General features: G+C 50.1%; 68 protein-coding genes (2 of these 68 only partly in view). 2 read left to right on the top strand and 66 right to left on the bottom strand.

Features of this window, described 5'->3' with window-relative positions; all coding sequences use genetic code 11:
• From HDT28_07080 to HDT28_06990, 19 genes are all read right to left on the bottom strand, one after another.
• Positions 1–680: the 5' portion of a sodium ion-translocating decarboxylase subunit beta gene (locus HDT28_07080; GenBank protein ID MBD5132329.1), read on the bottom strand. It extends 481 nt beyond the left edge of the window; 680 of the gene's 1,161 nt are visible here — the first part of the coding sequence; the start codon lies at positions 678–680; the stop codon falls past the left edge of the window.
• Between the two features lie 10 nt (positions 681–690).
• Entirely contained in the window at positions 691–1,038 is a 348-nt protein-coding gene (locus tag HDT28_07075) for an acetyl-CoA carboxylase biotin carboxyl carrier protein subunit (GenBank protein MBD5132328.1), read from the bottom strand.
• 28 nt (positions 1,039–1,066) lie between these two features.
• Complete coding sequence (locus HDT28_07070) at positions 1,067–1,399, bottom strand: hypothetical protein (protein MBD5132327.1); 333 nt, start codon at positions 1,397–1,399, stop codon at positions 1,067–1,069.
• A gap of 2 nt (positions 1,400–1,401) precedes the next feature.
• Positions 1,402–2,763 (bottom strand): hypothetical protein, encoded by a 1,362-nt coding sequence (locus HDT28_07065; protein MBD5132326.1) that lies wholly within the window; start codon positions 2,761–2,763, stop codon positions 1,402–1,404.
• 82 nt (positions 2,764–2,845) lie between these two features.
• Positions 2,846–3,547 (bottom strand): rRNA pseudouridine synthase, encoded by a 702-nt coding sequence (locus tag HDT28_07060; protein MBD5132325.1) that lies wholly within the window; start codon positions 3,545–3,547, stop codon positions 2,846–2,848.
• Between the two features lie 70 nt (positions 3,548–3,617).
• Positions 3,618–4,463 carry a D-alanyl-D-alanine carboxypeptidase gene (locus HDT28_07055; protein MBD5132324.1) on the bottom strand — a complete coding sequence of 282 codons (846 nt, stop codon included), beginning with the start codon at positions 4,461–4,463 and terminating at the stop codon, positions 3,618–3,620.
• Positions 4,460–4,843: a sporulation protein YtfJ gene (locus HDT28_07050; protein MBD5132323.1), complete on the bottom strand. Its 384-nt coding sequence runs from the start codon at positions 4,841–4,843 to the stop codon at positions 4,460–4,462. Before HDT28_07050 ends, HDT28_07055 begins: the two co-directional genes overlap by 4 nt.
• A complete protein-coding gene (locus HDT28_07045; GenBank protein ID MBD5132322.1) occupies positions 4,821–5,396 on the bottom strand; it encodes a hypothetical protein in 576 nt (191 codons plus the stop codon). Before HDT28_07045 ends, HDT28_07050 begins: the two co-directional genes overlap by 23 nt.
• A gap of 42 nt (positions 5,397–5,438) precedes the next feature.
• The gene (scpB, locus tag HDT28_07040; GenBank protein ID MBD5132321.1) at positions 5,439–6,134 is read right to left on the bottom strand and encodes an SMC-Scp complex subunit ScpB; all 696 of its coding nucleotides are present in this window, start codon (positions 6,132–6,134) and stop codon (positions 5,439–5,441) included.
• The gene (locus HDT28_07035; protein ID MBD5132320.1) at positions 6,121–6,909 is read right to left on the bottom strand and encodes a segregation/condensation protein A; all 789 of its coding nucleotides are present in this window, start codon (positions 6,907–6,909) and stop codon (positions 6,121–6,123) included. Before HDT28_07035 ends, scpB begins: the two co-directional genes overlap by 14 nt.
• Before the next feature lie 10 nt (positions 6,910–6,919).
• Complete coding sequence (locus HDT28_07030) at positions 6,920–7,669, bottom strand: site-2 protease family protein (protein MBD5132319.1); 750 nt, start codon at positions 7,667–7,669, stop codon at positions 6,920–6,922.
• Positions 7,666–8,991 (bottom strand): diaminopimelate decarboxylase, encoded by a 1,326-nt coding sequence (gene lysA / locus HDT28_07025; protein ID MBD5132318.1) that lies wholly within the window; start codon positions 8,989–8,991, stop codon positions 7,666–7,668. The genes HDT28_07030 and lysA overlap by 4 nt, the downstream gene beginning before the upstream one ends.
• Complete coding sequence (locus tag HDT28_07020; GenBank protein MBD5132317.1) at positions 8,978–9,724, bottom strand: YebC/PmpR family DNA-binding transcriptional regulator; 747 nt, start codon at positions 9,722–9,724, stop codon at positions 8,978–8,980. Before HDT28_07020 ends, lysA begins: the two co-directional genes overlap by 14 nt.
• A gap of 69 nt (positions 9,725–9,793) precedes the next feature.
• A complete protein-coding gene (locus HDT28_07015) occupies positions 9,794–10,525 on the bottom strand; it encodes an RNA methyltransferase (protein MBD5132316.1) in 732 nt (243 codons plus the stop codon).
• A gap of 46 nt (positions 10,526–10,571) precedes the next feature.
• A complete protein-coding gene (gene rplT, locus HDT28_07010; protein ID MBD5132315.1) occupies positions 10,572–10,928 on the bottom strand; it encodes a 50S ribosomal protein L20 in 357 nt (118 codons plus the stop codon).
• Between the two features lie 15 nt (positions 10,929–10,943).
• Positions 10,944–11,141: a 50S ribosomal protein L35 gene (gene rpmI, locus HDT28_07005; protein ID MBD5132314.1), complete on the bottom strand. Its 198-nt coding sequence runs from the start codon at positions 11,139–11,141 to the stop codon at positions 10,944–10,946.
• A gap of 48 nt (positions 11,142–11,189) precedes the next feature.
• A complete protein-coding gene (locus HDT28_07000) occupies positions 11,190–11,735 on the bottom strand; it encodes a translation initiation factor IF-3 (protein MBD5132313.1) in 546 nt (181 codons plus the stop codon).
• Positions 11,736–11,952: 217 nt separating this feature from the next.
• Complete coding sequence (locus HDT28_06995) at positions 11,953–12,432, bottom strand: hypothetical protein (protein ID MBD5132312.1); 480 nt, start codon at positions 12,430–12,432, stop codon at positions 11,953–11,955.
• Positions 12,425–14,581 (bottom strand): leucine-rich repeat domain-containing protein, encoded by a 2,157-nt coding sequence (locus HDT28_06990; protein MBD5132311.1) that lies wholly within the window; start codon positions 14,579–14,581, stop codon positions 12,425–12,427. The genes HDT28_06995 and HDT28_06990 overlap by 8 nt, the downstream gene beginning before the upstream one ends.
• 112 nt (positions 14,582–14,693) lie before the next feature.
• On the opposite strand from HDT28_06990, the gene HDT28_06985 reads away from it, so the two are divergent.
• On the top strand, positions 14,694–14,936 hold the full coding sequence (locus HDT28_06985) for a helix-turn-helix transcriptional regulator (GenBank protein MBD5132310.1): 243 nt from the start codon (positions 14,694–14,696) through the stop codon (positions 14,934–14,936).
• 167 nt (positions 14,937–15,103) lie between these two features.
• Here HDT28_06985 and rpe read toward each other — a convergent pair whose 3' ends face one another.
• The 21 genes from rpe to tadA all read right to left on the bottom strand — a co-directional run bounded on the left by rpe (position 15,104) and on the right by tadA (position 31,931).
• Positions 15,104–15,763, bottom strand: a complete 660-nt coding sequence (rpe, locus tag HDT28_06980) for a ribulose-phosphate 3-epimerase (protein MBD5132309.1) — start codon at positions 15,761–15,763, stop codon at positions 15,104–15,106.
• Between the two features lie 50 nt (positions 15,764–15,813).
• Entirely contained in the window at positions 15,814–16,977 is a 1,164-nt protein-coding gene (locus HDT28_06975) for a D-alanyl-D-alanine carboxypeptidase (protein MBD5132308.1), read from the bottom strand.
• Positions 16,978–17,048: 71 nt separating this feature from the next.
• Positions 17,049–17,669 carry a hypothetical protein gene (locus HDT28_06970; GenBank protein ID MBD5132307.1) on the bottom strand — a complete coding sequence of 207 codons (621 nt, stop codon included), beginning with the start codon at positions 17,667–17,669 and terminating at the stop codon, positions 17,049–17,051.
• 69 nt (positions 17,670–17,738) lie between these two features.
• Positions 17,739–18,710: a PDZ domain-containing protein gene (locus HDT28_06965; GenBank protein MBD5132306.1), complete on the bottom strand. Its 972-nt coding sequence runs from the start codon at positions 18,708–18,710 to the stop codon at positions 17,739–17,741.
• 52 nt (positions 18,711–18,762) lie between these two features.
• Positions 18,763–20,451, bottom strand: a complete 1,689-nt coding sequence (recN, locus tag HDT28_06960) for a DNA repair protein RecN (protein ID MBD5132305.1) — start codon at positions 20,449–20,451, stop codon at positions 18,763–18,765.
• Entirely contained in the window at positions 20,451–21,260 is an 810-nt protein-coding gene (locus HDT28_06955) for an NAD(+)/NADH kinase (GenBank protein MBD5132304.1), read from the bottom strand. The genes recN and HDT28_06955 overlap by 1 nt, the downstream gene beginning before the upstream one ends.
• Entirely contained in the window at positions 21,257–23,107 is a 1,851-nt protein-coding gene (locus tag HDT28_06950) for a 1-deoxy-D-xylulose-5-phosphate synthase (protein ID MBD5132303.1), read from the bottom strand. Before HDT28_06950 ends, HDT28_06955 begins: the two co-directional genes overlap by 4 nt.
• A gap of 3 nt (positions 23,108–23,110) precedes the next feature.
• Positions 23,111–24,016: a hypothetical protein gene (locus HDT28_06945; GenBank protein ID MBD5132302.1), complete on the bottom strand. Its 906-nt coding sequence runs from the start codon at positions 24,014–24,016 to the stop codon at positions 23,111–23,113.
• Positions 24,009–24,263, bottom strand: coding sequence for an exodeoxyribonuclease VII small subunit (gene xseB / locus HDT28_06940; GenBank protein MBD5132301.1), 255 nt, complete (start codon positions 24,261–24,263; stop codon positions 24,009–24,011). The genes HDT28_06945 and xseB overlap by 8 nt, the downstream gene beginning before the upstream one ends.
• Before the next feature lies 1 nt (position 24,264).
• The gene (gene xseA, locus HDT28_06935; protein ID MBD5132300.1) at positions 24,265–25,491 is read right to left on the bottom strand and encodes an exodeoxyribonuclease VII large subunit; all 1,227 of its coding nucleotides are present in this window, start codon (positions 25,489–25,491) and stop codon (positions 24,265–24,267) included.
• Positions 25,492–25,495: 4 nt separating this feature from the next.
• Entirely contained in the window at positions 25,496–26,341 is an 846-nt protein-coding gene (folD, locus tag HDT28_06930; GenBank protein MBD5132299.1) for a bifunctional methylenetetrahydrofolate dehydrogenase/methenyltetrahydrofolate cyclohydrolase FolD, read from the bottom strand.
• Positions 26,334–26,741: a transcription antitermination factor NusB gene (gene nusB, locus HDT28_06925; protein ID MBD5132298.1), complete on the bottom strand. Its 408-nt coding sequence runs from the start codon at positions 26,739–26,741 to the stop codon at positions 26,334–26,336. Before nusB ends, folD begins: the two co-directional genes overlap by 8 nt.
• 59 nt (positions 26,742–26,800) lie before the next feature.
• On the bottom strand, positions 26,801–27,112 hold the full coding sequence (locus tag HDT28_06920) for an Asp23/Gls24 family envelope stress response protein (GenBank protein ID MBD5132297.1): 312 nt from the start codon (positions 27,110–27,112) through the stop codon (positions 26,801–26,803).
• Between the two features lie 253 nt (positions 27,113–27,365).
• Entirely contained in the window at positions 27,366–27,845 is a 480-nt protein-coding gene (locus HDT28_06915; GenBank protein ID MBD5132296.1) for a SpoIIIAH-like family protein, read from the bottom strand.
• 9 nt (positions 27,846–27,854) lie between these two features.
• Positions 27,855–28,295 (bottom strand): hypothetical protein, encoded by a 441-nt coding sequence (locus HDT28_06910; GenBank protein MBD5132295.1) that lies wholly within the window; start codon positions 28,293–28,295, stop codon positions 27,855–27,857.
• Positions 28,288–28,758 (bottom strand): hypothetical protein, encoded by a 471-nt coding sequence (locus HDT28_06905; GenBank protein ID MBD5132294.1) that lies wholly within the window; start codon positions 28,756–28,758, stop codon positions 28,288–28,290. Before HDT28_06905 ends, HDT28_06910 begins: the two co-directional genes overlap by 8 nt.
• The gene (locus HDT28_06900; GenBank protein MBD5132293.1) at positions 28,755–29,957 is read right to left on the bottom strand and encodes a hypothetical protein; all 1,203 of its coding nucleotides are present in this window, start codon (positions 29,955–29,957) and stop codon (positions 28,755–28,757) included. Before HDT28_06900 ends, HDT28_06905 begins: the two co-directional genes overlap by 4 nt.
• Positions 29,954–30,340 (bottom strand): hypothetical protein, encoded by a 387-nt coding sequence (locus HDT28_06895; protein MBD5132292.1) that lies wholly within the window; start codon positions 30,338–30,340, stop codon positions 29,954–29,956. The genes HDT28_06900 and HDT28_06895 overlap by 4 nt, the downstream gene beginning before the upstream one ends.
• Positions 30,340–30,537, bottom strand: a complete 198-nt coding sequence (gene spoIIIAC, locus HDT28_06890; protein MBD5132291.1) for a stage III sporulation protein AC — start codon at positions 30,535–30,537, stop codon at positions 30,340–30,342. The genes HDT28_06895 and spoIIIAC overlap by 1 nt, the downstream gene beginning before the upstream one ends.
• 21 nt (positions 30,538–30,558) lie before the next feature.
• Positions 30,559–31,044 carry a hypothetical protein gene (locus tag HDT28_06885; protein MBD5132290.1) on the bottom strand — a complete coding sequence of 162 codons (486 nt, stop codon included), beginning with the start codon at positions 31,042–31,044 and terminating at the stop codon, positions 30,559–30,561.
• Positions 31,041–31,931, bottom strand: coding sequence for a Flp pilus assembly complex ATPase component TadA (gene tadA, locus HDT28_06880; GenBank protein ID MBD5132289.1), 891 nt, complete (start codon positions 31,929–31,931; stop codon positions 31,041–31,043). The genes HDT28_06885 and tadA overlap by 4 nt, the downstream gene beginning before the upstream one ends.
• A 181-nt stretch (positions 31,932–32,112) precedes the next feature.
• Between tadA and abc-f the strand changes: the two genes are divergently transcribed.
• The gene (abc-f, locus tag HDT28_06875; GenBank protein ID MBD5132288.1) at positions 32,113–33,609 is read left to right on the top strand and encodes an ABC-F type ribosomal protection protein; all 1,497 of its coding nucleotides are present in this window, start codon (positions 32,113–32,115) and stop codon (positions 33,607–33,609) included.
• A 45-nt stretch (positions 33,610–33,654) separates the two neighbouring features.
• Here abc-f and efp read toward each other — a convergent pair whose 3' ends face one another.
• The 26 genes from efp to HDT28_06745 all read right to left on the bottom strand — a co-directional run.
• Entirely contained in the window at positions 33,655–34,215 is a 561-nt protein-coding gene (gene efp, locus HDT28_06870; GenBank protein ID MBD5132287.1) for an elongation factor P, read from the bottom strand.
• Positions 34,216–34,271: 56 nt separating this feature from the next.
• Positions 34,272–35,324 carry an aminopeptidase P family protein gene (locus tag HDT28_06865; GenBank protein ID MBD5132286.1) on the bottom strand — a complete coding sequence of 351 codons (1,053 nt, stop codon included), beginning with the start codon at positions 35,322–35,324 and terminating at the stop codon, positions 34,272–34,274.
• Between the two features lie 41 nt (positions 35,325–35,365).
• Positions 35,366–36,208 (bottom strand): TIM barrel protein, encoded by an 843-nt coding sequence (locus tag HDT28_06860; protein ID MBD5132285.1) that lies wholly within the window; start codon positions 36,206–36,208, stop codon positions 35,366–35,368.
• Positions 36,205–37,086: a riboflavin biosynthesis protein RibF gene (gene ribF / locus HDT28_06855; protein ID MBD5132284.1), complete on the bottom strand. Its 882-nt coding sequence runs from the start codon at positions 37,084–37,086 to the stop codon at positions 36,205–36,207. The genes HDT28_06860 and ribF overlap by 4 nt, the downstream gene beginning before the upstream one ends.
• Before the next feature lies 1 nt (position 37,087).
• Complete coding sequence (truB, locus tag HDT28_06850) at positions 37,088–37,942, bottom strand: tRNA pseudouridine(55) synthase TruB (protein ID MBD5132283.1); 855 nt, start codon at positions 37,940–37,942, stop codon at positions 37,088–37,090.
• A complete protein-coding gene (locus HDT28_06845) occupies positions 37,939–38,901 on the bottom strand; it encodes a bifunctional oligoribonuclease/PAP phosphatase NrnA (GenBank protein ID MBD5132282.1) in 963 nt (320 codons plus the stop codon). Before HDT28_06845 ends, truB begins: the two co-directional genes overlap by 4 nt.
• Positions 38,882–39,247 carry a 30S ribosome-binding factor RbfA gene (rbfA, locus tag HDT28_06840; protein ID MBD5132281.1) on the bottom strand — a complete coding sequence of 122 codons (366 nt, stop codon included), beginning with the start codon at positions 39,245–39,247 and terminating at the stop codon, positions 38,882–38,884. The genes HDT28_06845 and rbfA overlap by 20 nt, the downstream gene beginning before the upstream one ends.
• Entirely contained in the window at positions 39,244–41,847 is a 2,604-nt protein-coding gene (infB, locus tag HDT28_06835; GenBank protein MBD5132280.1) for a translation initiation factor IF-2, read from the bottom strand. The genes rbfA and infB overlap by 4 nt, the downstream gene beginning before the upstream one ends.
• 5 nt (positions 41,848–41,852) lie before the next feature.
• The gene (locus HDT28_06830; protein MBD5132279.1) at positions 41,853–42,185 is read right to left on the bottom strand and encodes a hypothetical protein; all 333 of its coding nucleotides are present in this window, start codon (positions 42,183–42,185) and stop codon (positions 41,853–41,855) included.
• Positions 42,166–42,450 carry a YlxR family protein gene (locus HDT28_06825; GenBank protein ID MBD5132278.1) on the bottom strand — a complete coding sequence of 95 codons (285 nt, stop codon included), beginning with the start codon at positions 42,448–42,450 and terminating at the stop codon, positions 42,166–42,168. Before HDT28_06825 ends, HDT28_06830 begins: the two co-directional genes overlap by 20 nt.
• Entirely contained in the window at positions 42,451–43,599 is a 1,149-nt protein-coding gene (gene nusA, locus HDT28_06820) for a transcription termination/antitermination protein NusA (GenBank protein MBD5132277.1), read from the bottom strand.
• Positions 43,600–43,658: 59 nt separating this feature from the next.
• Positions 43,659–44,117, bottom strand: a complete 459-nt coding sequence (locus HDT28_06815) for a ribosome maturation factor RimP (protein MBD5132276.1) — start codon at positions 44,115–44,117, stop codon at positions 43,659–43,661.
• Positions 44,118–44,253: 136 nt separating this feature from the next.
• Positions 44,254–45,741, bottom strand: coding sequence for a 3'-5' exonuclease (locus tag HDT28_06810; GenBank protein MBD5132275.1), 1,488 nt, complete (start codon positions 45,739–45,741; stop codon positions 44,254–44,256).
• A 1-nt stretch (position 45,742) separates the two neighbouring features.
• Positions 45,743–46,795, bottom strand: a complete 1,053-nt coding sequence (gene ispG, locus HDT28_06805; protein MBD5132274.1) for a flavodoxin-dependent (E)-4-hydroxy-3-methylbut-2-enyl-diphosphate synthase — start codon at positions 46,793–46,795, stop codon at positions 45,743–45,745.
• Positions 46,796–46,798: 3 nt separating this feature from the next.
• Positions 46,799–47,983: a PDZ domain-containing protein gene (locus tag HDT28_06800; protein MBD5132273.1), complete on the bottom strand. Its 1,185-nt coding sequence runs from the start codon at positions 47,981–47,983 to the stop codon at positions 46,799–46,801.
• Positions 47,984–48,042: 59 nt separating this feature from the next.
• Positions 48,043–49,155 (bottom strand): 1-deoxy-D-xylulose-5-phosphate reductoisomerase, encoded by a 1,113-nt coding sequence (locus HDT28_06795; GenBank protein ID MBD5132272.1) that lies wholly within the window; start codon positions 49,153–49,155, stop codon positions 48,043–48,045.
• A complete protein-coding gene (locus HDT28_06790; GenBank protein ID MBD5132271.1) occupies positions 49,152–50,078 on the bottom strand; it encodes a phosphatidate cytidylyltransferase in 927 nt (308 codons plus the stop codon). Before HDT28_06790 ends, HDT28_06795 begins: the two co-directional genes overlap by 4 nt.
• A 149-nt stretch (positions 50,079–50,227) precedes the next feature.
• Complete coding sequence (gene uppS / locus HDT28_06785) at positions 50,228–50,992, bottom strand: di-trans,poly-cis-decaprenylcistransferase (protein ID MBD5132270.1); 765 nt, start codon at positions 50,990–50,992, stop codon at positions 50,228–50,230.
• Positions 50,982–51,545 carry a ribosome recycling factor gene (gene frr, locus HDT28_06780; protein MBD5132269.1) on the bottom strand — a complete coding sequence of 188 codons (564 nt, stop codon included), beginning with the start codon at positions 51,543–51,545 and terminating at the stop codon, positions 50,982–50,984. The genes uppS and frr overlap by 11 nt, the downstream gene beginning before the upstream one ends.
• 45 nt (positions 51,546–51,590) lie before the next feature.
• Positions 51,591–52,298, bottom strand: a complete 708-nt coding sequence (locus HDT28_06775; GenBank protein ID MBD5132268.1) for a UMP kinase — start codon at positions 52,296–52,298, stop codon at positions 51,591–51,593.
• A gap of 73 nt (positions 52,299–52,371) precedes the next feature.
• Positions 52,372–53,307 (bottom strand): elongation factor Ts, encoded by a 936-nt coding sequence (locus HDT28_06770; GenBank protein ID MBD5132267.1) that lies wholly within the window; start codon positions 53,305–53,307, stop codon positions 52,372–52,374.
• Between the two features lie 164 nt (positions 53,308–53,471).
• Entirely contained in the window at positions 53,472–54,320 is an 849-nt protein-coding gene (gene rpsB / locus HDT28_06765; GenBank protein MBD5132266.1) for a 30S ribosomal protein S2, read from the bottom strand.
• Positions 54,321–54,520: 200 nt separating this feature from the next.
• A complete protein-coding gene (locus HDT28_06760) occupies positions 54,521–54,907 on the bottom strand; it encodes a DUF1292 domain-containing protein (GenBank protein MBD5132265.1) in 387 nt (128 codons plus the stop codon).
• Positions 54,908–54,924: 17 nt separating this feature from the next.
• The gene (ruvX, locus tag HDT28_06755) at positions 54,925–55,347 is read right to left on the bottom strand and encodes a Holliday junction resolvase RuvX (GenBank protein MBD5132264.1); all 423 of its coding nucleotides are present in this window, start codon (positions 55,345–55,347) and stop codon (positions 54,925–54,927) included.
• A 70-nt stretch (positions 55,348–55,417) separates the two neighbouring features.
• Complete coding sequence (locus tag HDT28_06750; protein MBD5132263.1) at positions 55,418–56,443, bottom strand: hypothetical protein; 1,026 nt, start codon at positions 56,441–56,443, stop codon at positions 55,418–55,420.
• A gap of 3 nt (positions 56,444–56,446) precedes the next feature.
• Positions 56,447–56,717: the 3' portion of an ABC transporter ATP-binding protein gene (locus HDT28_06745; protein ID MBD5132262.1), read on the bottom strand. The gene runs 623 nt beyond the window's last position; only the last 271 of its 894 coding nucleotides appear in the window; its start codon lies off the right edge, out of view; the stop codon is at positions 56,447–56,449.

Below are 56,717 nucleotides of genomic sequence, written 5' to 3'. Positions count from 1 at the left end.
GTTACGACTATGGGGAACACTATCTTCTCGCGTTTGGATACGGGACGAAGCTGTTCCATTTTGATAGCGCGCTCCTTCTTTGTCGTAAGAGCCTTCATGATCGGCGGCTGAATAATGGGAATGAGCGCCATATACGAGTACGCCGCAACCGTTATCGCAGGTAATAAATCAAACTGCTTTAACATTGTGGTAACGTATATCGACGTGGGGCCGTCCGCACCGCCGATAATGGCTATCGCCGCCGCCGCCGCGCCGTCAAAGCCCAAACAAACCGCGCCAAACAGCGTTATGAATATACCGAGCTGTGCCGCCGCGCCGAGTATAAAGCTCTTGGGGCTTGCGATAAGCGGCCCGAAGTCTGTCATTGCGCCGATACCGAGGAAAATCAACGGCGGGAATATGACCCACTCAACGCCCTTTTCCATATAGTACAAAAGACCGCCGGGGCTCGTCACGCCGTTTGCCGTAACGGGCTCTTTCATAAGTATCGCATACGCGCCCGGAATGTTTACAAACAACATACCGAACCCTATCGGAACGAGCAAAAGCGGCTCTTTTTTAAGTCCGATGCCGACAAACAACAGCACGCACGCAACAGCGAGCATTACGTAGTTTTGCCACTCGGACTGATAAAGCCCCGTGCTCTCCCATAGGTTTTTGAGCATTTCGACAAAGTTCATTTAGAGCACCTTACTTTATATACGCGAGAATTGCGCCGGTCTCGACGTTATCGCCCTTCTTAACGACGTACGTGATCGTACCGTCGGCGGAAGCGTTGATGTCGTTTTCCATCTTCATAGCTTCGAGAACGATAACCTTTTCGTTCTTTTTAACAGCCGAGCCGTCGGCTTTGGCAAGCGAAAGAATAAGTCCGGGCATGGGCGCCTTAACGGGCGTTCCCTCTCCCGAAACCGCCTTAGGGGCGGCGGGCGCCGCAGCGGGTGCCGACGCAACAACGGGCGCTGCGCCGTCGTTAGATACTTCTTCTACGTCAACAGAGTAAGATTTGCCGTTTACAGTCACATTGAATTTACGCATTATATCCTCCAAAAAATGATTTTTATTATTATTTGTTACGTTTTATTCTGCGAATAACGAATTCTGGCTTTACGTCGTCACCCTCGCCTTCGCTCGAATATATTGCCGCGATTGCGGCGGTGATCGCAGCTACGATTTCGGTATCGTCCTCGTCGGCTTCTTCGCTCTCGACCTTAGGTTTCTTTTTACGCTCGAACAGCTTTTCCCTGCTAAGCGCTTTGGTTTGGAACAGGAAGCCCGTAAGATAAAATATCCCGACGAGAAGCGCAAGCACGAGCAATACGATCACGAACCCGATTAGCGCGTAAAGCGCCGCGTCGCCTATCTTAACGTCGCTTGCAGATAAAAACAGTGTACTCATGATTACTCCACGTGCGCAAGCAGCGCCGCCAACAAATACTGACGAGTGAGATTAGGCTCGATCACGTTATCGAAATACCCGTTCTTGGCGAGCACGAGCGCCGAATTGTTCTCCTCGCTGTACGAGGCGGCAAGCTTTTCAGCAGCCTTTTCCTTGTTCTTGGACGATTTGATGTCGTCGGCATAGATGAGCCGTGCCGCCGCTTCGCTTTCGAGCGCGCCGATCTCAGCGCAGTCCCAAGCGATTTTATAATCGCACGGCGCAACGAGCGAAGTATACGCGCCACCTATCGCCTTACCATATACGAGCGCGAACGCATCCACGTCGAGCGAATTGACCTGATAGATAAGATTAGACATTTCGCGAATAAGCGTGCAATCGTCGCCGCTTCGATCGGTACCCAAGCAATCTGTAAGGAATATCACGGGGCACTCCGCATTTTCGCAAACCATGAGGAATGCGCCGATCTTTGCGCACGCGTCTGCGGTAAGCCGTCCGTCGGCTTTGGTTATATCGGTCGCAACAACGCCGACCCTAACGTCGCCGAGCGTTGCAAACCCGGTAATCGCAACGGGCGCGAAGTCCTTTCTTAGCTCGTAAAAGCTGTTTTTATCGAAAACTTCTTTTATGAGCGCGGCGGGCGTTACCCCCGCTTTAAGTCCCTTGCATACGCGGTTGGGATCGTCGCCCGATTTAGCGCCATCGTTAAACACGGACAAAATCTTAACTATATTTTCGCGAAGCTCTTTATCGTTCTTAACTACGTTGGTGATCAAGCCCTTCTCGGCGATTTGCTTGACCGAGCCGATTTTCTTAGCGTCCGCGCCGCTTGCGCCAGCCAAAACGAGCGGAGACGACGAAGCGAGAACGCTGTCGGGATAAGCGATAACAAAGTCGCTCAAATCGGTAATGTACGCCGAAAGCCCGAGGTTATTCCCCTTTATGACCGAAATAATCGGCACTTCGCCGCAAGCTACCGTATACGCTCTGAGTATCGCACCGTAACCCTCTAACGCGCCGATACCCTCGGTAAAGCGCGCACCAGACGTATCCCAAACAGCAATAAGCGGCTTATCCATACGAACGGCGTTATTGATAGTACGCACGATCTTTTTGGCGTTCTGCTCGCCGATCGAGCCTTTTAAAACCTTGGAATTGAGCGCAAACAAGCAAACGCCCGTATCGCCGACCGACGCAAACCCGCTGACCACACCGTCGCCCGCTTCCACGCCGAGAATGTTTTGCGAACACATAAACGCGTCCGTTTCGACGAACGACTGCTCATCGACGAACGCGTTTATAAATCCCAGTATATCTTTGTTGACAGCGGCAAGCTTGCTTTTTGTATTTTTCAGAGTTTCCATTTAAGCCTCCAACTTATTCCACTATATATTGTATCATTAAAAAATAAAAATTTCAACTGATATTCCGCAAGTTTATCAAATTTCAAATATTTTTAAGAATTTCAAGCTCGCGGCTGTTAAGGTACCGCCACTCGCCGCGCGAAAGTCCGCCCAAGCGAATACCCGCGACCTCTATCCGTTTAAGGAATAGAACGCGCCGCCCCAGCGACTCTATCATGTTCCTGATCTCGTGGTTCTTGCCCTCGGATATCGTTATTTCGAGCCGAGTTTCGTTCTTGTCAGAGTCGAGCACGACGACTTTTGCGGGCGCATACTGCACTCCGCCGTACTCTATACCGTTACGCAGCCTTTTCAGCTCCGCGTCGGTAGGTTCGCCCTCTACGCGCACTGCGTAAACCTTTTTAACGCCGTTTTTGGGGTGCGTTATCTTATTGGCGAGCTCGCCGTCGTTTGTCAAAAGCAAAAGCCCCTCGGTATCGTAATCGAGTCTACCGACGGGATAAACGCGTTCCTTCAGTTTGACGAAATCGAGCACAGTTTTGCGCCCCTTTTCGTCGTTCACCGTACAAACGCAGCCCTTGGGCTTATTGAGCATTATGTAAACGGAACGGGTCGTGATATGAACGGCTCTGCCGTCAACCTCTACGTAATCGCCGTCCTTTATATCGGTGGCAAGATTTGTTACCGTCTTGCCGTTGACGCGCACTCGCCCGTCCGTTACGATCTGTTCGCATTTGCGACGGCTGTCTATTCCGCAGCCGCTTAAATATTTATTGATTCGCATATAAATATGATAACTTATTTATCAAATAAAATCAACTTTATACGCGATGTTTTAAACAAAAAGTACGGTATTACTTTCGTGCAAACGCGCAGTCCATAAGACGCATACATTCCTCGAACATATCGTAGCAATCGAGCACCGTGCAAATATACGTCTTGCCGTTACGAGTTGCCGACGAAACCAAGCACCTGCCCGATTTTTTGGTAAAGCCCGTCTTTATGCCGTTGCCGCCCTCGTAATTGAACAGTATTTTGTTCTTATTCGGGAAATGTCTGTCGTAGTCATGATTATGGTACGGCGTAGTGTAATGCTTGGTCGCAACGATATCTCTGAAAGTTTCGTTCTGCATGGCGTAGTACGAAATCGCGCAAAGGTCGCGCGCCGTGGTATAATGCTCGTCGTCGTGCAAGCCGTTGGGCGTTACGAAATGCGTATTGTTCGCGCCCGCCTTTTTCGCCGTTTCGTTCATCATGGTCACAAATCCGTCTACGCTACCGCCGACTATTAAAGCGAGCGCCACGGCGCAGTCGTTGCCCGATTGAAGCATAAGCCCGTATAAAAGATCGCGCACCGTGAGCATTTCGCCTTTTTGAAGATAGAGCGACGAGCCCTCTACGCCCACCGCTTCGTCGGGTATGGGCATAGGAATATCGAGCATGGTATGATTTTCAAGAACGGTTATCGCCGTGCAAATTTTGGTCGTACTCGCGGGATAACGCTTGGCGTCGCAGTTCTTGGAATAAATAAGCTCGCCCGTATCGCCGTCGACAAGCGCCATACTGCGCGCCGAGCTATACACTTCCGCGGCATAAGAAGCCGAAGCTTCGCTCTCGGCGTTTACAGGTGCGGCGCAAGCGCATGCCGCAAAAACAACGGCAAGCGCCGCACATAAACAAACGATCAGATTCTTTTTCATTTCTTTTTACCGAACAACGAGCCGACGACGTCGGGAACGGTCTCCACTACCTTATCGAACATACTCTTGCTTCCCACGTTGAGCATACGCACGGACTTGCCGTCACTCACCAAAAAGCATACGGGCGAAACGCTCATGCCCGCGCCGCTCGCACCCGCAAACGGATATTCGCTCTGCTGTTTTTGGCTGTATTCGCCGCCGCCGGTGACAATACCTATACTTATCTTGCTGATAGGAACGACGGTCGTTCCGTCTGGCATAACTATTGCGTTGCCGACGATAATGTCTGCGTCGGTTAACGTGCGCATCTTGCCGAACGCGCTATCCATAATGCGCTCGATGGGATGCTCGGTTTGTTCACTCGGTAACAGTGTTCGCATAACTTCTCCTTTGCGGTATCAGACCGATCAAGGTCGCACATACCGCATATATAATGTCCGCAAAAGAAAGCGAAAATATGCCGAAAAACTCTAAAAAAATATATTCATTGTCGTATATCGGTTTAAAAACAGCTTTTTCTTTGTCGATACCGAAGATCGCGCACGCGCTTTCGAACGAGATTTTCAGCATACCTACTATAAAAGCGCTGACCGCCGCGTCGCCCGTGCCGAGCCGAAGATCGAGATCTAAATCTCTTACGCGCACGCGCTCTATCATACGCTTGGATAAACTCACAAGGAATCTTTTTGTAGCGGGTTTAATTCCAGATTTTTCTTCCTCTTGCGTCTTTTTACTTTCGTCACCGACAACAATGCCTTCGAGCTTTTGTTTGACCGCGCCAATATTGACCGATTTTTTGTAGACCGTAAAAAACCACAGCTTAAATTTGATCAAGCCGTAGTCATTGTCGTAATCGATATCGACGTTCATCGTTACGACCAATGGCAGCGATATTAAATGCAAAAATAAAACGGCAACCACCAAATATATCATATTTGTAGTGTTTGCCGTTATTAAGTAAAATATATACGGTAATTATGCTTGTTCGTCGTTACCGCCGGTAGGCTTTTCTTCCACGCTGACTTCTTCGCCGTCTGCGTCGATTTTGACCACTTCCTCGCCTTGAAGAAATTCGGGATTTTCTTCCTGCTTGGCAAAGTTATAAAGTTCTTCTTCCGTCGGTTCGGGCGAAGCCTCTTCGATCTGTTTGATCTTGTCTTGGAGCACTTTCCTTTCCGGCAGATCGTCTATGGCGTCTATGCCGAACCGTTTAAGGAAGGTTTCCGTCGTACCGAACAAGAGCGGTTTGCCGAGCGCGTCCTTACGCCCCGTGATTTCTATAAGATTATTTTTCAAAAGCGCTTGCAGAGCGTAATCGCAGTTCACACCGCGGATATGCTCTATTTCGAGCCTGGTAACAGGCTGACGGTACGCAATAATGGACAGCGTTTCCATTGCGGGATTGGATAAAGCTTTTTCCTTAATGGGGTTCAAAACGCACGCGAGTGTATCGGCATAATCGGGGTTGGAAGCGAGTTGAAGCTTGCCGTTATATGTAATAAGATGTACGCCCGACTTTCCGCCGTACTTTTTTTGAAGCCGTTTGACGGCGTTCGTCACCTCGCTCTTTTGGAGTTCGAGATAATCGCAAATATCGGTTACCTTAAGCCCGTCGCCCGAAACGAATAAAAGCGCTTCGAGCACGTTATCTATCTGTTCAATTTCCAGCATCTTCTTCGTCCTTGCTCCTTTTGACAATAGTTATCGTTTCGAAAATACCCGGTTGCCGAACGCCCACCTCTTGATCTTTGACAAGATCGAGAAGCGCCGAGAAGGTCGTAACGACCTCGTTTAGAGTGTAGTCCTCGTCGAACAGCTCGTCGAAAGTGCAGCTCTCGACGATGGTAAACCGATGACGGATAAACTCCTTCTTCTCCTCGACGGTAAACGGATCGCGTTCGATCTTTTTGATCTTCATCGCTTGCTGACGATCGCCGATCTTATCGAACATCTTTTTGAGCGCCGCCATAAGCCCGTTGGTCGTCATGTCTTTAAGCACGAGCCGCGGCTGACCTACGCTGTCGTCGGGCGCGCGGAAGTGCATATTGATCTTCTCCTGCTCGCGCATCTTTTCGGCGGCTTCCTTATAGAGCTTATATTCTTCCAAACGCTGAATAAGATCTTTTTCTGGATCTTCCTCTTGCGGCACGACCTCGACTTCGGGCTTGGGCAACAGCTTTTTCGACTTGATTTCGAGAAGCGTCGCCGCAACTACGATAAAGTCCGCCGCTTGCTCCATGTCGAGCTCGTCGATCTGCTCCATCGCTTCGAGGTATTGCTCGGTAATATTGGATATAAAAATATCCTCGATATTGATTTTTTCGCGCTTGACAAGATCGAGCAACAAATCGAGCGGACCGTCGTAATTTGCAAGAACTACATGATAGCTTTTACTATATGTCTCGTCATTCGTTTGTTCGATATTATCTTTTTCGACTTCAGACATATAAGCTCCTTTACGGTATCATTAACCACCACAATTGTGTAAACAGCCACGACACGTTGCCAACGAAGAAATTGAGATACGTGCCGAGAATATCGATATAGCCGAACCAGCTCGGCAGGTTTACGTAGTTTTGCGCAGACGAAACGATAAAGCTCAACCCGACCAAGCCCCACAAAATATACTGACCGTTGGTGCGCATGAACGCGCAAAATTTGTTCCCTTGGTGCGTGAAAGCTTCGACAACGCGAAAGCCGTCTAGCGGAAATATAGGCAGTATATTAAAAAATACGAGCGAAAGATTGATAGTTGTCAGTATAGAGAAGAACATCATTATATACCAACACAGTCTTGCTACGCCCGCCGTCGAATAAACCATCGCGTACGACCACGCCCACTGCATAAGGCAAAAACAAAGCGACCCGATAAACGCTATAATCAAATTAGTTACAACGCCCGCGATAGCGACGGTTATCATGCCGCGCGTGCGGTGCTTAAAGTTATATGGATTGACGGGTACGGGCTTGGCATAACCGAAACCTATGAGCATCATCATTATAAACCCTATAAGGTCGAAATGCTTCAACGGATTAAGCGTCAGCCGTCCCGCGTACTTAGCCGTAAAATCGCCGTTCCACTTGGCGACCAAGCCGTGCGCCACCTCGTGCAAAACGAGCGCGATACAAACGGCTAAAAGCGTAAGCACCAATAGCACGAAATAATTAAGCGGGTCGCTGCCGCCGTAGCGCATTGCAAAAATCATAAATCGAACTCCGTTACGTCGTTCCTCGTTATATCCTCATAAGTTTGCGGCTTGACCATGTACGCCGACTTGCCGTCCTTTACCGCAACGACGGGCGGCACGGCGTTCCTGTTGTAGTTGGAAGCCATAGAATAGTGATACGCACCCGTAGACAGCACCGCCAAAAGATCGCCCGTATTGAGCTCGGGCAACATTACGTCGCTTAAAAGAATATCGCCGCTCTCGCAGCATTTGCCGGCAATGCTGTACTTCCTATCGCCTTTTATATCGGCTTGCGTGGCTTTGACCGCAGTATACTCGGCTTGGTAGAGCGCAACGCGCGGATTGTCGAACATACCGCCGTCGACTGCCGCATACGTTTTGAGATCCTTAATTGTCTTTATCGCGCCGACAGTGTAAAGCGTGATACCCGCTTCGCCTACGATCGAGCGCCCGGGCTCAACGATAAGCCGAGGTTTTTTTATGCCGCGCGACTTGATTGCGGCTTTAAGATACTTGACCGAGTTAGTCATGTACTGCTTTGGAGTAAGCGGCATATCGTCCGAGATATAATGAATACCGAACCCGCCGCCGAGATCGAGGCGTTCGACATCGATACCAACGCCGTTAAGCTTGACGATAAAATCGGTCATTTTGTCGATAGCTATCTCGAACGACTGCGGCTCGAATATCTGCGAGCCGATATGACACGCAACGCCCTTAAAGCAAACGTTACGATAGTTCTTGATACTCTCGATTATCTCCTGCGCAGTGCCGTCGGCAATCGAAAAACCGAACTTACTGTCGGGAGTGGTCGTTTGGATGAACCTATGCGTATGCGCTTCCACCCCGGGGTTTACGCGCACTATTACGTTTTGCGGTTTTTTAGAGTGCTTATCGATAAGTTCGAGCTCGCGCACGCTGTCGACCACGAAACACTCCACTCCCGATTCGATAGCGTATTCTACTTCGCTCTCTAACTTATTATTGCCGTGAAAATAAATTTTATCGGGCGCCATGCCGCCTTTAAGCGCGGTATAAAGCTCTCCGCCCGAAACGACGTCCGCACCGAGCCCGAGGGCTCCGAGAATTTTATAAATACCCGTACAGCAAAAAGCCTTGCTCGCATAGCAAACGGTAAAATCGCCGTACTCGCGGCTTAGAACGTCTACGTATTCCTTAGCCGTTTTAACGGCACGATTGACGTCGAACACGTAAAGCGGAGTGCCGTATTGCGCCGCAAGATCGTCGGCAAAGCATCCGCCTATTTTGAGCCGTCCGTTCTCGGCGGATAAATCGCCGAATACGGACAGATTGAATTTTTCGTTATCAGTCTTCTTCATCTTCGTCGTCGGGAAGGTTCGCGTTGTGATAAACGTTTTGCACGTCGTCGTCCTCCTCGAACATATCGAGCATACGGCGGATCTTGACCTCGGCTTCTGCGTCTACGTCCACGGTTGACGCGGGAATTTGCTGAACTTCGGACAAAAGAATGGTCTTGCCCGCTTTTTCAAGCCCGTCGCGAACAACCGCAAGCGACGCGGGAGAAGTGGAAACGTAGCACTCGGTCTCCGAACTGTCGAAATCGTCCGCGCCGAGTTCGAGCGCAAGCATCATAAGCTCCTCGTCGTCATCGCCAGACTGCTTCTCGATAGTAACTACGCCCTTCTGCTCAAACATATACGAAACGCAGTTCGTCGTGCCGAGCGAGCCGCCGCACTTATCGAAGATATGGCGTACTGCCGCCGCGGTGCGGTTTTTGTTATCGGTAAGCGTTTCGACGATAACAGCAACGCCGCTCGTGCCGTAGCCCTCGTACGTAACGGCGGTATAGACTACGCCGCTATCCTCGCCGCTCGCTTTCTTAATGGAGCGAGTAATATTATCGTTAGGCATATTAGCCGCGCGCGCCTTGGCTATAACGTCGCGAAGCCTGGGATTGTTATTGGGATCGGGTCCGCCCGCTTTGACTGCTACCGCGAGCTCGCGCCCGATCTTGGTGAATACGTTTGCTCTCGCTGCGTCGGTCTTACCCTTTTGGCGTTTGATAGTTGCCCACTTGCTATGTCCGGACATAAAATTTCTCCATTGATTGTTATTCTATTATTTTACTATATACCAAAAGATTTGTCAATTAATTTGTGCTTATCTCGCTTTAAGCTCAAACATCATTATAGCGGCGGCGACGGCTGCGTTAAGCGACTCGATATTGTCCTGTGGTATGCTGATTTTTTTATCGGCAAGCTTCATTATTTCGTCGCTCACCCCGTCCGCCTCGTTACCTATAACTATGCAATACTTATCGGCGCAGTTGGCGGATGTTATGTTCTCCCCGTCCATGTCGGCGACGATAAGCTCGTAACCGGACCGTTTAAGCTTGTCCGGTGAAATATCCCGACCGATTCGGCATTTAACGACTGCGGACATCGCGCTGCGCACTACCTTGGGCGAATACACGTCGCAACAATTATTGAGCACTACGTCGTAGCCGAACGCCACCGCAGTGCGTAAAATCGTGCCGACGTTGCCGGGATCGCGAACCCTATCGAGTAAAACCACTCGGTTGTTTTGAGGAAACGCCGACGGCGAAGCGGCGCAAACGCAAAGCACGCCTTGGCTGTTTTGCGTTTCGGTTATTTTGTCGAAAAGCCCATCGCCGAGCACGACGACAGAGTGATCGGCAAATTTTTCTCCAAACGCCCGATACGCCGATTGCGAAAGCACTACGTAGCGCACTTCGGCGCCCGCCGCGCAGGTATCGAGCACGTTTTTATAGCCCTCGACGAAGAACTCACCGTACTCGTCGCGGTATTTCTTTTGTTTAAGCTTGTTTAAGCGTTTGACCGTTTTGTTATCGGTTGAAGTTATAATTTCCATAAAATCTCAAAAAAGCGCCGAAGTTATCGACGCTCTTTGGTAAAATTTATTTAGCAATGGCTTTTGCCGCAGTTTCGGCAAGCGCCTTGAACGATTCCGGATCGGCAATCGCCATTTCGGCAAGAACCTTACGGTTAAGGTTGATACCCGATACTTTAAGACCGTGCATAAACTTGGAATACGAAAGTCCGTTGATACGCGCGGCGGCGTTGATACGAGCGATCCAAAGCGAACGGAAATCGCGCTTTTTAAGACGTCTGCCGATGTACGCGTACATCTGCGACTTCATAACGGCTTGACGCGCTATGCGATACGAACGCGACTTGGAGCCGAAATAACCCTTGGAAAGCTTAAAAATCTTTCTGCGCTTTTTAACTGCGTTTACTGCTCTTTTAATTCTCATAGTGCTTTTGCCTCCTTACTTCTGCGCCATGTTGCGAATGGTCTTCTCTTGCTTGGCGGATTTGAGATAAGCGCCTTGACGCAATCTCATAATACGCTTTCTCGGCTTTTTATTGAGAATGTGGTTTTTACCTTGCTGCGCGCGTTTTACTCTGCCGTTTGCGGTTACGCGAAAGCGCTTTTTCGCGCCGCTGTGGCTCTTCATTTTGGGCATTATTATATCCTCCGGAAAAATTGATTTACTTATGTTAAGTACTACGAACTACTTATTCACGATAGGAACAAGGTTCATAATGATACTTCTACCGTCGACGGCGGGCTTGCGTTCCATGGTCGCTACGTCCTTGACCGTTTCAAAGAACGAGTACATGATATCTACGCCCATCTGCGGACGAGCCATTTGCCTACCGCGCATACGGATAGACACTTTTACCTTGTCGCCGCCTTCGAGGAACTTTCTCGCCTGCTTGGATTTTGTATTGACGTCGCCCGTATCGATGGTGATCGACAAGCGGATTTCTTTAACGTCGGGTTTCTTTTGGTTTTTTTGCGCGTCCTTCGCCTTCTTCGCCGAATCGAACCGATACTTGCCGTAGTCCATAATCTGGCAAACGGGCGGCTGCGCGTTGGGGGTAATCATAACAAGATCGAGATGGCGTTCGTCGGCAATAACCTTTGCCTCGGCAGCGCGCATGATGCCGAGCATTGCGCCCGTTTCATCCTTTACTCGAACGTCGAGATTATCGGAAATCCCATCGTTTGTTACAAGATCCTTAAAAATGGTGAAAACCCTCCTAAAATAAAAAATTGCGAGCTTTAAGCAACTTAAACTCACAACAACAAATAACCGAATATTTTGATGTTTAGAACCGCTCCGAGCAAGCCCGACCGGTGAGATTAAATCTACTTAATGCTCTATTATTATATACCGCCAGTAAACCTTTGTCAATCATTTTAAAGCGGTTTAAAAAAAATTTTTATCCGCTCAAAAAAATATGATATTTAGTATATATTGTTTGAAATCACTAATTAAACACGAACCACAAAAGAATGCCGTTAGATATCATAATCATAGCTAAGAAAACCAGTCCAAAAATGCAATTAAGTTTAACGCTCCGCCTTTCTTTATCGCTTTCGCTTTTATAATAAATAATTTGAGAATCTATATTATCACTACTTTTCGACGATTCCGGTCTATTCTCAGCACGTTTTTTGCCAATATTACTATATTCTATCATCACCGTAATCTGTAACATACACGACATAACAATATATATTATATTCATAATATTAAACGCCAACAATACGCACCGATTGATATCTTTATTGCATACACAGGCGGTAAATACGTTTACTATTGCAATTACTGCTCCTATGATTGTTGTTAGTATCGCAAAATACAATCTTTTAGACGTAGCGTTTTTATTTTTTATAAAATCGTATTCCGTTTGAGTCTCTATCAGATCAAGCTTCTTTTCAACAATGTACATATTTTGCTCATCCATTCTTCTTATACCCCCATACAACAGGTCGATTATCTACATTCCAAGTGACAGTCCAACCACTCGGCTTGTTTGCAGCTTCACAATATATTGTTAAACTACTGCAACCATAGAATGCATATCCATCAATACTTGTTACATTGTTTGGTATCGTTATGTTTGTTAAACTACTGCAATCAGCAAAAGCATATGGTCCGATATTCGTTACACTGTTCGGTATCTCTATGCCCGTTAAACTACTGCATCCGCGGAATGTAGCATATCCAATAAATTTCACGCTAATCGGTATCGCTATGCTTGTCAAACTACTGCAATATATGAATGCAAAACTCCCGATACGCGTTACACTGTTTGGCATCTCCATACTAGTTAAACTACTGCAACCCATGAATGCGTAATTTCCGATACTTGTTATACTGTTCGGTATCACTATGCTCGTTAAACTACTGAAATCACTGAATGCGTAATCCCCGATTGCGGTTACGGGCAAGTTATTATATTCGCTTGGAATATTCACCGATTTATCAATAAGCCTCTTTCCCGCAACGACGGAATAGGATGCATTATCGGAATTTAACGTGTATTTATACAAATACACACTCCAATCACAGTCTCCGTAACCGTAGGCGCTTTGTCCTTGCGTCAACAGCCGCGCCGCGGTTTGTTTATCGGTTAGGTCCTGAGTCACACTCTTAATGCCGTCGCGCTGCTCGATCTGCCAGTCGGTAGCGTCGTCAAAGGTTATTTCTTCTATCCCGCCATCCGTAAAAGCATACTTGCCTATTTTTATAACCGACGCAGGAATCGTTATACTTTTTAGCGTGTCGCAAGAGCCAAACGCATATTCGCCGATTTCGACCACCTTAGCGCCAATCGTAGCGTCAGTCATTGTGGTACAGCCGTAAAATGCTTTATCGGCTATCTTATCTCCGCCGCCCGTGAACGACTTCAAATAATAGCACCCCTCGCACGCGCTAAGACCTATCGAGTCTGCCGAAAGCGAAGTTATGCTCGAATAGTAGAACGCATAATCGCCGACGTTGCCCGTTACGGTTACTTCCGTCAAATATTTGTACATAAAAAATGCGCCGGTGCTTACATTATCCAGCTCGCAAGAGGTGACGGTGGACCCGTTTATTATAAGCTTACGTCCACTCCTCGATATGGGGTTAGCCCAGTGAGGCTCTTGACTACCCACGTTAGAGCTTGCATGACTGCTCGAAATTCCGAATTTGATTTGCGCCCAATCGTTTACGCTGCCGTCGTAGTACACGTTTTCGACCTTATCGCAACCGTGAAAAGCCAAATAATTTATTTCCGTTACCGTTTTGGGAATATACACGTCCACAAGATTGGTACAGCTGCCGAAAAACTCTTCGGTAAGCTTATCTATTGGCGCATCTATTTTGGCGCTCGTCAATCTTGAACAATTCGCAAATGCTCGATTGCCTATTTTTTCTACACAAGACGGAACTTCCACGCTCGTAATAGTTTTGCTGTTATAAAACGCGCGCTTGTCGATTTCTTTTACGGGCGTAAATTTATATCTTTTAGGAACTACCACTGCGCCCGACGCAGAGCCCAAGCCTACAACAATATAATAATCGCCGTCTTCCGCAAGCTCATAATCGAGCGAATTGGGACATTTGGGAATTTCTTCATCATCACCCTCATTAAACGTATAAGCCTGCGCGAGCGAAATATATTTATTGTTGTTTGTTTCGCCCAGTTCACCGTTCATATATTCAATGTTATTAACGGACAAATCGTCATACAAATTAACATTGATTGCACCGGACAATGTTAATGATATTTTATACTTGCCCGTAGCGCCGGTATTGTCATACCAGATTTTATCTTCCGTCAAGACAATATATTCTTCGACATACTCCGGATCGGTGTTATAATATGCATCGGCATATTTCTTGTATAACGTTTCGATATCTATACCTATACCGGGCTCGTCGTTATCCTCGTCGTTGTTACCCTTGTTATCATCATTATTGTCACCGCCGATATCGGAGACGTTATCCCTGTCGCCGTTGTCGCCGCTTCCCTCGCCGTTACCTTTGTCACCGCAAGCGACGAAAGCGAATGCGCAGGCAAATGCCGCGAATACGGACAATAAGATTGTCAAGAATTTCTTTTTCATAAGCTAACTCCTTATCGGGCATTTCTTACATGAACAATACCCATACAACATAAGTATATCTCATTTTGAGATATATGTCAATATCTCAGAACGAGATATTTATAATAAATATATGAAAATTTTGCATCGAATAAAGGAATTGCGAATAGAAACACAATCAACGCAACAAGAATTGGCGCAATTATTGAACGTTAGCCAAAACACTTATTCTCAATACGAGAGCGGAAAGCGGCAAATTCCTATCGATATATTAATACAACTCGCAATGCACTATGAAGTGTCTACCGATTATATTCTCGATATAACCGATATAGACACGCCGTACCCGTTAAAAGATGACTCCCGATTCAAATAATCTACAAAACAAAAAACCGAGTATACTCTCGGTTTTTATTGTTATTTATTTCTTTTAAACAGTCGCACTATCTTTCCCAACGGCTTGGGCAATTTTAAGCATATTATCTTTGACATGAGCATACCTCCCGTAATGATGTATGCGCCGTGAAGATATTTCGTCACAAATTAATCGATATTTCGCAATAATCTGACAGCTTCCGCCCTATCGGGAGCGCCGAACACCGCGTTACCCGCGACCATTACGTCCGCGCCAGCTTTAACTATACTTGCGGCGTTATTTACGTTCACCCCACCGTCTACCTCGATAACCGCGCTCGGCGCGTACTTATCGCGAAGCGACTTAGCTTCCGCAATGCGTTCGAGCGAACCGTCGATAAACTTCTGCCCGCCGAACCCCGGGAAAACCGACATAACAAGAATCAAGTCGAGTTTACTTACGTACGGAGCAAGCTTTTCGATAGGAGTATCGGGGTTTACGGCAAGTCCGCACTTACAGCCCGCATTCTTGATTATATCGATAGTGCCGTCGATATCGCTTTCCGCTTCGAGATGGAACGACACCAAGTCCGCGCCCGACTTAACGAACCGTTCTACGTAACGCTTAGGCTGAGTGATCATCAAATGCACGTCGAAGAACATATCGCTGAGCTTGCGCACGTCGCTTATCATCTTGAACCCGAAGGTAAGATTAGGCACAAACACTCCGTCCATAACGTCGACGTGGATCCAGTCCGCGCCTATCTCTTTCATGTTTTTTACGTCGCTACCCATATCGGCAAAGTTGCCGCTCAGTATCGACGGTGCGATAAGAACTTTATTACTCATACGGATAGTTTATCACACGACAAACTATCCGTCAAACGTTTGAGAGTAATTTACCAATTAGCTATAAAGTCGTTAATAATATCGATATACCCTTTCTTTTGGCAATCGGTTTGCGCAACAGCGTCGACCTCGCCGTATACCTCGCCGTTTATCTTAACGACGATCGTACCCACCTTATCGCCTACGTTTACGGGCGCGCACAGCGCGTCGATTTGCGATACAAGCTCGATCTCGCTCTTTTCGCCGCACTTGACGAACGCCGAACAATCGTCCGCGGCAACTACCGTAACCGTATCGGTTTTACCACCCTCGACGGCGTACTCGCCCACAAGGTCGCCCTTCTTTACGGCAAACACCGTCTTATAGTTGGCAAACCCGTAATTGAGCATTTCCGAAACCTCTTTATTGCGGGTTTTGGAATTTTCCGCGCCGATAGCCACGCACACGAGCCGCGTATCGCCGCGCTTGGCGGTGACGGTTATGCACGAGCGCGCCGCGTCGGTGTAACCCGTCTTTCCGCCGTCGCAACCGTCGTAAAACTTAATGAGCTTATTAGTATTGGTTAAGCCGGTAACACGTCCGCTCGGGTGCTCGAAGTCGTACATCCACACGCCCGCATACTCGAAAAACTCCTCGTGATCTACAAGCGTTTTGAACATTTCGGCTACGTCGTGCGCGCAGCTGTACTGTCCATCCTGCGGCAAGCCCGTGCAGTTCACGAACTTGGTATCGTTAAGCCCGAGCGCAGTGGCGCGGTCGTTCATCGCTTCCACGAACGCATCAACACTGCCGTAAAGATACTCGGCTACGGCAACGCAGCTGTCGTTAGCGGAAGCCACGACAATGCTCTTTAACAGCTCGCCGAGCTTATAGTCTGCGTTGGCGTCTAGGAAAGCCTGCGAGCCGCCCATAGATGCGGCCTTTTCGGAAGCCGTCACCATGGTATCGAGCGATATTTCGCGCTTTTCTATCTCGTCGAACGCAAGCGAGAGCGTCATGATCTTAACCATGCTCGCTATGGGCAAATGCTCTTTAACGTTCTTTTCGAACACGACCTTGCCCGTATCGTAATCGACGAGCATTGCCGACTTGCACGTTTTTGCGAGGCTGTCCTCGGCTTCCGCTTTGGCGTGAACGGCGTTACCCATTACGGGCATCATTGCAATGAGCGCCGCGAGCACAGCCGCAACACCCAACATAATTTTTTTATACATATCTCCTCCAAAGAAATTCATACCTTTATTGTGTATTACTTTGGAAGATTTAATTCATTCTAATTCGGTTATTAAATTATACCCACTAACGACGAGCCGAAAAGACCGAGCGTGATCGTTTTAACAAGCACGCACGCCGCCAGAATAATTATGTATTGTAAAACGCCCACGTAGTATTGCTTGACATCCACCCTCGACGGCATACAACCGCAATTGAGCGCATTGAACTTAAAACAGCCGAACGAAGCGAAGCAAACGACGACGATCTCTATTAAACATATAGGAACGTACAGCACGAACAGCATTGGTAGCGCCGATACGGTAAAAACCACGACTATTATACTTACATTCAAGCCCAAAACGTACGCGCGGTATGCGCACGGCACGAGCGAAAGAAAAGCAAGCGGTTTATAGAAAAACACCGAGGCGGCAAACACCGTATAGACGCTTATCAGCACAAAATCGAATATAAAGAAGGTAAAAATACCTATTCCTCCGCGCAGGAATTTAAATATCGGCGCACCGTTATTCAAAATAAACGTATGTTTATCGTTCACGCCCACGCCGACGGCTATACCTACAACGAGAAAAAGCACGCATATAAGCGCGTATAACGCTACAACGATTTTATTCCGTCTGATGGAATGACCGAGCCTATAAACCCAATCGGTTATTACATACGTCCGTTTCATACGATATATCTATGCAACGGTATTCCTCAATATTCGTCAAAATACGACGGATAATTTAATTTCGGTTTTTTAATTAAGGCAATCGGCATATACGCCGTAACCCTTTGTAAAGTCGTTCAAAAATACGTGCGTGACCGCCGCTACGAGCTTTCCGTTCTGAATTATCGGCGACCCACTCATGCCGCGCACCACTCCGCCTGTAAGCTCCAAAAGCCGTTTATCCGTAACGCGGAACACAATACCCTTTTCCTTTCTTCCCGCTTGCTTGGTCGCTTTTATGATCTCTATATCGAAATACTCGGGACTGCCGTTGACGGTCGTTCGAATTTGCGCACTGCCGACTGTCACGTCGTCGCGCGTGCCAAGCGGAAGCTTATCCGTAGTATCGAAGTCGTGATCGTACAAACCGGCTATCCCGAAATTATTGTTGCACGTGACAGTGCCGTAAATCTTGTCGGGAACTAGTGCGGCAAGAATTGCGCCAGCCTCGCCCTTTTGACCTTTTTTAATGCCTATAAGCTTACACGCATGAACGTGCCCACCCGCAAACGGAATATGCACGTTAAGCTCGTTATCGTAAATTTCGTGCCCGAGCGCCGCATACCGCTTATCGCCGCGCACGAATGTGACCGTTCCCACGCCGTAAAGCTTATCTTTTATCTTAACGCCAAGCCTGCGCTTTCCCGTAAAAGCTTCAGTTATCGGTTTAACGTTAAGCATAACGGTCTCGCCGTTTCTCAGCAGTTTAACTGTTACCTCGTCGCCGAGACCTTCCGTAACTTCCTCTGCCGACGATACCGTTTTGCCGTTGATTTCGACAATTATATCGCCGCGCTGAATACCGTCCACATACGCCGTGCCGTAATCAGTTTCGATACCCGTAACGCTCTCGACAAGCAAGCCCCCTACGTCGATCGAGATACCGACGGGATAACCGCCTACGTAAACGTACTCGGTATCGGCCAGCGCCGCACCCGTAGGAAAACATAAAAATAAAACAAGCGCAACAAGCGCACACACTACTCCGCGCAATTTTTTCATACTTGGTTTAGTGTTTGCCGCTTGTCGAATTATATACTTATTATACTAATTTTTAAAGATTTGACTTAAAATTATCGCACCATGATTTGAGCTCGGCGGCGTTCTTATCCGCCGAATCCGATATTCCCTTGGATCCCGACAACCGTGCAAGCTCGCCCACTATGCCGTTCCGGTCGAGCCGAGTAACGCGGGTTGCGGTATCGCCGTCCACCTCGCGTTTTTCTATATAATAATGTCCGTCCGCCATTGCCGCGATCTGCGCCAAGTGCGTAACGCACATGACCTGATGCCCGCGCGACAGCTCGGCAAGCTTTTTGGCAACGCAAAGTCCTATCGCGCCGCTTATGCCCGTATCGATTTCGTCGAAAATCATAGTTTCGATTCGACCGAGATTACCCGTAATCAGCTTTATGGCGAGCATAAACCGCGACATTTCGCCGCCCGAAATGATTTTAGCGAGCGGAAGCATGGGCTGACCGACGTTGGGGCTGAGATAGAACTCGCACTCGTCGTAGCCGTTAGCCGTCACCTTTTTGATAAACTCGTCCTCGGTCGGGTACGCAGAGAATTTCACTTCGAATTGCGAGTTAGCCATACCCAAATCGGCAAGCTCCGCAAGTATACGCTTTTGCAAAATCTCCGCTCCCTCGTGCCGTTTATCCGACAGCGCGACTGTATTGGTATACAACTCCTTACGAAGCTTCTTTTCCTTGTCGCAAAGTTCGGCGTACAGCTCCTCGCCGTTCGATAACCGTTCGAGCTCGCCGGAAGCGGTCGCTTCAAACTTCTTCATAGCGTCGTAATTGCCGTACTTGGCTTTAAGCGCGCGCAGCTTATCGAGTCTGGTATTGACCTCGTCCAGCTCGTTCTCGCTGCCGTCCATTTTTTCGAGCTCGTCCTTGACGCTCTCTACTATATCGTCAAGCTCAATAGCGACCGATTTAAGCCGCTCGAACAAGCCGTCGTACGTCTCGCCGAACGCAGCGATATTTTTTAGCTCGCGCTCGCCGTCGGCAACGTCCGCAGTCGCGCCGTCCTCGCCGTCCAAACGCTCGGCGCATTCCATAAGCGCGTTCTTAATGCGCTCGGACGCCATAAGGATATGCCGACGCTCGATAAGTTCGTCCTCCTCGCCCTTTTTTACGTTCGCAGCGGCTATTTCGTCAAGCTGATATTTAAGTAGATCTATGCGCCTGGCGCGTTCCGTTTCGTCGCCCAAACCGTTCATTTCGGCAACGACTTTTTTATGCGCGTCGTACAGCTCGCGCTCTTTCGTAAGAAGTCCGTCGTCCTTTTTGAAAACAAAGAAATCAAGGATCTTGCGCTGTTCGGTTATCTTTAAAAGCGATTGATATTCGTTTTGTCCATAGATGTCTACGTAGTTTTGCATCAGCTCGCGCAGCATGGACGTGGTTATCTGCTTGCCGTTCAACCGAATTTCGTTCTTGCCGTCGCGATAGAATTTGCGCGTAACGATAAATATGCCGTCGTCGGTATCGACGCCGACCGCTTTAAGTGGTTCGTCGTTTTGGTAATCGAACACGCCCTCGACGAAGCCGCTGTCCTCGCCGAATTTAAGCATAGATTTATCGTACCGTCCGCCGACGAGGAGCATGAGCGAATCGACGATTATCGATTTGCCCGCGCCCGTTTCGCCCGAGAACACGTTAAGCTCGTTAGTAAACTCTATTTCAAGGTCGCGTATAAGCGCCAAGTTATGAATAGTAATGCGTTGTAGCATCAGTCCTCCGCTATCGGCGCGGGATTGAGCTTGCTCAAAAGCCGCGAGTAGAAACTTTTTTTATCGTAGAAACTTTTTTTATCAAAGCGAACGAACAAAACACTTCTGTCCCAACCTGTGACAGAAACACTGTCGCCGCTGTTTATATCGACCGCCGTCTCGCCGTCCACGAAAAGATCCGCGCCGTGATTACCGCAGTTTTTAAGCGATATTTTCTCGAACGATCCGACGATTATCGGACGCGTGCGCAGTATATGCGGGTTAATAGGCGTGAGCTCGATAACGGGAGTATTGGGCGCAACAACCGCACCACCCGCCGAAAGCGAATAAGCGGTAGAGCCTGTCGGCGTGCACGCGATAAACCCGTCGCAAGCGAATTTATCTATGCGCTCGCCGTCTATACTTACCTCGACCGAAATCATGCGTCCCGTCTTGGACCGGACCACTACGTCGTTAAGCGCATAAAAATGCTCACCGTTATGCTCTGCGTCGATGAGCGCGCGCCGTTCGAGCACGTAGTCACGCTTGATAAGCCGCTCCATGGCGGAGTTAAGTTCCTTCGGCTCGATCTCCGTAAGGAACCCGACCGTGCCCCTGTTCACGCCGAGGATGGGAATTTCCGACAGAGCGCAGTCCTTAGCGATACGCAAGATCGTACCGTCGCCGCCCACCGAAGCAATGAAATTATATGTAACGCCTTTTTCGTACGCCTCGGCTTCGATACCGCACGCACGCGCGGCGGCAAACACTGCGTCGCGGACTGCGTTATCGGGATCTTTATACGGGTTGGAAAAAACGCCTATCTTCATAAACTATTTGCTTTCCTTTTCTGTTTGTTGAGATTTTTAACAATGCCTGCGAGATTTTCTTTCGTAATGCCCGAACCCGCAAGCGAGCTTTTAACGTCGCGGTCGTCGATAAATTTATCGCCGTGCGACAAACATACGCATTTAACGTTATTGCCTATTTCGTTAAGGTAGGACAGCACGCTCATGCCGAACCCGCCCTGCGCGATATTGTCCTCGATAGTTATTACCGCGCTGCCCTTTTTATTTACGCTCTGTAAATATTGAATATCGAGTGGCTTTACGAACCGTGCATTTACGATCTCTATATCGAGCCCGAACTCGTCCGACGCTTCGCAAGCAATATCGAGCGCACGGCCGCCCGCACAAAGAACGTAGATTTTTGATTTTTGTGCTTTACGCACCACTTCCCACTTGCCGTAAACGATGGGCTCGTGTTCGCGCTCTATTGTATACGACTTTGGATAGCGAATAGCGAGCGGCGCGTTATACGACAGCGAAAATTCGAGCATACTCTTTAACTCGTTGCCGTCCGTAGGGCACATAACTGTCATGTTCGGCATTGACGAAAGATAACTCAAATCGAATACGCCCTGATGTGTAACGCCGTCCGCACCTACAACACCCGCGCGATCGACGCACAGCGTTACGGGATAATTACCTATGCAAACGTCGTGTAAGATCTCGTCGTACGCGCGTTGCAGAAAAGTCGAATATACGGCGAAATACGGTTTTAGCCCTGCCGCGGCAAGCGCCGCGCAATAGGTTACAGCGTGTTCTTCCGCTATACCCACGTCCTTAAATCGTTCGGGATAATCTACGGAAAACTTTTCGAGCCCCGTGCCGATAGACATAGCGGCGGTAACGGCAGTTACGCGCTCGTCCTTTGCCGCGGCTTCGGTCAGGAACTCGCCGAGCACCGTCGAAAATTCATTGCTCTGTTTTGCGCTCGCCGAAGAAATACCGTGCGAATGCTCGGGATCGACCGTTGCGCTTTTAAGCCCCTTGCCCTTATCGGTTACCACGTGAACGATGACGGGCCTATCCTTGGTTTTGACCTGTGAAAAAACGTTGACAAGCTCTTTTACGTCGTGCCCGTCAAACGGTCCGTAGTACGATATTCCCATCGCCTCGAACATCTTATTGGACAGCACGACGCGTTTAAGCAAGGATTTACCCTTTTCGAGCACGGTAAGCGCGCCGTCGCCGAAAAGCGGAATTATCGATACGGCGCGTTTGATTTCCGACTTGATACGCGCGTATTTTTTGCTCACGCGTAATCTTGTAAGATACTTACTCATTGCGCCTACGTTCTTGCTGATCGACATTTTATTGTCGTTGAGAACGATCACAAGCGGAAGTTGCTCGCTGCCTATGGCGTTGAGCGCTTCATACGCAAGCCCGCCCGTAAGCGCGCCGTCGCCGATGACAGCGACAGACGAATAGCTCTTGTTTAACCGCTTTGCCGCTTCGGCAAACCCGAGCGCAACCGACAGCGATGTGGACGAATGCCCTGTGCCGAATGCGTCGCAATCGCTCTCGCTCGGCTTGGGAAAGCCAGAAATACCGTCGTTTTGGCGCAAGCCGTCAAACGCTTCGCCGCGCCCCGTCAAAATTTTATGCGCATAAGACTGGTGCCCCACGTCGAAAACGATCTTATCGTTAGGGCAATCAAAAACGTAATGCAGCGCAACCGTAAGCTCGACCGCGCCGAGATTGGACGCCAAATGCCCGCCGTTGCGTTCCACAACGTCGACAATGCGCGAGCGCAGGTATTCGCACTCGCCTTTGAGATCGTCCGTATTAAGCCGTTTTAAATCGTTCGGCGTTTTAATGCTTGCGTAGTCCACTTTTTACACTATTACGAATTTTTGCACCAACTCGTTCAAAAAACGGGTATCGCCACCCAAAAGATCGAGCTTCTTTGCAGCATTATTAAGCATTAAGTTAAGTTCTTTCTTAGCGTCGTCGAGGTCGAGGAATTTAAGCACGCTTCGCTCGCCAATGCTAAGCCCTTCGAGATATTCCGATATATCGTCGTAGAGCTGGAACGCCCTGCCGAAAGCACGCGCGAAATCGTTTACTCTAAGACTGTCGATTATAGCGCTCTCATCCACTTCCTCGTGCGCCGACACGGTGAACGTTCTGCCGAGGTCGCCGCCTACTACCGATACGCGCGAACGGTTGCCGAGCGCATACCCGCTGTCGCACGCGAGCCGAATGAGCGCGCCCGTCTTAAAGTCGTACATTTTGAAAAGCTCGTCAAGCGAAGTGATCTCACCGTAAAGATCTGAATACTGTCCGCGGATAAGCCCCATATCGCCGCCCGCGCCCGAATACCCGATAAACGGACTGCTCTTGCCGTCGGGCATGGGACAGCTCAAAATACGATAGGATAAATCGAGTAGCGCGTCGCCAGCCAAAAGTGCCACGCCCTCGCCGTAGCGCTTGTGAACGGTTAGCTTGTCCCTGCGATAATCGTCGTTATCCATGCACGGCATATCGTCGTGAATAAGCGAGTACGAGTGCAGCATCTCTATTCCGCACGCGTAATCAAGCGCATACTCGTCGGGCGGACAAAACAGGCTGTGAAGCTCCAAAGTAAGTATCGGTCTAAGCCGCTTGCCGCCCGGGAATAAAGCGTATCTCAATACTTCCTTAAACGGCTCGGCATAGTGAAGCTCGCCTACAAGCTTTTCCAGCCTTTCATCTATTTGTTCCTTCCATTCGGCAAGGCGTGATTCGAAAAAATTACTCATCGCGTTCACCGAGGACGGGTCTACTCAAAATCTCGTCGAGCTGTTTGTTTAGGTCGTTAATGCGCGCCTGCATACCGTCGAGCTCGTCGACGCACGTTTTGGTGAGTTTTAGCCCGCTTTCGAAAAGCGCAACACTTTCTTCGAGCGATACGCCCGCGTCGCTTTCGAGCTTATCGACGATAGCTTGAAGCTCGCTTATCTTATTTTCAAAGTCTTGCGAAGTGACCTCTTTCGTTACGTTTGACATATCAATCACCTACCTTGGTTTGGCTTACGACGGCTGTCGCCACGCCGTCTGAGAAAATCATTTGCACGCTGTCGCCGGCTTTGAGCATCGATGCCGTTTGCACGCGTTTATTACCCTTTAATACAGCCGCATACCCTATCTTGATTATGCGGTGCGGATCGAGCGCGGAAAGAATGGCTTTTAACTTTTCGCTTTCGCTTTTCTTTGCCGTAAACCTTGCGCCTACGCCCGACTTTAACAGCTGAACGGTATTAGTCAGTCGCGCAAGCTTGGTATCGAGCCGTTTTTGGACCGAATAGTTCGCGCGCCGCATTTCGAGCTTGACCGTGCTGTAGCCGTGAACGACGCGCTTTTGTACCGCCGCCGTAGTGGCTCGCCCGAGTCGATTAAGCTTACCGACCGCCGATGCGTATCTGTTAAGCACGGCACGCTGCATGGCGTAAGCCGCGCCGTTGACGTCAGCTATAAGCTCCAATGCGTGGCTGTTTACAATCTCGCCCGCAATGGACGGCGTTCCCGCACGCGTGCCCGCGCAAAAGTCGCAGAGCGAATAGTTTATCTCATGCCCGACCGCCGAAATGATCGGGATCTTCGATTGCGCGACCGCGATAGCAAGCTCCTCGTCGTTAAAGCTGTCGAGGTCCTCGTCGCTTCCGCCGCCGCGGCAAAGCACGATCGCGTCCGTCGTGCATTTTTGCAGGCGCCTTATCGCGCGCGCCATTTGCGCCGCCGCGCCCTCGCCCTGGACCTTTACCGGATAAACCCTAATATTCACGAACGGACATTTGTCGTACACTACGCGCATAAAGTCGCGTATCGCCGCGCCGTCGGGGCTAGTAACTGCAACCACGTTTACTATATACTTTGGAAGGAGCGGACGGTTTTCGAAATAACCCAGTTCTTGCAGCTTTTGTTTGAGCGCGGTAAGCTTGGCATTCTTATCGCCTACGCCCTCTAAAAAGTACTCGCAATAAGTGAACGAAACAGTATTGCGCCTATCGTAAAAGTTCACGCTGCCGCGAACAGCTATCTTTGCGCCCTTTTCGATTTGATCGCGCGACGAGAAGTGAACGCACCGCACCGAATACGCGCCGTCGGCAAGCACCAAAAACGTATGCCTGTCTGAATACGATATATCGGCGACCTCGCCCGTAAGCGTAACGTCATGTAGCAGCTCCTCGTCGTCGAACACACCGCGCAGGTAGCGCGACAGCTGCGAAACTGTCATCAACCTATTCACGGAACGCACCGTCCACAGTGTTCTGTAAAAGCATAGCGACCGTCATAGGTCCTACGCCGCCGGGCACGGGCGTAATATAGCCCGCAACCGATTTGACAGTATCGAAATCCACATCGCCGTGAAGTCCGCTCTCGTCGCGGTTTATACCTACGTCGATAACGACCGCGCCGCGCTTTACCATATCGGCAGAGATAAAGTTCTTGCGCCCCACCGCTACGACGAGAATGTCCGCCGTTTTGGTATAGGACGAGAGATCGTCCGTTTTGCTGTGGCAAACAGTAACGGTAGCGTCGGCGGCAAGCAAAAGCATTGCTATGGGTTTACCGACTATATTCGACCGCCCAACGACCACGGCGTGCTTGCCCGCAATTTTCACGCCCGTGCTCTTGATAAGCTCCATAATGCCGCGCGGAGTGCAAGCGACTACTCCGTTTTTAACTCCGGTAAACAGCTTTCCCGCGTTAATACTTTGGAAGCCGTCTACATCCTTATCGGGCGAAATCAACGCAAGCGTTGCCGTCTCGTCGAGATGTTTGGGCAAAGGTAACTGAACGATTATTCCGTCGACCGACTTATCGTTATTAAGCTTAACTATAAGCTCGTTAAGCTCTGCTTGCGTAACGTCCTCTTTAAGTTCATACGCAAAGGAGCGAATGTTACACTCGTCGCACGCCCTGATCTTATTGCGAACGTACACCGCGGACGCGGGATCGCTTCCCACGCGTACTACGGCAAGCCCCGCCTTACGCCCATGCTTTTTCTCGAAATCGAGCGCGAGCATCCTTACGGCGGCGCGAACATTACAAGCTATTGCCTTGCCATCGATTATTTCAGCCATTTGCGCTCTCGCCCTCGTTGGCAATTACGGACGCGAGTATTCCGTTTATAAACGCATGGCTCTTAACGTCCGAATAAATCTTGGCAATTTCGACCGCTTCGTTTGCAACGGCGGCGGGCGGAGTTTTGGTATACATGATCTCGTAGCACGCAACGAACAACAGCGCGAGATCGGCTTTATATATGCGGTCGTACTCGTAGCCTTTCGCGTACTTAACAATCACGTTCTTAATATCGGCATTATGCTCGACAATACCGTTCACTATCGAGTTCACGTAATCACGAGCGTCGAGGTCCGCGTCGCCGAGCAGCTCGTCTTTGGTTTCGTCGTTATATTCGCCCGTCATGACCATTTCGTAGGTCAGCTGAAAAGCTATTTCACGCGCAGCGCGGCGTTTCATGATATTGCCCTCCGTAAAAAATGCCAAATCGGTCGTGCAGCTCGCCCGACCGAAAAATACTAATGCTTGGGAAATTTGACCGAAATAATGTTAACGTTTATCACGCCCATCTTATAATCGGTCATGGTTTCCACTGTTTTCTTGATATTGTCCTGAACCTTGTATGCTATATCCGAACAACTAACTTCGCTGTTTACCTCAATGTAAACGTCGGCGTCGATCGTGTCGCCCACGATAAAACACCGTACGCCCCTGCCGCATACGGCTTCCACGCCGCTTATTTCCTGCGCCGCCAAACGTATGATCGAACGCAGCACGTTATGCCCGTACGTTATTCCGTTCGAAAATAGATTGTTTCGCTTAGCGCTCATTAAACTACCTCTGCCAGATACAGCATATCATTTTAATTATAACACATATCAATCGAAAATACAATACTTTTACGCCGTCATTTTTCAATTTTAATTCCTACTTCTTTTAAGGAAAGAAGTAGGCAAGAAACCTTTACTTTGATTTCTATTCCCCCAAAAAAACTATACATTCTATAAAAACACTTAACAATATTAATTTTAATTCCAAATTAAAACGGGCGCTTTTACGCGCCCGCCCGTGAAATTTTTCTTATTACAGATCGATAGGTTTGATACGAACGTATTCGAGCGACTTGCCCGTTTCGGTCGTTACCATGTCGAGCACCTGTGCAACCTCTTGATCGGTAAGCGCGTCGGACTTGATAATTACGTTGATATTCTCCGTGCCGACGGTTACCAAGCAATCGTCGAAGCCGAGCGACTTGATAAGCGTTTCGAGACGCTGCTCGGTATCCATACCGTTGACAAGCGCCGCAAGACCGCTTTCGGCGTTGGCTTTTGCTTCCTCGGAACTGGCTTCACTTCCGATGATCGCTTCGTAGTACATGACCGTTTCGGAACGCGAGGATTCCCTATCTGCACGCGACGCGGCAAAGTAGTCGCTGTACGTCGTGGTGGAGTCCGCGCCCGCGGGCGTATTCGACGGACGGTTCAAAAAGTAGTTCAAGCACCCCGTCAACACAAGAAGCGCGACCATGCTCGCAAGTACGATAATCTTTTTCTTTTTACTCATAATGCCTCCCTAAATGGATTTTGGATATACCATGATTTTTTCTATCGACAGGTCGAGCAGCGTGGATACCGCATACATGACGTCGAGCTTGACTTTTGTTTGAGTTCCGCCGTCGCACACAACGAGCGCGCTGACGGCTTTGGGATTTTCGGTATCGCCGCCGAACCCCGACGGTGCGGATCTATCCCAATTGATTACTACAGACGCACTGCCCACGCCCGAGATCTGCGACACGATGCTTTCCACTTGCGCGCGCATCGACGAGCAGTAATCGGTCGAACTGTCGGCAGAAAAGTATCCGCTTAGCCCCGTAGTGCTCGTCTTTTCGTCGGTGCGCGACACGCACGAAAAGTATATTATCAGCACAACGATAAGGGTTACTATACACAGAATAACGGGCAGATGCTTTATGCTTTTCAGCTTTTCGATAAAGCCGCGAAGTTTATCCATAAGACATAACCGCCTCCTCGTCGATACCGAAATAGTCCGCAATCGACTTGATGATTTCACTCTTATTTATATGCTCGTCCCCGCCCGTAATGACGGATTGCGAAAAATTTACAGTAGCCGATTTTACAGTCCACCCGTCGACTTCGAGCTTTAAGTCGAAATCGACGCCAAGACCTTTCGTAGAAAGATAATTCTTGACCGAATTTACGAGCATTTCTTCCTTAACTCCGTCCACGTATTGAAGATACCCGCCGTCGATCTCCACTTCGTCCGCCGAGAAATCGAACTTAAACCCATTTTTAAGCAGATTTGGTATGGGCGTAATAATCGCAAGCACGGCGACGCTCGCCGTTACCGAACGGATAACGTTGCGCGTCTTTCCCTTCGGCAACAGCATTTCGGCGACCGTCGATATAACGGCGAGCGCAAGAATGGTTATTCCCCATGCGGCAAACGAACTCATAACCCGATATTCCCCGTGCAGATAATCATTGATAAAAACAGTATGTAAAGAAACGTCATTGCACTCACGACAGCCGCTATTATCGACGACGACTTGCCAATCGAGGTCATGATATTGCAAAGCTTCTCGCCGCCGAGCGGCTCTGCGATCGCCGCAGTGAGTTTTAGCGTAAGCGTGAACACGGCAAGCTTGCTTATGACGGGCGCGGCGCACAGCACTATCAGTATCACTGCGCTCGACCCCAACGCGTTCTTTATCAGCACGTTGCCCGCCATTACGAAGTCGAAGCCCTGCGACAAGTATCCGCCTATAACAGGCACGTACTTAGACACCGCAAACCGCGCGGCGCGCACCGATATTCCGTCCCGCACCGATGCCGTTATGCCCGACACGCCTATCACCGCCACAAACAAAAAGAAGCTCGTCGCCATGAACCACTTACACGCCGACCGAAAAAACTCCGCCGTTTTGTCGAGCTTAATGCCCGTTGAAATGGACCCAATTATATCGAAAACAAGTCCCATAAGAAGCGCGGGAAAACCGAGATACACGATCGCGCTCGTCATGCCGCTGCCGAGAATCGCAACCGACGGCGAATAAACACTAGCCGACGAAGCCGCTCCCGTTGCGGTCATTAACGTGAGCAGTACGGGCGACACAGCATTTATTTGCGTTTTGACCGAAGTAATAAACTTTACCGCACTTACGAGCACCGCCGAGAAATACCCGACCACAAGCGATATCGCTATCGTCGCCGTAGCGAAATACACGACCTTTTCGATCGCTTCCGATGCAAACCGGCCCTTTACCGAATTGATAAGATTGTATGCAAGTACGATCGCCAAGCAGCCTATGAGCATTGGCATGAATTCGAGAACGTCCGCGCCCAATAACGCCGCAATATACGAAACTATACTGTTAAAGTCGTTTTCATACTCGCCCGACGATACGGCACGTATGCGCTCCGCTATATCCTTAAACCCGAACACGGCAAGCTGGTTGGAATTAAGCATATTGAGTATGCCCTGCACCGAGCTGAGGTCTAGGTTATCGAGTGCGTCGTCGACGGTATCTTCAACGCTCGTTTCGTTATTCTCGTTGCGCGGCGAAACCGTTTCGGCATGAGCCTCGGTCGGCACGGCAATTAACAAAAGAACAAACGCCGCCGCGATTATAATCAATTTCAATATTTTTTTCACGACAGCATACCTGCAATAAACTCGAACAGCTTGACGATCACCGGCAGCGAGGTCGCAACGATTATAAGCTTGCCGCCGAGCGTGACCTTATCGGCGAGCGAGCTAAGCCCCACGTCGTCAATTATAGAAGCCGAAAACTCGGTCACATACCCCACCGCAATCACCTTGAACAAAAGCTTGATTACGCTTGTCGCAAGTCCCGCGCGCTTGGCTATATCGGTTATGACCGAAAAAATATCCGAAAAATAATCGATAACCGACAGCACTACTACGATGCCGCCCGCAAGCGCGACGACTGCGGCTAGCTCGCTTTTTACGTCGTGCAGTATCATAAAGCAAAACGCGGTTATGAGCGCGATCGCGGCGATCCCGAAAATTCCCATCAGTACATACCGAACACCGATTTCAGCGTATCGAACAACTGACCTACCATGTTTATTATCATGATAAGCACGATAACAAGCCCCGCAAGCGTTACGAGCGTTGCGATCTCGTCCTTGTCCGTCTTTTTGAGGACCTGATTGATTATTGCCGTTATCAAGCCGACAGCGGCTATCTTGAAAATTATGCTTATATCCATATCACCGCCCGAAGAAAACGATTACAGCGTGAGCACGCCCACGCCGAGTCCCAACAGGAAACCGAGCTTGACCGCGACCGCACCGTACTTTTTGAATTTTTGCTCGGCTTCCGCATGAAGCTTTTCGAACAGCTTACCGAACTCTTCGAGCTCGCGCGTTTGCGAGCCGCTGTCGGATACGCCGAGAGAATTGAAAAACTCGCATACCCGCGCGTAAAGCTCGGCGGACAAAAATCCTCGACTTATAGCGGGCGCGCCGTCCTTGCCAACGGCGTAATCTGCGTATTCGTGCATTTGCTTGATCAACAGCGAACTTTCGACTTTTACCTTGCCGAGCGCGGTAGACACCGAATCGCGCCTATATGTCATATTTCGTTTCAGTTCGCCTATCACGCCGCACACGCCCGCAAGATATACGGCAGTCCTCTTATACGAAAGCATTATAAGGTAGCCTATCGTCGCGCCCGCCGCTACGCATAAAAACACTATCAAAAACTTAACGCTCACGCCGGCACCTCGTTATAAACGCTCAAATTTCGATTAGGCGCGCCGGAAAGCACCGCATACAGTTCCCACACCCCGTCGGCGACTGCCTGCTTGTAGCACGGCTTTTTGAGCAAATCGCGCGGCGTTTCGGCGTGTACTGTAGCGATAACCTTAACGCCGCACGCGGCGGCTTTTCGCACGCCGTCTATATCGTTATCGAACAACTCGTCGGTCGCTATAAAGTCGGGACGCATATTTGCAACGCCCGTTTCGATAGCCACTGACTTGGGTACGCCGCTCATGATATCGGTACAAGCTCCCACGTCGAGCATAGGCGTCCCGTTCACGCACGAGGCTATTTCCTGCTTCTCGTCGCACAATAAAACGTTAAGCCCGCGGTCTGATAAAAGCCGCACAAGATCGCGTAGCATTGTCGTTTTCCCCGCTCCCGGCGGCGACATTATAAGCGTACTTTTAAGCCCGCTTGACACCACGCGCGAATATAAGCTCTGCGCGCAACCTTTTATCTGGTGCGGCAGTCTGATATTGACCGAACAAAAATCTTTAACGGCGATCACGTTTCCGCCGCTCATCACGCCGTAGCCGCATACGCCTATACGTATTCCGCCCGAGACCGAAACGTAGCCGCGTTTGAGCGTTTCGGTAACCGTATAAAGCGAGCGCGAGCACGCGCGCATAACTACGCCCTCCGCGTCGGACCTATCCGCAATAAACGCTTTAAGCTTGTCCTTGGTAATACCGTCCCCGCATAAATAATAATATACGCCGTCGTAGCATACGCGTACGGGCGCGCAATTTATTATGCGAAGCTCGTACACACGCTCAGTCATAAGTCTTTTTAGCGGTTGCACTAGCCTGTCCGGTATGAGCCTGTATAACTCTTCCATACCGTTATGTTTATGGCAAAATACGGCTCGATATGTTAATATTTTCGCTTGACTTTCAAACGAGCGTATTGTATAATACAAAAAACAACCGAGGTGAAGATGTATATAACTTCTTGCAAATAATCGTTACGCTTATAACATCCCATTAATCTATGGGCTCACTTTGCAAGGAGTATTATATATGTCAATGATAAAGGTACAGGGGCTAACCTTTTCTTACGACGGCGGATTTACCGACGTCTTTAATAACGTTTGCTTTAATATAGACACTAACTGGAAGCTCGGCTTCGTCGGGCGAAACGGCAGGGGCAAAACCACCTTTCTTAAACTTTTGCTCGGCGCGTACGAATATAAAGGCTCGATAACTTCGAGCGTCCGTTTTACGTACTTTCCTTTTGAGGTAAACGACAAAACCCGACTTTCGATAGAGGTATTGGGCGATATTTGCGATACGAGCGAATATTGGCGTTTGCAGCGCGAGCTGAATAAATTAAAGCTCGATGAAGAACTGCTATACCGCCCGTTCGACACCCTTTCGGGCGGAGAACGCACCAAACTGATGCTCGCGGGCTTGTTCCTAAACGACGGGAACTTTTTGCTCATAGACGAGCCTACCAATCACCTCGACAGCTTTTCGCGCGAGACCGTGGCGCAATACCTAAACGGCAAATCGGGTTTTATACTCGTATCGCACGACCGCGCATTTTTGGACGACTGCGTAGATCATATCTTATCGATCAACAAAACGAATATCGAGGTGCAAAGCGGTAACTTCTCGTCCTGGTTCGAAAACTTCGAGCGGCAGCAAGCATTTGAAGCCACGCAAAACGATAGGCTTAAAAAGGAAGTGAAAAAGCTGACCGAAGCGGCGCGGCGAACGAGCGAATGGGCACAAAACACCGAAAAAGAAAAGAGCCGCAACAGCGCTTCGAACCACTCCAACGTAATGGGTACGCGAGTGGATAAGGGATATATAGGTCACAAGGCGGCTAAGCTGCAAAAGCGCGCAAAGGCTATCGAAGCGCGCCGCGAGGATGCAGTCGAACAAAAATCGCAGTTACTTAAAAATACGGAGTACGCCGCCGATCTCAAACTGTCGCCCCTATCCTATCGCGCCGAACGGCTTGCTTACGCCGACAACATATCGGTAACGTACGGCGACGCGCCCGTATTCCCGCCCATGTCGTTAGAGATCAAACGCGGCGAAAGAATAGCGTTGTGCGGAAAAAACGGGTGCGGAAAAAGCAGTCTTATAAAGCTTATTGCGGGAAAGGAGCTTTCGCATACGGGACGGCTCGTGATTCCCGCCGATTTGAAAATATCGTACGTGCCGCAGCACGCCGATCACTTAAGCGGTTCGCTAAAAGATTTTGCAACTCTGAACGAAATCGACGAAACTCTTTTCAATACGATACTGCGCAAAATGGACTTTAAGCGCGACGAGCTATTTTCCGATATTTCGAGCTTATCCGAGGGACAAAAGAAAAAAGTGCTTATCGCCAAAAGTCTATGCCAATCGGCGCACCTATACGTTTGGGACGAACCGCTTAACTACATCGATATATATTCGCGTATGCAAATAGAAAAACTGTTAAATGAGTTTGCGCCCACCATGATATTCGTAGAACACGACGCCGCGTTCCGCAGTAATATTGCAACGAGAACTATCAAAATGTAATTTTTTACATTAAAAAAGAAGCCCGAAGGCTTCTTTTTTAATTACTTATTTAACGCGCTCCATGTACGTTCCCGTGCGGGTATCGACGCGGATCTTATCGCCGATATTGACGAACAGCGGCACGCCGAGCGTAAAGCCGGTTTCGAGCGTTGCGGGCTTATTGCCGGGCTTACTCGTGTCGCCTTGAATACCGCCCTCGGTATCGGCAATAACGAGCTCAACGAAGTTGGGCGGCTCGACCGCAAACGGCGAACCCTTGTACGACGAAATGGTGACGGGCATTTCTTCCTTAATGAATTTAAGCGCATCCTCGCAAATGTCGTGATTGAGCGGAAGCATATCGAACGTTTCGCTGTCCATAAAGTAGTAAAGATCGCCGTCGCTGTACGAATAGGTGTAGGCGCGCCTATCGATATGCGCTTCCTCGTACTTATCCGACGGGTTGAACGTGTTTTCGAGAACCTGCCCCGTAATAACGTTTTTAATCTTGGTGCGGACAAACGCCGATCCCTTGCCCGGTTTTACGTGCTGAAATTCGACGACAGTGTAAACCTTACCGTCCATCTCGAATGTTGTGCCTTTGCGGAAATCTCCTGCCGATACCATAAAAATCCTCCTCGGAATAAATTACTTTTGTGTTTACGGGTATTATCCGTAAAAGATTAGATACTGAGTTTTTTGTCGTAAGCCGTAATATCGGTTACGCCGTCCTCGCCGACCACGAGCATATCCTCTATGCGCACACCGCCGAGTCCCGGAATATAAATACCCGGTTCTGCTGTGATCACCATATTGGGTACGAGCACCGTTTGCGAGTTTTTGCCTACGCGCGGCTCCTCGTGGATATCCACACCCACGCCGTGACCGAACGAATGACCGAAATTATCGCCGTAGCCGTGCGAGGTTATGTATTCGCGCGCGAGCGCATCCGCGTCGTGGCAGGTCATGCCCGCCTTGATATTCTTGATCGCGTATTCCTGCGCTTCCTTGACAATATTATAAACCTCGGCAAGCTGTTGACCGGGGTTGCCTAAGCAGAACGTGCGCGTCATATCAGAGCAATAGCCCTCGTACTTTGCGCCCATGTCCACAAGTACCAACTCGTTCTTATCGAGCTTCTTATCGGACGGATGGTGATGGGGCTGCGCGGTGTTTGCGCCGAATGCGACTATCGTTTCGAACGAATTTTTTTCAGCGCCGCCGATGATCATTTCGTAATTGATTTCCGCCATGAGCTCGCGCTCGGTTATGCCCGCTTTTGCACGGGATATAGCCTTTTTAAGCGCGGTTTCCGCAATCTGTTGCGCAGTTTTGATGAACTCGATCTCTTTTTCGGTCTTGACAGCGCGCTTAGCCTGAATCGCCGCTTCGGCGGGTTTAAGCTTAAAGTCGCCGAGCGCGGACTTAAACGCTTGATACTCGTCGATATACATTTTTTCGCCGTAACCGATGTTCTTTGCACCGAGATCTTTAAGAACCTCGGCTATCTTGCCGTAGAACTCGGAATAGGTCGTAATGACGATTTCGAAGTCGGTCACGTTTTCGCGCGCTTCCGCTTCGTACCTGAAATCGGTAATAAACACGTTTTTGGTTTTACCGATAACGACTGCGCCGAACGAGGTTTCGAAATGCGTAAAGTAAAAACGATTGCTCTCGTCGATCACCACGAACGCGTCGATTTTGGGATTATTTTCAAAAAGATCGGTTGTACTCATTATTACCTCTTTTCCTATTATACCATATCTTGCGCCGTATGTTAAGCGTTTTTATGAAGATTTTTCATGATGAGCGCGTCGTCCGCCATTGTGCCGTTCGACTCGCAAACGATATACGGCGACATTTTATACTCGTCAAACAGCTCGGCAAGCGGCGCGTACTCGGGACCGTATTTCGTGTCCTCGAACGTCAAATGCCGTATCTCGCCCTTATCGCCGTACTGTATCTTGGAAAAATGCACGTGCATTTGCGAAGCTTTATCAAACCCAAGCTTGTCGATAGTATAATCAAGTATGCGGCGGTAATCGTCCTTGGTTTTCAGTCCGCCATGCATATACGAATTGATATGCCCGAAGTCGAAGCACGGATAGAACTTTTCGTAAATAAGGCAAAACTCGACGACCTCCTCGACCGTGCCGATTTGGTTGTTTTTGCCCATGGTTTCCAAACAGACCTTAAAGTCGTAATCAAGCTTTCTGCACGCGTCGGCGAGCAAAACAAGATTGCTCTTAGTCCGCTCCACCGCTTCCTGTCTTGTCGCCTTGCCGCACGCCGCGGGATGAACGACAACGCGCTCGCCGCCCAGCTTTTTGCAAGCTTCTATCGACTGCAAAACGTAGCCTATCGATTTACTTATCATTTCGGGCTCGGGATTGGCGAAATTAGTATAGTACGGCGCATGAACGCTTATCGCAATATCGTATTTGGAAAAGGCTCCCTTGATTTTTTGCGCCGTTTCGTCCGACATACTGACGCCGCGCCCGAACGAATATTCAAACGCATTAAGCCCCAAGCCGTGCAAAAACTCGCCTTCTTGGTACGTGTGTTTATTCCCCGCTTCGTAAAAGCTGTTGCTGTTTCCGCTCGGTCCTATCCTTATCATTTCTTGTACCACCCGATATCTTGATGCACCTGCTTCGACAGCTTATCGGTCGTGTCGAACTTCTTGATTGCACGGATATATTCATGGAAGTAAATCGTTACTTCTTTATCGTAGATATTCTCGTTAAAATTATCGAGCATGATTTCGACAACCGTCTTGGAAAGGTCGAACGTAGGTCGTCCGCCTACGTTGGTCGCGCCGTAATAGGTGTTCCCGTCGATAACGCAGCTCGTGCCGTAAACGCCTTTCTTGGGAAGCATTTTGCTTGCGGGAAACTTAATATTCGCGGTGGGAATATCGAACATACGCCCCGCGCCCCTGCCACGCACGACCTTGCCGCTGAGCATGAACGGTGCGCCGAGGTATGTATTCGCTTTTTCCATATCGCCTTTTTCGAGCAATCTTTTAACGACGGTGGTCGAAATGCGCTCGCCGTTCTCCTCGAACTTGTCCATTACTATACAATCGACGCCGTGTGCTTCGCAATACTTTTTAAGAAATTCCGCGTCGCCCTTTGCGCCCTTGCCGAACGAGTAATCATAGCCGCACGCTACGGCCTTGATCTTATGATGAGCGAAAAGCAAATCAAGGAAACGCTCGGCAGTGCAGTTTTTAAGCCGACTGTCGAACCGCATGGGAAGCACGCAATCGCACAAGCCGTCGAGAAGCGCAGAGCGCTCGGCATACGTATACACCTGCTTTCCGTCCATATTGAACTGCTTGTAGGCGTTGTTCGTAAAGGTTGCGACCGCGCAAGTAAGACCGTGCGACTTGGCGTATTCGCCCGCCAATTTTATTAGCGCGCGATGCCCCAAGTGCATACTGTCGAAATACCCGAGAGCAACGCAGGCTTCTTCCGTAGTAAGCTCTTTCATCATTTTATATCCCACCGTCCTTCAAATACGTTTTTAGCTTTAGCACGCCGTTCACCGAACAGCCTATGCCGAAAAACTCGTCGTTACAAAATATAAGACTGTCGCCGTCCGTTTCGCACTCGATCCTCCTGCCGTGGATAAGCTCGTCGTAAAGCTTACTATCGACCGAAAACCTCGGCATATCAAGCGCATTTTGCGGCGCGATCAACGCTTTTTCCTTTAATTCTTCCAGATTGTCGAGGGTGATGCTGTCCTTTATATCGAACAATCCCGACCGCGTGCGCTGTAAATAAGTGAGCGTTGCGAGCGAGCCGCACATTTTCGCCACGTCGCGGCAAATCGCCCGAATATATGTCCCAGACGAACAAGTGATCTCAAAAACCATTTCGTTCATCCTGGGCTGACAAATAAGCTGTGCGTCGTAGATAGTGACGCGCGAGGGTTTAAGCTCTACCTCTTTACCGTCGCGAGCTAAGGCGTATGCGCGCTTGCCGTCTACATGCTTCGCGCTGTATACGGGCGGTATTTGGTCGATCTCGCCAACTAGCGACCGCACCGCGCCGAGCGCTGCGTCAACGCTCGGTATGTCGTCCGTCCTGTTTACGACCTCGCCCAGCGCGTCGAGCGTGTCCGTTTCGTAACCGAACTCGAACTTTGCAATATAAGTTTTCATTCTGCCCGAAATATAATCGAACAGTCGCGCCGACTTGCCGACGCCTATAACGAGCACGCCCTCCGCCATGGGATCGAGAGTACCCATGTGCCCTACGTGCTTTTCGCCAAGTATGCGCTTGACCTTGCCGACCGCCTGAGCCGACGACATTCCGCGCGGTTTATAAAGATTGATCAGTCCATTCACGATAATTTATCAAGCGCGGCCTTTGCCGCAGCAACAGTTTTTTCCATAACATCGTAGCGATTACCTTTAATGATACAGCCCGCCGCGTTCTTATGTCCGCCGCCGCCGAAGGTTTCCGCCGCGGCAGCTACGTCCGCCTTTTTAGAGCGGAAAGACACGCGGAACAGCCCGCCAGGCTGATCGCACATGGATATGGATATTTTAACGCCGCGGATGCTCGACGCGTAGTCGATAAGCCCTTCGGTATCGTCGGAAGTACAGTTACAGCTATCGAGCATTTCTTTCGTAATAGCCATAAGCGCGATTTGCCCGTTCTCGAACAGAATAATACCGTCGATCGCCTTAGCGGTCAGACGTATGCGCGAAAAGCTTTTGTTTTTGTAAAGTTCCTGATTGAGCGTACCCGCATCAACACCCATTCGGCAAAGCGAAGCCGCTATATCGAACGCCTTAGCCGTGGTGTTATTGTGCATGAAATGCCCCGTATCGGTCGAAAGCCCCGTATAAAGACAGGTTGCGACCGTTTTATCGATAAGCCCCGTGCCCTCAAACATATCGAAAATAATTTCACACGTACTGCAAGCGTCGCCGTTTATAAAGTTTATCTTACCGTACTTGTTGTTTGTGGGATGATGGTCGATATCTATAATATTTTTTGCGGTGTCCAAAAACCGTCTGTACTCGCCGAGCCGAGTATCGATGGCGCAGTCGACGGCTATAAACAAGTCGTAGTCATTAAACCGCGGCGCGTTGAACGAATCGTACCCCGGCAAGAAATCGAACGAGTCCGTTTTTTCGGCGTCGCAAACCGCGTCGGCGGTTTTGCCGAGGTTTTCGCAAATAAACCGCATGGCGAGCGCCGAACCTATGCAATCGCCGTCTGGACGGATATGCCCGCAAATAAGCACCTTATCCGATGCCTTTATCGCCGATATGATTTCAGTCGTTATTTCCGTCATTGCTGTGAAAACCTTTGATCAACTCCTCAATGCGCTCGTAGTAAGCCTGAGATTTGTCGATCACGAAGTTGAGCCGCGGCACGCCGCGCATTTCGCTGTTCTCCTCGGCAAGCCTGTTTCTGATATAGCCCGCCGAACCGTTGAGCGCGTCGAGCACTTTCTTATCGTCGTTCTCTATCGATACGAACACCGTGGCGTACCGAAGATCGCGCGACATCTCGGCGTCGACTACGTCCACACCGTGAATACGCGGATCGCTGAGCCCGTCGATAATTACGGCTACGTCGCGCTTTATAATACTTCCTATGCGTTCGGCTCTGTGGCTCGTGCCGTTCCTGCCCCTCACTTGCTCTCCTTTTCAACGACGAAGCATTCGATCTCGTCGTCTTCGAGGTACTCGGTATAATCGCTTATCGCGATACCGCATTCCAAACCGATAGTGACTTCCTTAGCGTCGTCCTTAAACCGTTTAAGACCGACGATATTGCCCTCGTGAATGAGCTTTCCGCCGCGGTACAAGCGCGCCTTGCCACCGCGAACGATCTTGCCCGTTTGCACGTAGCTACCCGCGACGATACCAACGCCCGAAACCTTGAAGGTAGTGCGGACGATAGCTTTACCCGTAGTGCGTTCGACGAACTTGGGCGCAAGCATATCGGTGATCTGTTCCGTAACGTAGTCGAGCGCTTCGTAAATAATGCCGAACTGCTTAATGGAAATACCGTTGCGTTCCGCGGCGTTACGCGCGTCGCTGTCCGGCTTAACGTTGAAGCCGATAATGCTCGCCTTGGCAACCTCCGCCATCATAACGTCGGACTGGTTGATAGCGCCTACGCCGCTGTGTACGACGGTGACCTTGACTTCCTCGTTGCCGAGATGAGAGAGCGATTCTTTAAGCGCTTCGGCAGAGCCCTGAACGTCGGCTTTGACGAGAACCTTGTATTCTTTGAGCGAGTCGCCTTCCATTTTGCTGAACGCCTTGTCGAGATCGGCAAGCGGAACGTCGGACATCATCTCGTTCTTGGCTTTCGCCGCACGTTCTTCTATGACCTGACGCGCCATCTTTTCGCTCTCGACCACGGCGAGCGGATCGCCCGCTTGCGGGACCTGCGCCAAGCCGTATACGGCAACGGGAGTCGACGGACCCGCCGACTTGATATTTTTGCCTTTATCGTCGGTGAGCGAGCGTACCCTGCCGTACGTCGTGCCCGAAACCACGTAATCGCCGACTTTGAGCGTACCGTTCTGAACGATAACTGTCGCGACCGCGCCGCGCCCCTTGTCGAGCCGCGCTTCTATAACGTAGCCGCGAGCGTGACGGTTGGGGTTGGCGCGAAGATTCATGTACTCGGCTTGGAACAGGATATTTTCAAGGAGCGTATCGATCCCCTTGTTCTGCTTAGCCGAAATAGGGATCATAGGCACGTTGCCGCCCCACTCTTCCGCCAAAAGCTCGTGCTCGGCGAGCTGTTGCTTGATCTTGTCGATATTCGCGCCCTGCTTGTCTATCTTGTTGATAGCGACAACGATAGGCACGTTCGCTTCCTTCGCGTGCTTGATAGCTTCCTCGGTCTGAGGCATGACGCCGTCGTCCGCCGCAACTATAAGAACCGCTATATCGGTGACAGTCGCACCGCGGCGACGCATTTCGGTGAATGCTTCGTGACCGGGCGTATCAAGGAAGGTTATCTTCTCGCCGTTTAGCTCGACCGAGTACGCGCCGATATGCTGGGTAATGCCGCCCGCTTCGCCGCTGACGACCGACGTTTTGCGGATAGCGTCGAGGAGCGAGGTTTTACCGTGGTCGACGTGACCCATAACCGTGATAATGGGCGGACGCTTAACAAGGCTTTCCTCGGGGTCGGGCTCGGAGTGAAGTTCGAGAAGCTGTTCTTCCTTGGTTTTTTCGAGTTTGAGCTCGATATTTACGCCGAGAACGTCGGCAACAAGCTGCATGGTCGGGAAATCGACGACGGAGTTTATAGTCGTCATAATGCCGAGCTCCATGAGCTTTTTAATAATTTCCTGCGCCGTCTTACCTATCTTTTCGGATAAGATCTTAACGGTGAGGTTTTCGGTCGTGATGACCGCATTCTCTATCTTGATAGGCGCAAAAGGTACGACCTTATTGACCTTTTTGTTTTTGAGCTTACGCGTGCCCATACGCTCTTCGTCTACGTTCTCTTGAATGTAGCCTTTGCGAATAAGCGTGCGCTTGTTCATTTGCCGCTTGTCGTCGGGCTTTACCGCAGACTTTTTGCTAGCCGTTTCGCGCTGTTTGCGCCCTGCCGTTGCGGGCGGCTCGAACTTAGCCATAGACGGGCGCGACAAACTTCCCGCAGGGCGTGCGCCCATGGGACGAGTACCCGTTGCGCCTGTACGCGGTTGCGGACGAGCGCCGTTCGCTGCGGGACGGTCAGAACGCGGGCGCGGCTCGCTTACGGGACGGGGCGTGTGCTTGATAACGCCGCGTATATAGCTGGGAATAGCCGTACGCGTTCCGCTGTTCTCAGTAACGACGGGACTCGCGGTCGTGCTTGCGGCAGGCTGCTGCGCAGTCTGTTCCGCGCCCTTATCTTCAACGGGCGCTTCCTGCTCGGCAACGCCGACGACAGGCTCTTGCTTTTCCTGCTCGGGAACGCTTACGACGGGCTCGGTCGCTTCCGGCGTAGCTTCTGCTGCGGGTGCGGAAGGCTCGACGGGCTTTGCCGCTTCCCTTTCGGCTGCGGCAATGCGCTGTTGTTCTTCCTCTTGCCGCGCGCGTTCGGCGGCAATATCGGCAAGGCGTGCACGAGCCTCGGCGTATAGCTTTTCTATACGCTTTCTGATCTCGGCAACGCGCTTGGCGTTGTTTTGCAGTTCATTGGATTCCACAAGCGTGTGAAGCCGCTTAATGTTCTTCGCCGCATCGTCGGTGTTCGATACATTGGTTGTCGTGTTATCCAAAAAAATTACCTCCGTAACCCATTTTCGAGTTTGTATTGCACGCTCTCGTCGTTTGAAACGAATTGAACGACCGCACTTGCCATGTTTCCGTCGGTCAGTCCCAGCGCTTTAACGTTATTGCCAACTACTTCTTCGAGCGCCGCCGCCATAACGAGCGGAATACGCTTTTGCTCGGCGAGCCTTTTCATGCCGTCCGCAAGATTAACGGACGCCGTGCCGCTCACCGCGAGAAGTTTAACGCCTCGGGAAGATTTAAGGTTGTCGTAACCATAGACTATCTTTCCCGCACGCTTGGCAAACCCTATCATTGAAACAAATTTATCGGTCTTGCTGTCCATTATTTATAAGATTTCTGTAAGCTTCCGTGATCGACGCGTACACGCTATCGGGGATCTGTTGCTTAAATACGCGTGACAGCGCGCGTTTTTTGGTCATGTTTGCTATGCACTCGTCACATCTACAAACGTACGCGCCGCGCCCCGCAGCCTTGCCAGTCGAATCGAGCGAAAGCTCGCCGTTAGAGCTGCGAACTATGCGAACAAGCTCGGATTTATCCTTTTGCTGTCTGCATACTATGCACGACCGAAGCGGAACGTGCTGCATTTAGTCAAGCTCCCCGAGATCCTCGTCAAACACGTCGAAGTTGTCGCTGCCCATTTGCTCGGCACGCTCTGTCGCCGCCTTGACTTCCTGTTCCATAGCCGAGTACGGTTTGATATCTATTTTCCAGCCCGTGAGCTTAGCGGCAAGCCGAGCGTTTACGCCCTCTCTGCCGATAGCAAGACTGAGCTGATCGTCCATAACGACTACGCGCGCTACGCGCTCGTCCTCTTTTGCTTCGACCATGACGACCTTAGCGGGCAAAAGCGCACGCGCGATATATTCGAGCGGATCCTCGTGCCACGGGATAATGTCGATCTTTTCGCCGCCGACCTCGGATATAATGCTGTTTACGCGCGCGCCGCGGTTACCGACGCAAGCGCCGACCGCATCAACGCCCGAATCGTTGGCATGAACCGCCATTTTCGTTCTCAAACCTGCTTCGCGGACAATGCCCTTGATAGCGACTACGCCGCTCGCAATTTCGGGAACCTCGATCTCGAACAGCTTGCGCACGAATCCGGGCGCCGTGCGGGTAACGAGAACTTGCGGACCGCGCGAGGTCGTTTTGATACCCTTGACGAAAACCTTGATCTTGTCGCCGACCTTGAACTTATCGCCCGGCAACTGATCCTTGGGATAAAGCACGGCTTCCATCTTTTGGATCTCTACGCATACGTTCTTGCCGTCGACGCGGTGCACGACGCAAGTCACGAGCTGTTCTTCCTTTTCGGCAAGCTCGGTATACGCCTTTTCGCTCTCGACTGCGCGAAGTTTTTGCGTGACTATCTGTTTGGCCATTTGCGCAACGATACGACCGAACTCCGCCGCGTCCACGTTGCCCAAAATCTCGTCACCGACCTTGTACTTCTTATCGACAAGCCGCGCGTCTTCGAGGCTGATTTCGGTTTCCCTGTCCTCGACGACCTCGACGACCTTTTGACAAGTATAGATGTTAAAGGTTTTTAGCTCGGGCGTCATGACGATCTTTATCGCCTTGGGAACGCCGTACTGCTTTTTGTACGCACTCGTGAGCGCGTCTTGAAGCGCGTCGATAAAGACCTCTTTCTTGATCCCGCGTTCGGTCTCCAAATCGCTCAGCGCGTCGTAGAAATCGGCTTGGAGCGTAAGCGTCGAACTTTTCTTAGCCATTTTTTCTTCTCCCGAAAAAAATATTTTTTGGTTAAACACTTTTTAAGTGTGATGTTGATTTATTCAAACTCGATAAACGGACGAACAAGCGACACGCGCGAACACGGTATTTCCAGTCTTTCGCCGTCCGTTTCGATCACGAGCGTATCCGCCGTTTTCTCGATAAGCACTGCACCGTCGTAAGCTTTTAGCTTCGTTCCGTCAAGCGGCGCGAACAGCTTGACCTCGACTTTTTTACCGTAGTTGCGCTCGTAGTCACGTTGCGTCTTGAACGGGCGGTCAAGCCCCGGCGACGATACGTCCAAACAGTACGGTCTGTCGCCCGTGGGGTCGAGCGCGTCGAGCGGTCCGTCGAGTGCGTTGGACACCTTTTCGCAGTCGTCCAAGCTGACGCCTGTTTCGTTTGCTATATAGATTATCAAATGCTTATCGCCGTAGAGAGTCTTGTACTCTATGTCCACAAGCTCGTAGCCGAGCGTGGTTACTACTTCCTCTATTACGGGCTTAGCCTTTTCGATAACGCTGTTAATAATGCACCTCTTAAAAAGTAAGAGCGGGTTTTGTCAACCCACTCTCACGCTAACTCTTATAGTACCTTACATACTATACCACTATTACAATGAATTTGCAAGCATTTTTGCATATTTTGTGTTATTATTTTTTTTGCGCCAATATCTTGTGCATGGCGATAAACGCCTTGGCTGTTGCCGCCGCGTCGTGATAGGCGCGGTGCGCGTTCTCGTTTGTTAGCCCCAAGCCTTCCAAAACCTTATCGAGCGTGAGCTTGCTTATGCCCGGGATAGCGAGCGGCGCAATACCCATTGTGTCGTAAGTTTTGCGGTCGCCGAACGCGAGACCGCATCTGTTCCCGCCTTTCAGAAGGAACGGAAAGTCGAAAGATATATTATGGCAAACGAACGAGCAGCCGTAGCTGAACTTATAGAAATCGGGCAAAACGTCCTCAAACAACGGCTGCCCCTTTACCATGTCGTCGGTTATGCCCGTCTTTGCGGACACCTCGGGCGGAATAGGTCTACGCGGATCGATAAGCGTGGAAAAATACTCGGTTATCCTGCCGTCCTCTATCCTTACCGCGCCGAGCTCCGTCGGCTTGTCGTAAACGATAGACAGTCCCGTCGTTTCAAAGTCGAACACCACGAACCCGCCTTTCAGCGCGGGCGGAAGCTCGCTCGCCGCCTCGAACATACTCGACTGAACAAACTCCTCGTACGGCTGCGGTATTACCCGCTCGTACTTGTTAGGCACGGGCTTAGGCTGTGTTACGGTCAGTCCGTCCACGTCACATGTACACATTTCGCGCACGTAAATCGAAGCTTCGTTTCGCGCGCTCTCGTACTCGACGTTACCGAACACACACACCTTTTTACTCAAAAGCTCGGGACTGACTATGCCGCCGCGGCTGTCGGGCGAATACCTGCATTGTAAGCTAGTTTCGCCGTCATAGAGCAAAAACCGCTCGTACTTTCGCCCGCCCTTGCTCATGAACTCGGTGGGCATGGCGAACACGCCGCAAACGGTCACGTTGTATGCGTTCGCGGTCAGGCTCGACACAGATTGCGCGGTTTCGACGTTAAGATTGCCGAGTATGGGCTTGCAATTCCTAACGGCGTATTCTTTCGTCGGCGCGGCGACCGTCGCCGAGTACGTAGTGCCGCTCGCGGCAAAGTCGACGATTTCTATATCGGCAATAACTTCCTGCGCGTAATTGTTTTTCAAAAACTCGTTAAGGCGCACCACGTAGTCGTTCTTGGCAAGCTCGTACATTGCGCCGTGCATTTTCATTTTGACCTTGCAGGGCGTACCGATCTCGGCGGAAATAGTATGAAGCACCGACGACACGTAAGAGAACCTTTCTGTGAAAGCAACTACCGCGGCGCGAATATTTGCGGGCGTAGGATCGTCGTCGACTATGTTAATTGAAACCTGCGCGGTGAACCCGCAAATTTCGGTCAAAAGCGCGGTAAGCTCGAACTTGTTTCCGTCTACTAACCGCCTATCCTCTTTTTTGCAAACGACGGTAACGACCGCGTGCGTATTGTCGGGAAACGTCACTTTGGGAAAACGCAACGCGCTGAATTTGCCGCTCGTTTTTTCGTTTACTTTTTTATAGATCTCGTTCATGTCAAATTTCGTTCTTTTGTTTTTTATCGACGAGCGCCATAAGCTCGGTGAGAATGTCTTTCGTTTCGATCGTTTTAACTATCTTGCCGCGGATAAAGAGCGCCGCTTTGCCCTCTCCGCCGCCGCAAACGCCGAAGTCTGCGTCCGCCGCTTCGCCCGGACCGTTTACCACGCAGCCCATTACGGCGACCTTCATGGGCGTTTTAATATCCTTGGTCGCAGCCTTAAATGCGTCGACGGTTTGCTTTAAATCGTATTTACAGCGCGAGCACGTGGGACAGGAAATGACCTCGCAATAGTTTTTGTCTATGCCGATTTCCTGCAAGATCATGCGCGCCGCTGCGACCTCGTTTACGGGATCGCCCGACAACGACACGCGTATGGTATCGCCTATGCCGTCTATAAGCAGCGAGCCTATCCCCACCGCCGACCGCACTACTCCGCGCTCGTCCGTGCCGCTCTCGGTCACGCCGAGGTGCAGCGGGTAATCTATTTGCTCAGCCAGTCTGCGGTACGCATTTACCGTGGTTTTAACGTTCGACGATTTGACCGACACGACTATATCGGTAAACCCGAACTTTTCGAGCAGTCTTACGTGATCGAGCGCGCTCAAACACAGCGCGTCACTCTTATCAAGCGCTATGTATTTTTTTTCGAGCGAACCGGTGTTCACGCCTATGCGAATGGGTATGTGATGCGCCTTACACGCGTCGACCAGAATTTTGACCTTGCTCTCGTCGCCGATATTGCCTGGATTGAACCGAATTTTGTCGAACCCTATTTCACAGCACGCGACGGCGAGCTTGTAGTCGAACTGTATATCGGCTACGAGCGGCATATCGAATTTGCCGATAAGCGGCTTAACTGCTTCGACCTCCGCCATGCTCGACACAGCAAGCCGCGCAATATCGCAGCCCGCAAGCTGTAAACGTTTGAGCTGTTCGAAAGTGGCGGAAGTATCGAGCGTATCGGTGTTCGTCATGGACTGAACGGCAATAGCATTGCCCCCGCCTATCGTTATATTACCTATTTTAACCGTTTTACTCACGGATATATTTTACAACACGAACGATAAAATGTCAACGATTAAAACGAATAACAGCAGCACGATCAGTCCCACAAAGTTGATTATGCCTTGCACCTTGCGGTTTATCGGTTTTTTGCGTATCCATTCGATAACGGTAAACACGATCTGTGCGCCGTCGAGCGCGGGGAACGGTATAATATTGAACATTGCAAGATTGCTCGCGAGCAGCGGCAAAAGTATGAGTATGTTTCGCCAATTGGCTATCGACACGTCCGCCATAAGCTTGATCGAGCCGACGGGTCCCGACACCGAGGTGATCGGCACTTTACCCGATATCAGCTGACCGAACGAGCCGAGTATCGACCAACTCAGCTTAAACGTATACGGAACGCAGTACTTAAACGCATTGCCTGCCGTACCGTTTGCAAACGTGCTTACAGTCGCGAACCCGAACCCGACGTAAGTAAGCGGATTGCCGTCCGCGTCGAGAGCCGCGATCTGCTGTCTTACGACCTCTATATCAAGCTGCTCGCCGTTGCGGCTTACTCTGAGCGTTACTTTATCGCCCTCGTTAAACCCGCTCGCAAGATCTGAATACGAATTCATGACCGAGATATTCTTGCCGTTCACGCCGAGTATAATATCGCCCTTTTGCACTGCGCAATAGGGCGCGCCGTCGGGATTTTCGTACACGTCCGTTATATACGGCACGGCGCAACCCACCGCCCATATATAAATAAACGAAAAAACTATCGCCGACAGAAAATTAAACACCACGCCGCCGAGGAGAACTATAATACGCTTCCACGGCTTTTGCTGATAGAAAGTTTTAGCGGGGTTGCCGTCCTTGTCGAGCCGAACGGGTTTTTCTTGTTTTTTTACGCCGTCCTTATCGAGGTTGAGCTTAGCCAGGTCCTCCTCCGCTTTTTCGCGCATTACGTGGCTTAAAAGATCGTCGGTCGGGTTTTCCTCGCCGGAAGGATCGGGGTTTATACTATCTTTCTCGGGTTTTTTATCGGCAGGGTTCTCGTCGTCGTCCGTATCGCCGAGGAAGGAACAGAATCCGCCGAGCGGAAGCAATCGTAGCGAAAAAACTTCGCCGTTCTTGCGCGTGCGGCTGAAAATTTTCGGGCCGAACCCGACCGAAAATTCTTCCACGGTGAAACCGAGAATTTTTGCCGTTGTGTAATGCCCCAACTCGTGAATGAGCACCATGCATAACAAAATAGCAAGCGATAAAAGTATATAGCCGAAGTATACCAAAATACACTACCTCAATATTTCAAGTATATTTTGTCGTAGACGCGTTTATGCGTTTGGAAAACGCCGTCGGCGTCCTCTATCTTCTCGACGGGCGTACTGTTCAGCGCGTCCTCTACTGTCGTGACTATTCGATCGAAAGTTATCTTCCCGTCCAGAAACAGCTGTACTGCCGCTTCGTTAGCCGCGTTTAGTATGGTACAAGCCGTGCCGCCCGCTTTAAGCGCTTGCTTGGCGAGCTTGGGCGCGGGAAACTTGTCCTCGTCGGGCGGGAAAAACCTTAACGACAGCGGAAGGCTCAACGGCTTAAATTCGCGAGGCGCGTGATCGGGATAAGTTATTGCGTACTGTATGGGCAAGCGCATATCGGGAAAGCTCGCCTGCGCTTTTATCGAGCCGTCGGCAAACTCCACCATGGAATGAACTATGCTTTCGGGATGGATAACGTAGTCTATATCGAAAGTGTCGAACAGCCACCGCGCCTCGATAATTTCGAGACCTTTGTTCATCATTGTCGCGCTGTCGACCGAGATTTTTCTGCCCATGCGCCAGTTGGGGTGAGCTACCGCTCTTTCGGGCGTGATCGCCGCGAACTCCGTTTTATCGGTGAAGTAGAACGGACCGCCGCTCGCCGTCAGTATTATGCGCCTGAACGCTTTTTCGCCTTGCAGGCATTGCCACACCGCCGAGTGCTCGCTGTCTACGGGGCAGATTTTGCCGCCGTTTTCGAGCGCTTTTTTTACGAGCGCACCGCCCGCGACTAGGCTTTCCTTATTCGCAAGCGCGACCGTTTGTTTGTTTTCCAGCGCGGCAAGCACGGCTTTCAGCCCGACCATGCCGACTACCGCGACAACGACCGTGTGCGCGAGCTTTGCGACCGCGGTAAGCGCTTGATCGCCGCAATACAAATCGGCGTGCGGAAGCAAACGCTTGACCTCGCACGCCTTATTTTCGTCAGCTATACCGAGCGTATTACAATCGAATTCCTTTGCGGCTTCTACGAGCCCGTTCACGTCGCTGCCGCAAGACAGCCCGACTACGCGGTACTTGTCGCGGTTATTGCGCACTATGTCGAGCGTTTGCCTGCCTATCGAGCCCGTGCAACCGAGAATTGCTATATTTATCATACTATCAACAGCATTACGGCGAAGTAGATATAGAAGAACACGCCGCAGAATATGAAGCCGTCAATACGGTCGAGAATACCGCCGTGACCGGGCAAGAGGTTGGAATAGTCTTTTATCCCCGCCTTGCGCTTGACAAGCGATGCGGCAAGGTCGCCCATTTGGTCGAACGCCGAGCCGAAAAGACCGAGGAATACAAAGTTTAATATAGTGCTCCACCACTCGTCGGTCAGCATGGCGAGCCCGAACAGGTTGACGGAAAAATGCGTTGCGAGGAACGTGATGAGCGCGACTATGCCCGCGCCTACCACGCCGCCGAACAGACCGCCGATCGCGCCGCTTATCGTCTTGTTGGGGCTTATCGACGGGCAGAGCTTTTTGCCTTTTATCGCACTGCCGATCTGGTACGCGAATACGTCGGTTAGTGCCGGAACCACGAACATAAGCGTTATTCCAGCGTTCCTGTACGGGAGCGAAGCGACGAGCGATACGCCAACCTCGGCGCTCATAAAGTAGTTAAGACCTACGCTAAACATGAGTAGCGCGCTCGGGTACAGCATGACGAAAATTGTCGAAACAGCGTTACCCTTAACGTATTCCTTGGAGCACGCCGTGACTATTACCGTTACCAAGATCATGACGGCAAGCGCGATAAAATAACCGTTCATGCCCGAAGCCGTCGATTTGAAGAAATATTGCGAGAACCAGAACGCCGCGAACCCGACGACTACCGTGATCAAATCAATAATGAAAATGGGCGGGCTGGTGAAGTTAGCTACCGCCTTGCTCATTTCGTACACGCCACAAACGGCAAGCGCGAATATGAACACGTCGAAGAAAATCGGGTGCACGTACGTAGTCAACAGTACCACCGCGATATACACTATCGCAATGAATGCGCCTGTAATCACACGGTCTTTTTTCATTAAAACCGATCTCCTTTTTTACTGTCGTGTGTTTGCTTGGGTGATTGATAATTTTATTACACCCGAGTAGATTCGTTACGTTATTATTTACTTCACGTCACTCTATAATGTCTTATCACGCAAATGTGTAAAGTAATACCCGTTTTAATTTACAATTTACCGAAACGGCGCGAGCGATGCGAAAACTCGTCTATCATTTCGTTTAGCTCTTTTCCGTCGAAGTCGGGCCACAGAGTGTCGGTGAAGAACAATTCGCTGTATGCTGCTTGGTATAGCAAGAAGTTGCTCAACCGCTTCTCGCCGCCCGTGCGAACTATCATGTCGAGCTCGGGAAGCTCCGCCGTATACAGCTCGTGCGCTATACTTTCTTCGGTGATCTCGCCTTTTTCCGCCGCAAGCTTTGCTGCGCGAACGATTTCGCTCCTGCCGCTGTAATTGAGCGCAATATTGACTACCTGAGCCGAAGTATCGGTATTTTCGCTTTCCACGTCCTGCATTATTTGTTGAACGTCGTCTGGAAAGTACGAACGGTCGCCCGAAAACGTGATACGCGCACCGCGTTCTATGAGCTCGCGCGTCATGCTTTTGAGCTTTTTACGGATAAGATCGACGAGTGCGTCGACCTCGTCCTTGGGACGACCTTTATTCTCGGTAGAGAGCGCGTAGAGCGTTACGCAATCAACGCCGCGTTCAAGCGCGCTACCGACAACGGCAGTTATGTTCTTAACGCCTGCCTTATGCCCCGCTACGCGCGGAAGCAAACGCTTTGTCGCCCATCTGCGGTTGCCGTCCATTATAATACCGATATGGCGCGGGATATTCTTCGCCGCGCCATTTGACCTTTCTTCCGCAGGCGTTTCGTTAACGCTATCGGCGGTATCGGTAATCGAAGAATTTGATTTCTTAGATTTCAAGCAGGTCGGCTTCCTTTTCTTTTATGAGCTTATCGACCTTCTCGACAGCGGCGTCGAGCTTTTTCTGAATGAGTTTTTCGTACTCGGCGATCTCGTCCTCGGACACTTCCTTTTTGAGCTTTTTGCCGAAGTCGATAGCGTCACGGCGCTCGTTACGAAGCGCGACCTTGCTGTCCTCGCCCGTCTTTTTCGCCTGCTTAATGAGATCGCGGCGGCGCTCCTCGGTGAGCTGCGGAACGGACAAACGAATGACCTTGCCGTCGTCTACGGGGTTAAGCCCGAGGTCTGCGGCAATTATCGCCTTTTTAGCTTCTTTGAGCGCCGAAACGTCATACAGCGATACAGTGAGCGTGTGCGCGTCCGTAACCGAAATGTTAGCCATTTGGTTAATCGGGGTTTGCATACCGTAATAATCGACCATTACGCGGCTGAGAATAACGGGGTTTGCCCTGCCCGCGCGCATGGAATTGAGCTCTGTTTTAAGATGGTCTATAACCTTGTTAAGCTTTTCGTCTATCTTGTTTGCCTGTGCAATAAGCTGTTCGTTTTGCATATTTGCATAACCTCCGTGTCTTTTTATTTTGTAGGTGAAAGTTGTTTAGTGAATGATCGTGCCGATTTTCTCGCCCGACACCGCGCGAATAATGCTGTTTTGCTCGGCGAGCCCGAACGCAACGATCGGTATTTTGTTTTCCATGCACATGGTTACCGAGGTGAAGTCCATGACCGCTATATTTTTGTTCAGTACGTCCATGTACGACAGCTCGTTGAGCTTTTTGGCATTGGGGTTGGTTTTGGGATCGCTGTCGTAAACGCCGTCGACATTCTTAGCCATTAATAGCGCGTCCGCCTTGATCTCGGCGGCCCTGAGTGCCGCGCCGCTGTCCGTCGTAAAGTAAGGATTGCCCGTGCCGCAAGCGAATATAACTATCCGCCCGCACTCGAAGTGACGGACCGCTTTTCTGAGAATGAACGGCTCGGCAACGGCGGGAATGGACAGCGCCGTTTGCACGCGCGTGGGAATGCCTTTCTTTTCGATAGCGTCCTGGAGCGCGAGCGCGTTCATTATCGTAGCGAGCATACCCATGTGGTCAGCGGTCACCTTATCCATGGCAACGCCGAGTCGACCGCGCCAGAAGTTTCCGCCGCCGACGACGATAGCGATCTCGACCTTCTTTTTGGCGAGCTCTACGAGCTGGACCACTACTTTGTCTACGGTCTCGGGATCGATACCAGTACCCGATGCGCCGGCGAGCGCCTCGCCGCTCAGTTTAAGCAAAATTCTCTTATACATAATTCCCTCAATATAAGCGAGCAAAATTTAAAAATTCAAAAAATCGGCTTACCGAAATTATCCCGATAAGCCGATTGACGATTGATTACTTTGCGGACAACTTAGCAACTTCTTCGGCAAGATTGTCGGTGCGTTTTTCGATACCTTCGCCCATAACGAACTTGGTGAAACGCACGATTTCGAGCTTAGTACCCGTCTTTTTGGCGGTAGCTTCAACGTATTGCTCGACGGTGACCGACGGATCTTTTGCAAACGCTTGATACAACAAACAGTTCTCTTTGTAGAAGTTTCCGAGCTTACCTTCTGCGATTTTGGCAAGAACCTGCTCGGGCTTTTTGCTGTTCTTTTCGTCGTTCAAAAGCTGCTGCTTGATTATCTCGCGCTCGTGATCGACAGCTTCCGCGGGAACGTCCGTCTTACGAACGTACGGAGGCTGGAACGCCGCAATGTGCATTGCAACGTCGTGAGCCATGGCAACGATATCGGCAGTGTTGGCGGAAGTAAGACCTTCGACCTTGACCTCGACGAGCGTGCCCATTTTGCCGCCCATGTGAATGTATGCTTCTTCGACGGCGTCCTTGTTCTTCTGAACGGATATACGGCGAAGCGAGATCTTCTCGCCCGTTTTGGAAGTAGCGGCGTTGATAAGCTCCTCTACCGTGCTGCCGTTTACCTTGTACGCTTTAAGCGCGTCTACGTCGTCCTTGCCGCTCTCGACGGCCGCTTTCGCAATAACTTCGCAAAGCTCTACGAAAACGTCGGACTTAGCGACGAAGTCGGACTCGCAGTTGACCTCAACGAGCGCGCCCGTGTGTTTGTCGGCGGAAATGTTCGCCCAAGCCGCGCCCTCGGCGGCTATTCTCGACGCCTTTTTAGCGGCGACAGCTACGCCCTGCTCGCGCAGATACTCGGTAGCCTTATCGATATCGCCGTCGGTCGCAACAAGCGCTTTCTTGCACGCCATAAGACCGACGCCGGTTATTTCACGTAATTGTGCAACTAAACTAGCTGTAATTTCCATTGTAATTATCTCCTGATTCCTAAATATTATCATCCTAAAAGCGCAGTCGCGCGTCAGATGGACAATAGTTGGTGAGGCGGCGACGGGAGTGTACACAGACGTACATGACCAAGCCGCCGAACCAAACGTAGTCCGTATCACGCGATGAAAGCGCTTTTATTTAATTATTCGTTTTCGGTAGCCGCAACAGTCTCAGCACCCTCGACAAGCTTATTAAGCTGTTCTTCGGTGGCGGGGGTTTCGACAACTTCTACATTCGCCTTAGCGGCGGCGTCGGCTTCGGCTTGCATTTGAGCTTCTACCGCGCGGCGTGCGGCAAGACCTTCCTCGCCCTCGCGCGCTTCGATAACGGCGTCAGCCATAGCGCCCGCAATGAGCTTGATAGCGCGAATAGCGTCGTCATTACCGGGGATAACGTAATCGACTTCGTCGGGATCGCAGTTGGTGTCGACGATAGCGACGATCGGGATATGAAGCTTGCGCGCTTCCATAACCGCGTTGTGTTCCTTTTTGGGATCGACTACGAACAGCGCGCCGGGAAGGGAGCGCATATCCTTGATACCGCCGAGGTTTTCTTCGAGCTTGTCGCGTTCGGCTTTAAGACCCAATACTTCCTTTTTGGGAAGGAGCGCGAACTCGTTCATTTTTTCCATGAGGTTGAGCTTGTTAAGGCGTTCGATACGCGTCTTGATCGTCGAGAAGTTAGTGAGCGTGCCGCCCAACCAACGCGACTTAACGTAGTACATACCGCACTTCTGCGCTTCCTGCATGATAGCTTCCTGCGCCTGCTTTTTCGTGCCGACGAAAAGAATGGACTTGCCTTCTGCGGCGACGCCCTTAATAAAAGCGTATGCCTTATCGATCATTTCAACCGTCTTTTCGAGGTTGATGATATATATGTCGTTACGCGCGACGTATATATACTTTTTCATTTTGGGATTCCACTTGCGCGTGGGATGTCCAAAGTGAACGCCTGCTTCGAGAAGCTGTTTCATCGTGATAATGTTTGCCATGATTTCTCCGTTTACCGCCTCGGCGCACACGCTGCCATGAAAAAATTTAACAGCGCACAGAAAAACCGCCGAGTGAGTGGTCTTAATAATTATAACACATTCGCGTCCTTAACGCAAATCTTTTTAATATGTTTTTCTTACTTCTTTTGAAAAAGAAGTAAGAAAGAAAACTTTACGCATATATTTTCAGCGTGAAAAAGCTAATCTTCCTCGTGATGGTGATGATGGTGATGCTCGCAACCGCAGTCGCAGTCGTCGTCCTCGCAGTCGCCGCACTCGTCGCAATCACAGTCGCAGCACTCCGCTTCCGCCTTGAGGTATTCGTTAAATACCGCGTCCAAAACGCTCTCGTCGGTAACGGGAACGAATTCGTCGGTATCGTCGTCTTTCTGAATGATTTTGAAAATGATAGCTTCGTCCTCGCCCAAGCCTTCCATAGGCTCGACGGGCTGCATGAGTGCGTAGAACTCGCCCTCGTATTCGATAACCGCTACTTCGTTGAAGTCTACGGGGTTATTGTTATCGTCGTAAAGAGTGATAGTCTCCTCGTCGATGATCTCTACGTTTTCTTCCTGATTTTCTGCCATGATGATCTCCCGAAAAATTATTGTTTGTTTGTATCGATATAGCTTTGGAGTATGACCTTTGCCGACATACTGTCGACGAGCTTTGCTCGGTCGGCGGCTTTTTTTACGCCCGCCTCGATAAGCAGCTCGTCCGCCTCGACGGTGGTTAGCCGTTCGTCGAATAGCTCTACGGGCAAGCCCGTAACTTTTTCGACGTTTCGCGCAAACGCTCGCGCCCTGCCCGACTGAACGGACTCCGTTCCGTCCATATTGAGCGGCAGCCCCACGACCACGCCCCGAACCTCGTTTTCCTCGGCGATCCGCGCCACGTGGTCTATCGAGTTACGCATCGATTTGGTGTTATACACGGGCAACGGCGAAGCCAAAATATGCAAACCGTCGCACACTGCAAGCCCTACCCGTTTAAGCCCGAAATCAACTCCCAAAAGCTTACCTTCCATACTCGCTGTATATTATAACATATTAATTTGCCAAAAGACAGCTTTTTGGAAAAATTTTTTACAATTTTTTTCAGTCGTAATACGCAACAGGCGGAATAAAACTTAACCCCACGCCGACTATGAACGCTACGCCGACTATCACCGCAAACTTCCAACCGATCTTGGGCGTACGCTTATAGAGCACGGAAGCGGCGTATGCGGCGGCAGCAATGACGGCTGCAAGTATAAACGAATCGTACGAGCCCAATAACGCCAACAAGAACGTATACAGCGGTATCATCACTTTGTAACCGAAAAAGCTTTCGGATATTTGTTCGCAGTTTTCCGCCTTAGCTCTTTTTTCGGCAAACAACAATCCTATGCCCGCGGCAAGACCGAGGACGGCAATAAGCGCAAGCCCCACAATATCGACGGCGTTTATCCGAATATTGACGGTCTCATTCATTATTGCTTTGGAAAAATACTCCCAAATAAGTATGAGCGAGCCGAATGGCGTATAATAAATCGAATTAAAGTAATACTTAAAAAATTCATAGGACTTGTCATAGAGCGTCACGACTTTTAATACGACGACCATTATCATCTCGAGCGACATTCCCGTCATTATAACAAATGCCACACCGTCGACAAACCTGTTTGCTCGCGTAAAAAGAAAAGCGGTCAGCGAGTAAATAATTGCCATGGGAATAAGCGAAGCGAAATACATAGAAACAAAGCAAACGCCGTTTATGTACTTGCCTACGCTTGCCAAAGCCGCGATGCTGCCCACCCAATACGCAATCGTGTACGGGGCAAAAAGCGCAATAAGCCCGGCAAGTAATTTTACCGCAAGTATGCGCGTATGCGAAAGCGGCAAAGAGTAATATAAATCCACGCTGCGTTTTTTCATTAAATACCCAAGCTTCCAAATCGGTATTATCACGCTCATAGCGCCGCCGAGCACCAATATCGTCTCAACGGGAACGGAAAAGTATTTATAGTCCACTTTAACCGTATCCGTAAGTACGGAAACAAGATAAACGGCAGTAGCAATAACGGCAAGCGCAAGCGTAACAAACAGCGATTTTTTAAGCTCGTAAACGAAATACTTTTTCATAGTTTAATTCCCCTCCTCGCCTTTCAAGTAGCCGCGGCTTTGCACTTCTTCGATAAACATATCCTCGAAATCCATTTGAATTTCTTCGACGAACAGCGGAGACATTGCCGTTATTTGTTTGACAGCTTCTTCGCTGTTGCCGTGCGCAACGATCGTTATGACCTTACCGACCTTGCTAAACCGCAATACCTCGAACGGAAGCTTTTCGCGTGTGAAATCGTCGCTACCGAACGCAAATTGGAGTTTAAATATATTTTCGAGCGCGTCGACGAGC

It is taken from the genome of Clostridiales bacterium (genome assembly GCA_014799665.1).
Classification (GTDB): Bacteria; Bacillota; Clostridia; order Christensenellales; family Pumilibacteraceae; genus Anaerocaecibacter.
Note: the sequence above shows the minus strand (reverse complement) of the source record. Positions and strands in the feature narration are given on the sequence as shown.

Bases quoted from the DNA above. Each gene is read 5' to 3' on its own strand.
- HDT28_07075 (MBD5132328.1), bottom strand. From the start codon at position 1,038: ATGCGTAAATTCAATGTGACTGTAAACGGCAAATCTTACTCTGTTGAC.
- HDT28_07070 (MBD5132327.1), bottom strand. From the start codon at position 1,399: ATGAGTACACTGTTTTTATCTGCAAGCGACGTTAAGATAGGCGACGCG.
- HDT28_07065 (MBD5132326.1), bottom strand. From the start codon at position 2,763: ATGGAAACTCTGAAAAATACAAAAAGCAAGCTTGCCGCTGTCAACAAA.
- HDT28_07060 (MBD5132325.1), bottom strand. From the start codon at position 3,547: ATGCGAATCAATAAATATTTAAGCGGCTGCGGAATAGACAGCCGTCGC.
- HDT28_07055 (MBD5132324.1), bottom strand. From the start codon at position 4,463: ATGAAAAAGAATCTGATCGTTTGTTTATGTGCGGCGCTTGCCGTTGTT.
- HDT28_07050 (MBD5132323.1), bottom strand. From the start codon at position 4,843: ATGCGAACACTGTTACCGAGTGAACAAACCGAGCATCCCATCGAGCGC.
- HDT28_07045 (MBD5132322.1), bottom strand. From the start codon at position 5,396: ATGATATATTTGGTGGTTGCCGTTTTATTTTTGCATTTAATATCGCTG.
- scpB (MBD5132321.1), bottom strand. From the start codon at position 6,134: ATGCTGGAAATTGAACAGATAGATAACGTGCTCGAAGCGCTTTTATTC.
- HDT28_07035 (MBD5132320.1), bottom strand. From the start codon at position 6,909: ATGTCTGAAGTCGAAAAAGATAATATCGAACAAACGAATGACGAGACA.
- HDT28_07030 (MBD5132319.1), bottom strand. From the start codon at position 7,669: ATGATTTTTGCAATGCGCTACGGCGGCAGCGACCCGCTTAATTATTTC.
- lysA (MBD5132318.1), bottom strand. From the start codon at position 8,991: ATGAAGAAGACTGATAACGAAAAATTCAATCTGTCCGTATTCGGCGAT.
- HDT28_07020 (MBD5132317.1), bottom strand. From the start codon at position 9,724: ATGTCCGGACATAGCAAGTGGGCAACTATCAAACGCCAAAAGGGTAAG.
- HDT28_07015 (MBD5132316.1), bottom strand. From the start codon at position 10,525: ATGGAAATTATAACTTCAACCGATAACAAAACGGTCAAACGCTTAAAC.
- rplT (MBD5132315.1), bottom strand. From the start codon at position 10,928: ATGAGAATTAAAAGAGCAGTAAACGCAGTTAAAAAGCGCAGAAAGATT.
- rpmI (MBD5132314.1), bottom strand. From the start codon at position 11,141: ATGCCCAAAATGAAGAGCCACAGCGGCGCGAAAAAGCGCTTTCGCGTA.
- HDT28_06995 (MBD5132312.1), bottom strand. From the start codon at position 12,432: ATGGATGAGCAAAATATGTACATTGTTGAAAAGAAGCTTGATCTGATA.
- HDT28_06990 (MBD5132311.1), bottom strand. From the start codon at position 14,581: ATGAAAAAGAAATTCTTGACAATCTTATTGTCCGTATTCGCGGCATTT.
- HDT28_06985 (MBD5132310.1), top strand. From the start codon at position 14,694: ATGAAAATTTTGCATCGAATAAAGGAATTGCGAATAGAAACACAATCA.
- rpe (MBD5132309.1), bottom strand. From the start codon at position 15,763: ATGAGTAATAAAGTTCTTATCGCACCGTCGATACTGAGCGGCAACTTT.
- HDT28_06975 (MBD5132308.1), bottom strand. From the start codon at position 16,977: ATGTATAAAAAAATTATGTTGGGTGTTGCGGCTGTGCTCGCGGCGCTC.
- HDT28_06970 (MBD5132307.1), bottom strand. From the start codon at position 17,669: ATGAAACGGACGTATGTAATAACCGATTGGGTTTATAGGCTCGGTCAT.
- HDT28_06965 (MBD5132306.1), bottom strand. From the start codon at position 18,710: ATGAAAAAATTGCGCGGAGTAGTGTGTGCGCTTGTTGCGCTTGTTTTA.
- recN (MBD5132305.1), bottom strand. From the start codon at position 20,451: ATGCTACAACGCATTACTATTCATAACTTGGCGCTTATACGCGACCTT.
- HDT28_06955 (MBD5132304.1), bottom strand. From the start codon at position 21,260: ATGAAGATAGGCGTTTTTTCCAACCCGTATAAAGATCCCGATAACGCA.
- HDT28_06945 (MBD5132302.1), bottom strand. From the start codon at position 24,016: ATGAGTAATTTTTTCGAATCACGCCTTGCCGAATGGAAGGAACAAATA.
- xseB (MBD5132301.1), bottom strand. From the start codon at position 24,263: ATGTCAAACGTAACGAAAGAGGTCACTTCGCAAGACTTTGAAAATAAG.
- xseA (MBD5132300.1), bottom strand. From the start codon at position 25,491: ATGACAGTTTCGCAGCTGTCGCGCTACCTGCGCGGTGTGTTCGACGAC.
- folD (MBD5132299.1), bottom strand. From the start codon at position 26,341: ATGGCTGAAATAATCGATGGCAAGGCAATAGCTTGTAATGTTCGCGCC.
- nusB (MBD5132298.1), bottom strand. From the start codon at position 26,741: ATGAAACGCCGCGCTGCGCGTGAAATAGCTTTTCAGCTGACCTACGAA.
- HDT28_06920 (MBD5132297.1), bottom strand. From the start codon at position 27,112: ATGAGCGCTAAGCGAAACAATCTATTTTCGAACGGAATAACGTACGGG.
- HDT28_06915 (MBD5132296.1), bottom strand. From the start codon at position 27,845: ATGAGTAAAAAGAAAAAGATTATCGTACTTGCGAGCATGGTCGCGCTT.
- HDT28_06910 (MBD5132295.1), bottom strand. From the start codon at position 28,295: ATGGATAAACTTCGCGGCTTTATCGAAAAGCTGAAAAGCATAAAGCAT.
- HDT28_06905 (MBD5132294.1), bottom strand. From the start codon at position 28,758: ATGAGTTCGTTTGCCGCATGGGGAATAACCATTCTTGCGCTCGCCGTT.
- HDT28_06895 (MBD5132292.1), bottom strand. From the start codon at position 30,340: ATGGGAATTTTCGGGATCGCCGCGATCGCGCTCATAACCGCGTTTTGC.
- spoIIIAC (MBD5132291.1), bottom strand. From the start codon at position 30,537: ATGGATATAAGCATAATTTTCAAGATAGCCGCTGTCGGCTTGATAACG.
- tadA (MBD5132289.1), bottom strand. From the start codon at position 31,931: ATGGAAGAGTTATACAGGCTCATACCGGACAGGCTAGTGCAACCGCTA.
- abc-f (MBD5132288.1), top strand. From the start codon at position 32,113: ATGTCAATGATAAAGGTACAGGGGCTAACCTTTTCTTACGACGGCGGA.
- efp (MBD5132287.1), bottom strand. From the start codon at position 34,215: ATGGTATCGGCAGGAGATTTCCGCAAAGGCACAACATTCGAGATGGAC.
- HDT28_06865 (MBD5132286.1), bottom strand. From the start codon at position 35,324: ATGAGTACAACCGATCTTTTTGAAAATAATCCCAAAATCGACGCGTTC.
- HDT28_06860 (MBD5132285.1), bottom strand. From the start codon at position 36,208: ATGATAAGGATAGGACCGAGCGGAAACAGCAACAGCTTTTACGAAGCG.
- ribF (MBD5132284.1), bottom strand. From the start codon at position 37,086: ATGATGAAAGAGCTTACTACGGAAGAAGCCTGCGTTGCTCTCGGGTAT.
- HDT28_06845 (MBD5132282.1), bottom strand. From the start codon at position 38,901: ATGACGGAAATAACGACTGAAATCATATCGGCGATAAAGGCATCGGAT.
- HDT28_06830 (MBD5132279.1), bottom strand. From the start codon at position 42,185: ATGGACAGCAAGACCGATAAATTTGTTTCAATGATAGGGTTTGCCAAG.
- HDT28_06825 (MBD5132278.1), bottom strand. From the start codon at position 42,450: ATGCAGCACGTTCCGCTTCGGTCGTGCATAGTATGCAGACAGCAAAAG.
- nusA (MBD5132277.1), bottom strand. From the start codon at position 43,599: ATGGCTAAGAAAAGTTCGACGCTTACGCTCCAAGCCGATTTCTACGAC.
- HDT28_06810 (MBD5132275.1), bottom strand. From the start codon at position 45,741: ATGAACGAGATCTATAAAAAAGTAAACGAAAAAACGAGCGGCAAATTC.
- HDT28_06800 (MBD5132273.1), bottom strand. From the start codon at position 47,983: ATGGTGCTCATTCACGAGTTGGGGCATTACACAACGGCAAAAATTCTC.
- HDT28_06795 (MBD5132272.1), bottom strand. From the start codon at position 49,155: ATGATAAATATAGCAATTCTCGGTTGCACGGGCTCGATAGGCAGGCAA.
- HDT28_06790 (MBD5132271.1), bottom strand. From the start codon at position 50,078: ATGAAAAAAGACCGTGTGATTACAGGCGCATTCATTGCGATAGTGTAT.
- frr (MBD5132269.1), bottom strand. From the start codon at position 51,545: ATGCAAAACGAACAGCTTATTGCACAGGCAAACAAGATAGACGAAAAG.
- HDT28_06770 (MBD5132267.1), bottom strand. From the start codon at position 53,307: ATGGAAATTACAGCTAGTTTAGTTGCACAATTACGTGAAATAACCGGC.
- rpsB (MBD5132266.1), bottom strand. From the start codon at position 54,320: ATGGCAAACATTATCACGATGAAACAGCTTCTCGAAGCAGGCGTTCAC.
- HDT28_06760 (MBD5132265.1), bottom strand. From the start codon at position 54,907: ATGGCAGAAAATCAGGAAGAAAACGTAGAGATCATCGACGAGGAGACT.
- ruvX (MBD5132264.1), bottom strand. From the start codon at position 55,347: ATGGAAGGTAAGCTTTTGGGAGTTGATTTCGGGCTTAAACGGGTAGGG.
- HDT28_06750 (MBD5132263.1), bottom strand. From the start codon at position 56,443: ATGAAAAAGTATTTCGTTTACGAGCTTAAAAAATCGCTGTTTGTTACG.